Here is a 56,300-nt window from a genome sequence, read left to right on the forward strand (position 1 = left end):
CGGCGTGCTGCACATCACCCTCCATCGACCGGACAGCCGCAATGCGATGAGCCTGCAGATGGTCAGCGAATTGCGCGCGGTGCTGACGGCTGTGCGCGATGACCGTGCGGTTCGGGCGTTGGTGCTCAGCGGTGCCGGTGGGCATTTCTGTGCCGGCGGCGATATCAAGGACATGGCCAACGCCCGCGCTCAGGGCACCGAGGCTTACCGCGATCTGAATCGCGCGTTCGGCGCCCTGCTGGAAGAAGCACAGCACGCGCCGCAAGTGCTGATCACGGTGCTGCAAGGCGCGGTGCTTGGCGGCGGTTTCGGGCTGGCCTGTGTCAGCGATATCGCGATTGCCGATCACCAAGCGCAATTCGGCCTGCCGGAAACCAGCCTCGGCTTGCTGCCAGCGCAGATTGCGCCGTTTGTGGTGCAGCGTATCGGTCTGACCGAAACCCGCCGATTGGCGCTGACCGCTGCGCGTTTCGATGGGCATCAGGCGCGGCGTCTGGGGCTGGTGCATTTTGTCGAGCAGGATGCGCAGGCGCTTGCCGAGCGGCTCGATGAGGTGTTGCAGCATGTGCTGTGTTGCGCGCCGGAGGCGAATGCGATGACCAAGAAATTGTTGTTGGCCAGTGCCGGGCAGCCTTCGAGTGAATTGCTTGATGACGCGGCGCAGTGGTTTAGCGAAGCGGTGACTGGCGACGAAGGGATCGAGGGCACCATGGCTTTTGTGCAAAAGCGGAAACCGCGGTGGGCTACCTGAAAGCATCGCGAGCAGGCTCACTCCTACATTTGGAATGCGTTCCCCTGTAGGAGTGAGCCTGCTCGCGATGAGGCCATCACATTCACCGCCAAATACTCAGGAAGATCACCATGCCCGCCATCCACAAAATCCTGATCGCCAACCGCGGTGAAATCGCCTGCCGCATCCAGCGCACCGCCCAAGCGCTCGGCTACCGCACTGTCGCCGTCTTCAGCGACGCCGACGCCGAGGCCCCGCACGTGAAAATGGCCGATCAGGCCGTACACATTGGCCCCGCCCCCGTGCAGCAGTCGTACCTGAACATTCCGGCGATCCTCGACGCCGCCCAGCGTAGCGGTGCCGACGCGATTCACCCCGGCTACGGTTTTCTCTCGGAAAACGCCGAGTTCGCCCGCGCCTGCGAACAGGCCGGGCTGATCTTCATCGGCCCCAGCGTCGAAGCCATCGAATTGATGGGCAGCAAACGCCGCTCGAAAATCGCCATGCTCGAAGCCGGCGTACCCTGCATCGCCGGTTATCAAGGTGCCGAACAGGACGACGCCACCCTCCTGCGTGAAGCCGAGCGCATCGGCTATCCACTGATGATCAAGGCCAGTGCCGGCGGGGGTGGGCGCGGCATGCGTCTGCTGCACAGCGCCGCTGACTTGCCGGCGCAACTGCGCACCGCGCGCTCCGAAGCACTGAACGGTTTCGGCAGCGACGAATTGATACTCGAACAGGCCTTGATCGAACCACGGCACGTCGAAGTGCAGTTGTTTGGCGATCAGCACGGCAACCTGATCTATCTCGGCGAACGCGATTGTTCGATCCAGCGCCGCCACCAGAAAGTCATCGAAGAAGCGCCCTGCCCGGTGATGACCGCCGAACTGCGCCAAGCCATGGGTGAAGCGGCATTGAAGGCCGGGCGCGCAGTCAACTATGTCGGCGCCGGCACCGTGGAGTTTTTGCTCGACGCGCGTGGGCAGTTCTACTTTCTGGAGATGAACACACGCCTGCAAGTCGAGCATCCGGTGACTGAGTTGATCACCGGGCTGGATCTGGTCGCGTGGCAATTGCTGGTCGCCGAGGGGCAGCCGTTGCCACTGACTCAGGACCAGGTCCAGCTCAACGGGCATGCCATGGAAGTACGGCTTTACGCCGAAGATCCCGCGCAAGACTTCCTCCCGCAAACCGGTCGAGTGGAAGCCTGGGAGCCGGCGCTGCAGCAGGGTGCGCGAATCGATCATGGCTTGCTGGAAGGACAATCGATCAGCCCGTTCTACGACCCGATGCTGGGCAAACTCATCGCCTTTGGCGCCACTCGCGAAGAGGCCCGGCGCAAACTGTTGCGCGCGGTACAGGACACGGTGTTATTGGGCGTGCAAAGCAATCAACGCTTGCTGGCCAGCCTGTTGCAACATCCGCAGTTCATCAGCGGCGAATTCAGTACCGCGTTCATTGCCCGCCACTTCAGCGAACACCCTTGTTTGCACCGCTACATTCCGGATGCCGAGGAACTGGCGATCGCAACAGTGCTTTTCTATCAATCCAGCGCCCTCGCCCACCGCGCGCCGCTCACCGGCTGGCGCAACAATGCCAGTGTGCCGCTGCATTATCGACTCGGGCTTGATGATCAGAACTGGACAGCGCAACTGCTCGCTCACGCGCAAGGCGCCTTCACCGTGCAGGTTGCCGAGCGCACGCTCGAGTTAACACTCATCGATCAGGACGCGCAGTCGCTGATACTGGAAATCGACGGTTTGCGCCAGCGTCACGCGTATCGACTGGTTAACGGGCACCTTTGGCTGTTCACCCACCCCGGCAGTCTGCGCCTGGAGGATCGAACTCACGCGGTAATCGACAGTCAGACCAGCGTCAGCTCCGGCACCCTGAAAGCGCCGATGGACGGTGCCATCGTCGACGTTCTCGTCAGCGAAGGCAGCCCGGTCAGCAAAGGTCAGTTGCTGGTGGTACTGGAGGCAATGAAAATGGAGCATCCGCTGAAGGCCGGCATCGACGGCGTGCTCAAGCGGGTGCAGGTCAAGGTTGGCGATCAGGTAAAAAATCGTCAGGTTCTGTTGCAGGTCGAGTAGTCACCCACACACGCTTGCGGGTTTTGACTACGCTCTGAGTTATCAGAACGCGGAAATCAGGAACCCTGCGATGCCCCACTGGCTGGTCATAGATCTGGAAGCCACCACCGATGAGGGTGGCTGGCCGGTCACCGAAATGGAAATTATCGAGATCGGCGCCACCTTGGTCGATCGCGCCGGGCGCGAGCAGGATCACTTCCAGCGTTTCGTCAAACCGACGCGACGGCCGTTGCTCACGCCTTTCTGTCGTGAACTGACACACATCACCCAAGCCAATATCGACTCGGCACAGCCGTTGACTGAAGTCTGGCCGGCGTTCGAACGCTGGCTCGCGCAACATCAGACGCGCCTCGAAGGCTGGGCCAGTTGGGGCGATTACGATCGCAAGCAATTGCTCCAGGAATGGCAACGCCTGCAGATCGACAGCGCCTTGAGCCATGTGCCGCACATGAACCTCAAACAACGCTTCGCCAAGGCTCGACGCCTGGAGCGGCCCCTGGGTCTCAACGGCGCACTGCAACTGGCTGGCATGCAGTTCAGCGGTCAGCAGCACCGGGCGCTGGAGGATGCGCGCAACACCGCGCGGCTGTTGCCACTGGTCTTGCCACTCTAGGGTCAACTCGAGAACTCATCGGACAGACGCCGGGCAGGTGACGGCACCAAAAGCCTTGTGCATACTGGCCGCCTCCAATTTTTAGCCCTTTTCGAGGAATCGCCCATGTTTAAAGTCAACGAGTACTTCGACGGCACCGTCAAGTCGATCGCCTTTGGCACCGCTGAAGGTCCGGCGACCATCGGCGTAATGGCCCCGGGCGAATACGAATTCGGCACCGCTCAGCGTGAAATCATGCATGTGGTTTCCGGCGCACTGACCGTCAAACTGCCCGACAGCAGCGACTGGGAAACCTTCGCCGCCGGCAGCCAGTTCAACGTCCCGGCCAACAGCAAGTTCCAGCTGAAGGTAGCGGTCGACACCGCTTACCTGTGCGAATACCGCGGCTAAAACAACGGTTTCACTGCACCAATGAAAATGCCCGTGTCCAAGGACACGGGCATTTTTCGTTGCCGTGACGGCTTATTCGAGAATCTCCACTGGCATCCCGACTTCAAGCCGACCATTGCTGTCATTCACCAGATTCTGGCCGAACATCGCGCCGTCGGCTTGAGCGCGATATTTCTGCAAGGTTGCCAGCGGCTCGCGATCGGCACTGCGCTCACCGGTTTCCGGGTCGATGGTGGTGAGAATGCAGCGCGAGCACGACTTGACCACGCGGAACTCGACATCGCCAATGCGAATGCGCTTCCAGCCATCTTCGGCATACGCCTCACTGCCTTCAATCACCAGATTCGGCCGAAAGCGCAACATTTCCAGCGGACGCCCGACTCTGTCCGAGAGATCCTGCAGGGACGCCTCGCCGATCAACAGCAGGGGAAATCCGTCGGCGAATGCGACCTGATCGTCATCCTTGCCGAAACCTGCCTGAGTCATGCGGGCACGATCCAGCGGCACCTGCACCAGACGGGTCGGCTTGCCGATGAAATCGCTGACCCAGCGCGCTGCTTCTTCACCGGCATCCGGCACGCGCAAAGTGTCACGCCAGATCGTCACACCGCGCAGTTCGGCGTCATTGCCCGGCAAGGCGATGTCGATGGGAGAGTGTTCAGGTGCGTTCAAGGTCAGACCGCCCTGCACATTCCACAGCGCCGACAACTGACTCATCTTCGCTTCGGCGCGCTGGGTCAGGAAGCGGCCGCTGGCTTCGTCCACGAGCATCCAGCGTCGGTCACCATCAAGCCCCAGCTTGTCGAGATCGGCGCTTTTTAGAACGTCGACTTTGCCGGATTTCAACGGGTAACGATAAAGCGCGCTCAGACGCAGCATGGCCAACTCCCTGGAGAATAAAAACGCCACCCTATACGAGCTTTATCCGCGAATCAAAGCCAGAGTTTGTACAGCGCAAATCCCTTGTGGGAGCGAGCCTGCTCGCGAAAGCGATATTCGATTCAACCCATGTGTCGAAATTGAATCCGCCATCGCGAGCAGCCTCGCACCTGCAGGGTTGCGTTATCAGGCCGGAACTTCGTCGAGCATCAGGCGCTGGCGCACCACGTCAACCAGTTTGTCCGGCTGGAACTTGGAGAGGAAGTTGTCGCAGCCGACCTTCTTCACCATCGAGTCGTTGAAACTGCCGGACAGCGAGGTGTGCAGCACCACGTACAGACCACGCAGACGCGGGTCGTTGCGGATTTCGGTGGTCAGGCGATAGCCGTCCATTTCCGGCATTTCCGCATCGGTGAAGATCATCAGCAGCTTGTCGGTCATGTTCACGCCGGTATCAGCCCAGCCCTTGAGCATGTTCAGCGCCTTCAGGCCATCGCTGGCAATGTGCATTTTCACGCCGAGCTGACCGAGGGTGTCACGCAGTTGCGAGAGTGCTACGTTGGAGTCGTCCACCAGCAGCACTTCACGGCCACGGGCGCGTTCCAGTACCGGATCTTCAAGCTTTTCACGCGAGACCTTGGCGTTGTATGGGACGATTTCAGCGAGGACTTTCTCGACGTCGATGATTTCCACCAGTTGATCGTCGACCTTGCTGATAGCGGTCAGATAATGCTGACGCCCGGCACTGGTCGGCGGCGGCAGAATGGCTTCCCAGTTCATGTTGACGATACGATCCACGCCACCGACGAGGAAGGCCTGCACCGAGCGGTTGTATTCGGTGACGATGATCGTGCTGTTCGGACCCGGCACCAATGGACGCATGCCGATCGCCTGCGACAGATCGATCACCGGCAGGGTCTGACCGCGCAGATTGACCACTCCGCACACAAACGGGTGACGCTGCGGCATCAAGGTCAGCTTCGGCAGTTGCAGCACTTCCTGAACCTTGAACACGTTGATCGCGAACAACTGACGCCCGGCCAATCGAAACATGAGAATTTCCAGGCGATTCTCACCCACCAGTTGCGTGCGTTGGTCTACCGTGTCGAGAATGCCGGCCATCAATGACTCCTGGGCTTGTTCTGATGAATTCACTATGTGAGGTTATCGGCGGCAAGTGGCGGTTCTTGATTGCCAAGCCAGACCCCGTCAAAAATGCCATGATCGGGCATTGATGTCACATTAACATCATGTTTTACTGGCGCAGTGATTTTCATCTGCTACATTCTCTGCGGCGCGACCTCGGTTTGCACGGTAGGTTCCCGCGCCTAAGGGATTCCCCTAGTAACAATCAGGCCCAACCTGATATTCGCAATATCCAATAGCCATTAATGTGACGCCATTCTCATTGCATGAACGGAGTCAGGCTATTGTGTGCGATCGCAATTCAGCGGAAACAAGCCCTCTGGAACCCCTCAGTCTGTGCACCTGCACGTCTGGGCGCGATCTCCCGACGATCCATGACCGTCGCCACAAATGGCATTCCCCCATCAGACATGACGTTGTGGAGATAAGCATGCCGATCGACCGTAAAGAGTGGGCGCAAAGGTTCCCCGAATTTCTTGTCGAGGCTGAAACGCTCCTGGCCAAGTCCGAAGAATGCCTCAGCCATTTGCAACTGATCAGCAATGACAAGGACGCCATCGACTGCATGCTCAGCACCCTCCTCAAGCTCGCGAGCAGGGCTGAAGCACTGGCGCTTGAAGCCATTTGCGAATTCTCCCTGCACATTTACAGCTTGCTCAATCTGGCGCAGGATCACGTCGATCTGCACGAACAAGCCCTGGATGCCTTGAAGGATTGCTTTACGTTGATGGCCTGGCAACTTGAATTGGTCGATCAGAGCACCGGACAGCTGAGCCTTGATGAAAGCGAGCAGATTTCGCTGATTGAAGCGTTCGCCTTCCAAGTCGGCCAGCCGCAATTTCAGCCAGCCCTTTCTCCCAAACGTTTGCCTCTGCCGAGCTACGCAGAGCGACAAGCCTGACAGCGCGCCTCCCTGTCCCAGGAACTCGTCGCCTTACACAGCCCTGTCGTTATTGAATAGTTCATACCTGCCAGCGACAAATCGAATTAAATAATCACGCCTGACTCAAGCGGATATTTTTCGCCGGACTCAGGGTTTGCCTGTGTCTGAAGAGCACAACTTCAGGTAACGCCGATATCTTTTAATCGACTTCTCCATTATGGAACTCGCGTCCAACATGGCGTAATTCCTGACCCTTTGGACATATATAGCAAACGCGACCAACGGTATGTTAAGTGGTATTATGCCGCCCACTAGTTGCTTTCAAGTTAATGGCACAGTGACTTCAGAGACAGCCATCCAGCAAAGTTGGCGGCCCAATACATTCACTGAACCGCGTTGAAATCAATAACATAATTGACAGCATTTTCAGACAGAGATCCGCCAGCCACCGGCCGGTCTGCCCGCAGCGAACATCCATTGGCTCCATCCGCTATGTACGCCAGCCTCAAGTCAATCTCCACATGGCCACCCTCCCGGGAAAACGCACGCCGGTTCACGCTCATACTGTGTGTGGCAGCCACACTCGGGAGCCTGTTGACCTATGGTTTTTCCGCGCAACTTTGCCTGGGGCTGCTATTGCTGAACATCGCAGCCACCGCCTGCGTCTGGGTGCAATATCGGCTGTCACGCAAATCGATCAAATTTCAGCCACAGGAACTCGCTGATCGCCTCCTGGAAGTCCAGGAAAACGAACGTCACCGCCTCAGCCGAGAGTTGCACGACGATATAGGCCAACTGCTGACCGCCGCAAAACTGCAGAGTGACTGGCTCAAACGGCGCATGCCGGAAGACTTGCAGGAACAATGCACAGCGCTGTGCGACACGCTCGAAGAAACCCTCAACAAGGTGCGCGACGTTTCGGCCATTCTCAATCCACGCCAGTTGACCAGTCTGGGTCTTGAGGCGAGCCTGCGTGCACATCTGCTCAAGACAATGGCCAATACCAGCGTGCACTGGAGCCTTGATTGCCAGCAACGCCTCAATGGCATCCCGGAAGAAATGGCCGTCGCCGCCTTTCGCATCACCCAGGAGGCAGTGACCAATATCCTGCGACATGCGCAAGCGAAGAATCTGGTGATACGCGTACAGCGCCTGCCGAAAGGCTTGACGCTGATGATCAGCGATGACGGTCTGGGGTTTGCCCCGGCGGCCAATCCTGGTCGTGAAGGACAGCGGGGCATGGCCGGGATGGCCGAACGGATCGAGCAATTGGGTGGCACCCTGAGCGTCGTCAGCGAGCCGGGCAAAGGCACTCGAATCGAAGCACTTTTCCCCTGGGCGCCCCGTGCACTCGAGCGGGCCAGTACGAATAAGGTTATGCGTTGACTTGCAACTTACTTCTGGTGGATGACCACTCGCTGATCAGGGCCGGCGTGCGTGCTCTGGTGCTGGATATTCCCGGTTACGCGGTGATTGGCGAAGCCAATGACGGCTCGCAACTGCTCGAAATGGTCGAGCAACTGAGCCCCGATATCGTGCTCCTGGATATATCCATGAAAGAAACCGGCGGCCTTGAAGCCCTGCAACGGCTCAAGCGTGTGCGGCCGCAAAGCAAGGTGCTGATCCTGTCGATGCACACCGACCCGGCGTTGATCATGCAGGCGCTGGAGTCCGGCGCCTATGGCTACCTGCTGAAGGACACCACAGCCACTGAACTCGAACACGCACTGGAAGCCTTGCGCAACAACGAGCGCTATTTGAGCCCCGCCATCGCCCACACCGTGATCAACCAGGCATTGACCCGCAATCAGAAGCAGCAGCCGGAAACCGCCGACTCGCACAACCTGACCGCGCGACAACTGGAGATCCTGCGCCTGATCGTGCGTGGCAAATCCACCCGGGAAATCGCCAACGGACTGGGCCTGAGCATCAAAACCGTCGAGACCCACCGCTCGCAGATCATGAAGCGTCTGCAAATCTACGACGTGGCAGGCCTGGTGCTGTTCGCCGTACGCGAGCAGATCATCAGTCTTGATGACTGATTGACGATTTAATGGTCAATAGCGGCGAGTCCTTTGGCAGATGGACCTGCAGCGCCGCCGGACGCGCCTCGAAACGCATGCTGTCGCCTTCCAGCGGCTCACCATCAAGATTGATGTAAAGCCCTTCGGACATTTTGATTTCGACCCACGGCAATCGGGTTCGCACGAACATGTTGTCGATGCCGAAACCGTCGCTCAGCAGGTTCTTCAATGTACCGACAAGCTCCTGGGGCGCCGGCAGAATGCTGATATCCAGCAGTCCATCGTCGGCCAGCGCTTGTGGGCACAACACATGCCCGCCTCCGGCCTGACGGCCATTGCCGATGCCCAACGCCAGCAGCTCGCCGCTCCAGTGAAAATCAGGGCCTTGCAACTCGCCGTATGCGGCATGCAGTTCGCTGAATCGTGACAAACCAGTGAACAGATATGCCGCTCCCCCCAGTACTTTTTTCAGATCCTCTGAAGTATTGGCGGTGACCTGACTGCCGAAACCACCGGTGGCCATGTTGAGGAAGATTTGCCCGCCCACCTGACCCAGATCAATATCACGCGGCGCCACCTCCAGAAGCTCGAGGGCCTCCGCCGGTTCCAGCGGAATGCCCGCGGCACGGGAAAAGTCGTTGGCGGTTCCCAAAGGCAAAAGTACCAGGCTGGCTTTGTGCGGATGCGCCGCGAGTGCTTCGGCAATATCGCGCAACGTGCCGTCGCCACCCCCGGCAATAATCTGTGTGTAACCCTCCGCCAGTGCTTGCTCCACCCATCGCTGGGCATCCCCCGCCTCCCAGGTCAGGCGTACAGCCAGGTCCCAGCCTTGTTGGCGCTTGTTCTCGACCGCGGTGCGAACCGCCTCGTTGAGTGCCTGCTTGCCATGCAGGATCAACAGTGCCCGGCGTTCACTCATAGCGTCACTCCCTGAATTGACTTGGTTAGGTCATCTTGACCGCTGAAGCACGCAAAAGAGCCACCTGTGGCCTAATTAATTCAAGCTCGGCAGAGCGGCGTCCTACACAACCGGTATTTTTTCTTACAAAACATGAGGAATCGGCTCAATTGACCATGCATGGCCATTGGTTCACCGTGTGCTGGCGGTATCAATCATCAATCCAACAACACAAGGAAGTGCAGGTAATGAATGGATACGCCCCCAGGGCTCCGGACAATTCGATTCGTATAAACGTCGGCCAGCATGCATTTGAAGCAACCAGTGGATGTTTTTATGCCAAGCCATGAAGCCAGAATTCCAGTGAGCCCGGTCGCCCCTCTCGGCGAAAGTCGCGCGAATCAAAAGCCCAATTTCAAAAACAGCGCCAAGACCACCGGAGAAGTTCATATGGAACCTCGCGTGACCGAACTCGAAACGCATTTGAAATACATTCGACGGGACATGGACGAAGTCCGCAGTGACGTCAGGACAATCAAACACCGTCTGGCCTACTCTGCAGGCGCGACCGCGGTAGTGCTGGGTCTGTTGGGTTGGGTGGCGAATAGCCGATTCGACCAGCTTGTGACACTGGTCAGCAGCTGACCGAATTGCACACGCAGGTGTCGGCTGAGTCGTCCGGCACCTGCGCACGCACAACGGGATCAGCCGAGGAGGTCACTCAGCGGAATAAATGCGACCTGGTCTCCTTCGCTCAGCGTGCGGCCCTCCAGGACCTCCACCAGACCGTCCGCCCAGGCTGCGCTGCGTAGCACACCGGAACTCTGATTGCGGTAGACAATCGCCCGCCCTTGCTCGAGACGTCCTCGCAGGTATTCACGGCGATTGCCCGCAACGGGCCAGGCAAAGCCCGCTGGCACCGGGAATTTCAGAGGCTCGACGCTCTGCACACCCTGACGACGCAACAGATAAGGCCGAGCCAGCAGCGCAAAGGTCACCAACGTAGACGCCGGGTTGCCCGGTAAGCCGATGACCGGCACATCGCGAAAATGTCCGAATGTCAGCGGTTTCCCGGGTTTGATGGCCAACTTCCAAAGGGCCAACTCGCCCTCTTCTCGTAAGGCTATGCCGAGAAAATCAGCTTCACCCACCGATACACCACCAGTGGAAAGTATCAGGTCAACATCCTGCAGATCCGTCAAACGGGCACGGGTCAAGGACAGATCGTCCGGGAGAATTCCGGCATCGATCACTTCACAGCCCAAACGTTGCAACCAGCTGCACAGAACCACGCGATTGCTGTTGTATATCTGCCCCGGTCCCAGCGGCTGACCCGGCTCGACCAATTCATCTCCTGTGGAGATCACCGCCACTCGAACCTTGCGTACTACCTTCAGGCCAGCGCAGCCCAATGACGCGCAAAGGCCTTGCTCGATAGGACCGAGCCGGGTGCCAGCCGTCAGGATCAACTCGCCTGCGGTTGTTTCCTGGCCTTGCGGGCGAATGTTCTGCCCGATTGTCATCCGCTCGATGAAGCGCACACAGCCATCGGCCTGAACCTCCGCGTTTTCCTGCATCTCTACACAATCGGCACCCGATGGAACCGGTGCACCGGTGAAGATCCGCACACACGTTCCAGGCTGCAAGGGTTGAGGAAATTGTCCGGCGAATACTTTTTGACTGACCGGCAGTGGGGTACCCGTCCAGTCGGCCAGATTGAGGGCATAACCATCCATGGCGCTATTGGGCCAGGGCGGTAGATCCAGGGTTGAAACCAGATCTTCGGCCAGCACTCGACCCTCGACCCGAGCCAGCGGCAAAAACTCATGCTCGACAATGGGCGAGGCCTCGGCCATTTCCAGCAGACGCGCCAGCGCTACCTCGACCGGCATCAACGAGCCCGTTTTGCCCGTTTTACCCGCGCGATTCACAAGGTGCCGCCTGTTTCAAATGAGGTACGAAATTGCATGGTCGATGGCGGGCGTCCAGTTGCTCACCCAGAATGCCATCCCACCCTGTACGCACAGCATTGGTCGAACCTGGCAGGCAGCAAACCAACGTGCCATTGGCCAGACCGGCCAGCGCTCGGGATTGCACGGTCGAGGTACCGATATCAGCCACAGATATCTGCCGGAACAACTCGCCGAAACCATCCACTTGCTTGTCGAGCAGGCATGCCACGGCTTCCGGCGTGCTGTCGCGACCGGTAAAACCGGTGCCACCGGTGATCAGCACAACTTGCACTACATCGTCGGCGATCCAGTTGGCAACTTGCGCGCGAATTTTATAGAGGTCATCTTTGAGCAGAACCCGCTCTGCCAGATGGTGACCGGCGGCCGCCAGGCGATCGACGAAGACTTGGCCTGAAGTGTCGGTTTCCAGGGTTCGGGTATCGCTGACAGTCAGCACCGCAATATTAAGCGGCACGAAAGGTACATCAGCCTTGGCTTTCATAGGCTCGTCCAGTTGTAGGAGAAACAGCCCGGTGTTATATCACAGCGCCCCATTTCTTTGCCGCCCCTCTGGAGAGCTGCCATGACTGTGAATTCGCAACTGCCGCCCTGCTCCATTCTGCTTTTGGCGGGCGGGCGCGGCCAACGTATGGGCGGTCAGGACAAGGGTCTGGTCCAGTGGCAGGGTGAACCGTTGATCGCGCACTTGCAGCGACAGACTCGTCCGCTGACCGATGACTTGATCATTTCCTGCAATCGGAATCGCGAGCGTTATGCACCGTTTGCAGATCAATTGGTGGGAGATGACGAAGAAGATTTTCCAGGCCCCTTGGCTGGTATCCGCGCAGGCCTGAAAGCCGCGCGTCACCCCCACCTGCTGGTACTGCCCTGCGATGTCCCGAGGATCGATGCCACGTTGCTGCAGGACATGCGCGAAACCGCCAATCTGAATCATGACAAACCTTTAATGTTGCGCCATGACGGGCATTGGGAACCTCTGCTCTGCGTAATTCCGGTGGCCTTGTTGCCGGCCTTTGAGGCAGCGTGGAGTGCTGGGGAGCGCAGCCCCGGACGAGTAATGCGCAGTCTCGGCGCCACCGCGTTGCAATGTCCCGACAATGACCCGCGACTGGCCAACCTCAATACCCCCGAACTGTTAAATGCGCACAACACTGTGTCAGACTGACACCATTCAAGGAACTCTCACGCCTTGTATACGTCTCAAGCTCAGTAACCAAAAGAATTCCCATTCGGAGACACACCCATGACTCAACGGACCCTCGCCACTTTCATGCTCGCACTGGGCCTTGCCACCCTCGCCGGTTGCTCGTCGCCTACAGTGATCACCTTGAATGACGGTCGCGAAATCCAGGCCGTCGACACCCCGAAATACGATGACGATTCGGGCTTCTACGAGTTCAAACAGCTGGACGGCAAAGAAACTCGCATCAACAAGGATCAGGTTCGTACCGTTAAAGAGCTGTAAGCTCTGGGTCGATACCGGATACAGAAAAGCCCGCATTGATTGCGGGCTTTTTCATGGGCGCTCGAAAAACGGCTTCGACATCACCATTGCAACGTGATCCGGCTCTCGAACTCGCGCTCTGCGCCGGTAACCGGATCAATGAACCGCAACCCCTGCGCCAGCAGTTTCAGCGGATTGGCGTAGTCGTCCTCGACGTCCTTCAACACATCCGGATAAAACGGATCGTTGCAGATGCTCGCGCCCAACGCCGTCATGTGGACACGCAGTTGATGTTTTTTGCCCGTCACCGGAAACAAGCCGTAGCGCCACAGATCGCCATTCTTTTCTCTGACCTCCACCGCCGTTTCGGTATTGCTGGCACCGGCGCCTTCCTGCATGCGGAAAAACGGTTCGCCATCCACCAGACGGCTCTTGTGCACCAAAGGGAACTTCAGATCAGGCAGCGCCGGGGCGATGGCTTCATAGCGCTTGTCGATCTGCCGCGTCGGGAACAACGACTGATAGGCTGATCGGGTTTGCGGATTGGCCGAGAAAATCACCAGTCCCGCCGTATGCCGGTCGATGCGGTGCAGCGGCACCAGGTGCGGATTGTCCAGGCGACGAATCAGCCTGCGCAACAAGGTTTGCTCAACGTATTCGCCGGCAGGCGTGACCGGCAGAAAATGCGGTTTGTCAGCCACTACCAGATGTTCGTCGGCATACAGGATCGACTCGACCACCGGGATCGGCTTCTCGTCCGGCACTTCACGAAAATAGTGAATCCGCAGACCTTCCTTGTAGGGCAAATCCTCCGGGATCGGCTGGCCATTGCCGTCCAGCACACGTCCCCGAGCGATGCGGTCCAGCCACTGCTCACGGTCGATGGCGCTGAAATGCTCGCACAGGCAATCGAGTACGGTCAGCCATTTACCGGGCGGCAGATAAAGTGTGCTCGCCTGATTCTGAGCAGCAGAGAATGTAGATGTGGACATACGGAAATCGAACCCTCAATGCAGGGCGGCATTATCCAGCAGTGAGGGAAACGAACCTAGCGCAGAATGTTCAGGCCGGAATTGTTTTCAGCGCTGCGGCATCGGTGAATTCCTTGAGCCAGCGCAAGACATCGACTGCGTCCCAGCGTCCCGGATCGTATAAGGCGTAAAGCAACCCCTGATAACCGACCACATCCAGTTGCTTGTGGTAACCGGCACGCTGAAACAAGGCCTCGATCTCGGCAAAGCAGGTGTTGAAGTGCAGTTTGTTGAAGGGCGTCTTGCCTTCGGTGACCAACCCGTCCAGGCGCAATTCGAGAACGGCCTCGCGCACCACGTCAACCGACATCCGGTTCACGCTGTTCTTCAACTGTTCGACATTGACCACGGTTCATCCCTCTGACGCATTTACTGTATGAACATACAGTAACCGAACAATCCGCAAAATGCCAAGGAATGGATGGCAGCGGCGACCGGCGGGATGAACCACAAAAGCGGGTTAACCCAGAAACGCGACGACCTCATCAGCGCTGAATGGCCAGCCCAGTTCAGCCCCGGTGTCGACACGACGCAGCACCGGAATTCGCAGGCTGTATGCCGCATACCAAGACTCATCCTCAGCAATATCGACCAATTCAACCAGCAGGCCATGCTCGACAAGAGGCATCAGTTCGGCCTCGGCGACTTCACACAAATGGCATCCAAGGGTGCCAAACAGCTGACATTCAGGAGGCATGATTGCTCAACCAAAAAATGAGTGGGCCTATTCTAGGCCCCACCTGAAAACCCGTCGAGCCACCGCCGCCCAAAGGCTCCAGCGCCCCGACAAAGGTTCACAGGCAAAACCCTGACGCAAATCAGTCCGCAGAAAAACCTTTTACGCGATCCTCCCGGACTTTTTACCTCTACGCTTGAAAAGCCTGAATCTGACATCGGAGTGTCCAGTGTTTGCCAATCTGTTGATCATCCTCGCCTCGTCCCTTGTGGTGATTGCCCTGTTCCGTCGCCTGCGGTTGCCACCGGTTCTGGGTTATCTGTGCGTAGGATTGCTGGTCGGACCGAGTGCGTTCGACTGGGTCAACGAGAGCGAACACTTGCCCGACGTCGCGGAGTTGGGGGTGGTGTTTCTGTTGTTTTCACTGGGTCTGGAGTTCTCCCTGTCGAAGATGATCGCGCTGCGCCAGGTAGTGTTCCGTCTCGGCAGTCAGCAGGTGCTGGTCAGCACCGCGCTGCTCGGGCTGCTATTGATGCTGTTGGGCATGCCGATCACACCGGCGCTGTTGCTCGGCGCCGGGCTTTCGCTGTCATCGACTGCGATTGTGACCAAAGAGTTGGGCAGCCTTGGCGAGGTGTTCAGCAGCCACGGCCAGAATGCCGTTGGTGTTTTGCTGTTTCAGGACGTTGTCGCGGTATTGCTGCTGACATTGGTGCCCGTGTTCGCCGGCAGCAGCGAGCAAGCCTGGTACTGGGCGCTGCCGCTGACGCTGGCAAAAACCGTTGTGCTGTTTGTCGGGCTGCTACTGGCCAGTCGCTGGATACTGCCGAGGTTGTTCCATGAAGTGGCGGCGTCACGCTCGGCCGAGTTGTTCGTGCTGCTGGCACTGGTGATTGTGTTGTTGACCGCCTGGCTGACTCACCTGCTGGGCCTGTCCCCCGCCCTCGGTGCATTTCTGGCGGGCATGTTGCTCGGTGAAAGCCACTATCGTCACCAGATCGAGGCCGACATCCGGCCATTTCGCGACATCCTTCTAGGTGTGTTTTTCGTCAGCATCGGCATGCTGATCGACCTGCAACTGTTCGTCAGTCACAGCCTGCTGATTCTCGGACTTACCGTCGGTTTGATGGTGATCAAGGGCATCGTCGTCGCCTTGTTGGTGAAGTGGCGCGGCAGTGACAGCGAAACAGCGTGGCGCAGTGGTCTGGCGTTGGCCCAGGGAGGCGAGTTCTGCTTTGCACTGATGGCGCAGATGCAACAAAACAGCATGATGCCCGAAGGGCTTGGCAACCTCCTGCTCGCGGCGACGTTCTGCTCGATGCTGCTGACGCCATTGTTGTTGCGCGCAGCACCACGCATCGCTGCAGTGCTGCACCGCAAACCCAATCAAGAGGCACAGATCGAAGAGATCAGCGCGCTCAACGCCGACCTCAACCAGCACGTGGTGATTTGCGGCTACGGCCGGGTCGGCCAATCCATCGGTCGTTTCCTGCGCAATGCCAAACAGCCTTATATCGCGCTGGACAATGACCCGGTACGGGTCCAGGAAGCCGCCAGTGGGGAAAGTGACGTGCATTACGGCGACTCGTCGCGCGGCGAACTGCTGACTGCCGTTGGCCTGCTGCGCGCACGACTCTGTGTGATTGCCGTGGATCAAACCGACGTCGCCCTGCGCATTCTCAAGGAAGCACGCCGCCTCAATGATCAGGTGCCGATTCTGGTGCGCACCCGCGACGACAGCCAATTGGCGGAGCTCAAAGCCGCAGGCGCCACCGAAGTAGTGCCTGAGCTATTGGAATCCAGCCTGATGCTCGGCTCTCACGCCTTGATCATGCTCGGGTTGCCGGCGCGTCAGGTTCAGGAAAAAGTCGATCAGGTGCGAAGTGACCGTTATCGCCTGCTCCACGGCTTTTACCGTGGAGCCGACGATGAAGAGACCTAATCCTGGCTCACTGCGCCGATCTTGTGCAGCGACAGATCCGCGCCGTAATACTCTTGTTCCTGACTCAGGCGCAGCCCGTGCAACGCCTTGATCACGCCGTACACGACGAAGCCACCGATCAGCGCCACAGCGACACCGAGCGCGGTGCCGATCAACTGGCTGATCAGGCTGACGCCGCCAATACCGCCAAGCGCTGTCTGGCCGAAGATCCCGCAGGCAATCCCGCCCCAGACGCCGCACAAGCCGTGCAATGGCCATACGCCCAACACATCATCGATGCGCCATTTCACCTGCGCGGCGGTAAAGCACCAGACGAACAGCGCGCCGGCAATTGCACCGGTCACCAGCGCCCCGACCGGATGCATCAGATCGGAGCCGGCACAGATTGCGACCAACCCGGCCAATGGGCCGTTGTGCAGAAAGCCCGGGTCATTGCGCCCGACGAGCAGCGCCGCCATGGTGCCGCCAACCATCGCCATCAACGAATTGACTGCTACCAGACCACTGACGCCCTGCAGAGTCTGCGCGCTCATCACGTTGAAGCCGAACCAGCCGACAATCAGAATCCACGAGCCCAATGCCAGAAAGGGAATGCTCGACGGTGCGAAGGCCACCAGGCGACCGTCGCGATAACGGCCATTGCGCGGCCCCAGCAACAGCACCGCCGCCAGCGCCAGCCAACCGCCCATGGCATGCACCACCACGGAACCGGCGAAATCATGGAAAGCGGCACCGAACTGCGCCGTCAGCCACGCTTGCAGACCGTAGTTGCCGTTCCAGATCATGCCTTCGAAAAACGGATAGATGAACGCAACGATCAACGCCGTGGCGCACAATTGCGGCACAAAACGCGCGCGCTCGGCGATACCGCCGGAAATGATCGCCGGGATCGCAGCGGCAAAGGTCAGCAGGAAGAAAAACTTCACCAGTCCATAACCGTGATCGGCACTCAACACCGCCGCCGGCTGCATGAAGGTCACACCATAGGAGATCCAATAGCCTATAAAGAAATAGGCCAAGGTCGAGACGGCGAAATCACTCAGAATCTTCGACAGCGCATTGACCTGGTTTTTCTGACGGACCGTACCAACCTCCAGAAAGGCGAAACCGGCGTGCATCGCCAGTACCATCACTGCACCGATCAGAATGAACAGGGTATTGGAGCTGTGAACCAGGGTGTCCACAGCGCTTTGCAGATTTTCCATAAGCAGGCAGACCTAAAGGCGAAAAAGGCACCAAAGCGGTTCATGCGCACATTTCATGCACCAAGTTGCGACCGCGCAGTCATGGAACCGGATGTCCCGGCGAACTGCTTTGGCGCACAAGGTCGATGTCCTGACACGAACCGGCATTGTTTGGGATAAGGTTTCTCAAGGCGCACGCCCGGCAACAGCGCACAACCGCAGGACGACGCACCACGACACAGCAAAAGTTGTACCAGTCATTTGTACTGAACCTTCGCGCAAGGCTCATACTCGAACGCTTCAGACGTCACTTACGGAGATCCACCCATGGCCAGCATCAAGGCAAAGACTGCTCAAGAAATCCTCATGAACGACTTCCAGACCCTGGTCGCCGACACCGAACGCTTGCTCGAGCACACCGCCACCCTGGCCGGCGATCAGGCCGATGAGCTGCGCGAGCAGATCCACGACAGCCTGCTGCGCGCCCGCGAAACCCTGAAACTGACCGAAGACACCCTGCGTGATCGCGGTCAGGCTGCGGTCACTGCCACTGAAGATTACGTGTCGGCCAACCCTTGGCAGGCCGTCGGCATTGCTGCCGGTGTCGGCTTCCTGATCGGCCTGCTGGCCACTCGGCGCTGATTATGTCGATCGGTGAATCCGGCCCGACTGCGGGCACCGCCTCTTCCACGCGGCGCTTGGGCGCCGCCGTTCTGGGTCTGCTGCACAGCCATGTCGAGTTGTTCGGCATCGAATTGCAGGAGCAGAAATCACGTACCGTCAGCCTGTTGCTGTTTGCAGGTCTGGCCCTGGTCTTTGCCCTGTTGTTGCTGGTGGGGTTATCGACCTTGGTGATGATCGTGTTCTGGGACACGTATCGTTTGGCCGCGATCATTGGCCTGTGCGTTTTCTATACCTTGGCCTCGATCTTTTGCGGGCTACGCCTCAAGGCGGCGATCTTCGATGAATCCTCGCCTTTCCACGGCACGCTCGAAGAGCTGGCCAACGACCGGGAGCGCCTGCTGCCATGAGCCTGCCTGAACTTCCACATAACAGTTCCCGCCGGGAAATGCGCAAGGCGCTGATACGTCTGCGCATGGAAATGCACCGTCAGGAAATCCGCCATGAAGCCGGGCAGGTGCTGCAACCTCTGCAACGCGTGCGCGGCATGACGCAAAGCTTGCAGGGCGGTTTCGGGATCAAGCACGCGCCGTTATGGGGTGTGGCAGCGGTGACGCTGCTGGGTTTCATCACCGGCAAAGGTGCCAAAAGCGGCGGCGTGGGGGGTTTGACCCGATTGGTTCGTCTTGGCACAAGTCTTGGCCCGCTGATCAAAATGGTCATGCAAAACTCTGGCAAACGCTGAAGTACCGCATCTGGCCACATTCTTGCAACATTCTCGGGATGGACCTCTTTTACCAAGAGGTTCAATCCTGAACGCCTATCCGGTCGACAGGTTCAACCAGAACAAGAACGACTAAGGAGGCTCCGTGATCGACGGGCAACCGCTCGCCTGCTTTCAACCCTTCATCGATACCGCCACCGGCCGGATTGCCGGCGTCGAAGCACTGGGCCGGCTGCGCCAGGCCGATGGACAACTGGTGTCGGTCGGGCCGCTGTTCGCCGACCCGCGCACTCCCGCCATCGCCTTGCGCCGTCTCGACCGACAGATCCGCGACAATGCCTTGAGCCGCCTGCATGAAGCGCCCTCGGACTGGTTTCTCAGCCTCAACATGTCGCCGCGCTGGATCAGCCGCTTGCGCCCCGAACAAGCGCTGCCAAGTCTCAAGCAAATCGCGCGACACCTTGTCGATCCGCAGCGCATCGTTTTCGAGATCACTGAACTGGGCGGCAACGGCCAACGTCTGGCCGAAGTGGTCGCGCGTTATCGCGAGGCCGGGGCACGAATCGCCATTGATGATTTTGGCGCGGGCTATTCACAACTGGATCGGGTGCTGGCGCTGCAACCGGACATTCTCAAACTCGACATGCGCCTGTTTCAGGCCGCCGCACTCGGTGGGCCGAGCAGTGATGTGGTCAAGGCGTTGGCGCAGATGGCCGAAAAGACCGGTTGCTGGATTATCGCTGAAGGCGTCGAAACCGAGGCGCAGTTGAATTTCGCTCTGGAGTGCGGATCGCGGTACGTGCAGGGTTTTCTGTTCGCTCGGGCGCAGGAAGCTTTTTATCCCACAGACGCTTTTGTGCAACGCTTCGCCGAACTACGTCAACGCTATGTCCGGCAGAAACTGGCAGAACGGGCCCGCTTGATGCAAATGCGTCAGCAACTGGGCGAATTGATGACCATTCTGCAAAACTGGGCGCAAGCCCACGCACCGCTGAGCGCATTGCCACAGCTGGACGCCTTTCCATGGCTGCTGCGGTTCTATCAATGCGACCGTCACGGCACGCAACTGACACCTAATCTGGAATGGCGGCACAGTGGCTGGATCGCCGACAATCGCTATCTGGGGCACAACTGGTCATGGCGTCCGTACTTCTATCATTTACTCGCTGAAGGCTGGGAGGAGCGGCGCCTGACGCTGTCCAACACCTACCGCGATGCAACCAGCAACCAGTATTGCCTGACGGCCGGGCAGTTCTTCGACAATGGCGAACGTCTGCTGCTGATCGACATTGATGCTGCAGGGCTGTAGTTGCGCTTGCAGGCTCAGAGCCGAACCGGGAAGCTAGGGCGAGCGTTGCCCATTAAGTTTCCACACCACAGCGGGAAACTGATTGGCCCCCCAGTCACCTGTCGGAGAGAATCAGCCTTGGATTGGCAAACCCTGCTCAACCGCGAACGTCTCGGAAAGCCCCTGCATAGCCCGCAAGAACTTGGCCGCAGTCCTTTTCACAAAGACCATGACCGCATCATCTTCTCCGGCGCCTTTCGGCGTCTGGGCCGAAAAACCCAAGTGCATCCGGTCACCAGTAACGACCACATTCACACACGCCTGACCCACTCGCTGGAGGTCAGTTGTGTCGGCCGCTCGCTGGGCATGCGCGTCGGCGAAACACTGCGCAGCGCCCTGCCACAATGGTGCGACCCCAGCGATCTGGGCATGGTGGTGCAATCGGCATGTCTGGCCCACGACATCGGCAACCCGCCGTTCGGTCACTCCGGTGAAGATGCCATTCGCCATTGGTTCCAACAGGCAGCCGGGCGTGGCTGGCTGGACGGCATGAGCGAAGCCGAGCGCGGCGACTTCCTCAATTTCGAAGGCAACGCCCAAGGCTTTCGCGTGCTCACTCAGCTTGAGTACCATCAATTCGACGGCGGCACCCGCCTGACCTACGCCACCCTCGGCACCTATCTGAAATACCCGTGGACGGCCCGTCACGCCGACTCCCTCGGTTACAAGAAACACAAGTTCGGCTGTTATCAGAGCGAACTGCCGCTTCTGGAGCAAATCGCTCAGAAGCTGGGCCTGCCGCAACTGGAAGAGCAACGCTGGGCGCGCCATCCGCTGGTCTACCTGATGGAGGCGGCGGACGACATCTGCTACGCCTTGATTGACCTGGAAGACGGTCTTGAAATGGAGTTGCTGGAGTACGCTGAGGTCGAATCGCTGTTACTCGGATTGGTGGGCGATGATCTGCCGGAAACCTATCGTCAGCTAGGCCCGCAGGATTCACGACGACGCAAGCTCGCAATCCTGCGTGGCAAGGCCATCGAACATCTGACCAACGCAGCGGCGCGAGCGTTTGTCGAGCAACAGGACGCACTGCTCGCCGGCACGCTGCACGGCGATCTGGTCGAGCACATGCATGGCCCGGCCAAGCGCTGTGTGTTGAACGCCAAGGACATTGCCCGCAAGAAAATCTTTCAGGACAAACGCAAGACCCTGCACGAAATCGGTGCCTACACGACGCTGGAGATTCTCCTCAACTCGTTCTGCGGCGCCGCGCTGGAGCAACACAACGGTCGCACACCATCGTTCAAGAGTCGGCGCATCCTCGACTTGCTCGGTAATAACGCACCGGATCCGCAGGGTTCTTTGCATACGTCGTTTTTGCGCATGATCGATTTCATCGCCGGCATGACCGACAGCTACGCCAGCGACATGGCGCTGGAGATGACCGGTCGTTCCAGTCACTGACCCGAACGCATTCAACCTGCCGATAGCGTCGGCCGGTTGAATGCGCAATGATCACTTTCCTGACCGGGAACCTGGATTGACACTTGCCTATTTCAAATAATTCTGTGGCAGGATGCAGCGGCGAAAAATACAAACAACAAGCGACTGTCCCGACCATTTAAACATTGAACAAAAAGCCATTTACAGCCAGCACTTGCAAAACATTCACGACCAACTATAAGCCGATGAACACCCTGCACTTCCTTACGTCATACCTAGTTTGATCGTAGTCCCTTTCCTCATTAGCTGTAGGAACAATCCGATAACACGACTGGAGCCAAGTCAGCTCATGCGAGCGCTCATTCAACTGAGCTAAGGTGCGCGCTTTATTCGTGCTTGTATGGGACTTGATTATGAACTCCGTTTTTATTGTCGACGATCACCCGGTCATCCGTCTCGCCGTTCGAATGCTGCTGGAACATGAAGGCTACAAGGTCGTCGGCGAAACCGACAACGGGGTCGATGCCATGCAAATGGTGCGCGAGTGCATGCCGGACCTGATCATTCTCGACATCAGCATTCCAAAACTTGATGGCCTGGAGGTACTTGCCCGCTTCAACGCCATGAGTTCGCCGCTCAAAACCCTGGTGCTGACTGCTCAATGTCCGACGTTATTCGGTATTCGTTGCATGCAGTCCGGTGCTTCCGGGTATGTCTGTAAACAGGAAGACTTGAGCGAACTGGTCAGTGCGATAAAAGCGGTGCTGTCCGGTTACAACTATTTCCCCAGTCAGGCGTTGAATCCGGTTCGCAGCGACGATACTCGTTATGCAGAACTGGAACTGTTCAAATCCGTCAATGATCGCGAATTAATGGTTTTGCAGTTATTTGCCCAAGGCCGTACCAACAAGGAAATAGCCAAGGGCATGTTTCTCAGCAATAAAACGGTCAGTACCTATAAAAAACGCTTGATGCAAAAACTCAAAGCCAAATCCCTTGTAGAACTTATCGAGATGGCCAAACGCAACGCACTCGTGTGAGACCCCGCATGCCCAGTCGTTTGAAAGACTATTTAATTGCATTGAGCACAGGTCTGTACCTGAGCGCCAATGTGTTTGCCATGCCCGTTGATTCACCGGACTATGCCTTGCTCAGCCGATCGGCAGGCGAGCCGGTGCCGGTTGTATTGGAACAGTCTCAACGACAGTGGCTGCAAACGCGCGACGAGTTGATACTCGGAACGTCCGCTCCTGACTATCCACCGTTCGACATGACCGTCAGCGGTCACGATTATGAAGGTCTCACCGCCGACTATGTCGGGCTTGTCGCTCAAGCCACCGGTTTGCCGGTCAAGGTCAAACGTTTTGCCTCCCGGGATGCTGCCATTCGCGCTCTGGTCGATGGTCAGATTGACCTGCTCGGGACAGCCAACGGCTATGAATCCGCCAATGCCAACCTTGCGCTGTCCGAACCGTATGCCAACGATCAACCTGTGCTCGTTACCCGCGAAGGCGAAACCCGCAGCCTGAGCAAAGGTCTGGCAGGATTGCGCCTGAGCATGGTCTACCACTATCTGCCTCTGCATGAGGTCAAGGCGCTGTATCCCAAAGCGCTCATCACCTGCTATCCCTCTTACCAGAATGCCATTAACGCCGTGGCCTTCGACCAGGCCGACGTGTTTCTCGGCGACACGATCTCCACCCACTACATGATCAACAAGGGCTACCTCAACAACGTGCGCATGGCCAATTTCGGCAAACAGGAAGCCCAGGGGTTCAGCTTCGCCGTACGTCGAAACAATCCGCAGTTATTGAATATCGTCGACGCCGTGCTTAAAGCGGTGCCGCGTAGCGAGCGCGAGAACATTGCCAAACGCTGGAGCGCCGGCAGCGACCTGCTGCTCACCGACCAGAAACTGCAACTGACCGAACGCGAAGAAACATGGCTGCAGCAGCATCCGGTAGTGAGCGTGGTGGTGAATGAGGCCTATGCGCCGCTGACCTTCTTCGATGACGCAGGCAATTTTCGCGGGATCAGCGCCGATCTTCTCGAACTGATTCGCCTGCGCACCGGCCTGCGCTTCGAGGTCCACCGCAGCCGCAACGACGCCGAGATGATCAAACAGATCGATGACCACCAGGCCGATCTCATCGCGGCCTTGCTGCCGACCGCCGAGCGAGAAAAAACCCTGAGTTTCAGTCGGCCCTATCTGGAAAACTCCTATGTGCTGCTGACGCGCAAGAGTGCCGACAGTCCGACTAACCTGGGTCAGCTCAAAGGCAAGCAACTGGCGATCGCCCAAGGCAATCCCCTGGTCGAGTACCTGCGACGCGAATTTCCACGGATCCAGTTGATCGAAACGGCAGATACCTTCAGCGCCGTCTCGCTGCTCGCCAAAGGCCATGTCGACGGTGCGGTGAATTCACTGGTGATCGCCAACTACTTCATTTCTTCGCGAATCTTCGAGCAGGCGCTGCAGATCACTACCACCATCGGTACCGGTCAGGCCGAGTTTTCTCTGGCAACCGCACGTGACAACACGGAACTGGGCTCGATCATCAACAAAGCGCTTCTGAGCATTTCCCCGGAAGAACTCGGCGTCATCAACGGGCGCTGGCGTGGATATTCCAGCGCCTCGCAAAACATCTGGCGCAATTACCAGCGCCTGTTCTATCAAGTGATCATCGGCGCCTGCCTGCTCCTGTTGCTCCTGCTTGCCTGGAACGCCTACATGCGACACCAGATCAAACAACGCCAGGCGGCTGAGCGGGCCCTTAACGATCAGTTCGAATTCATGCGCTCGCTGGTCAACGGTACGCCGCATCCGATCTACGTACGCGATCGCCAGGGTCTGCTGCAAAGCTGTAATGACAGCTATCTCGAAGTGTTCAATGCCAAGCGTGAGGACGTGATAGGCAAAAGCGTCATGCAGGGCACCCTGAGCAACGCTTTCGAGGCCCAGGCCTTTCATGCCGATTATCAGCGAGTGGTCGCCGAAGGCACTGCGCTGGTGCTCGACCGGCCTCTGCACATCGGCAAACGACGCCTGACGATCTATCACTGGATACTGCCGTACCGGGACTCCAGCGGCGACGTGAAAGGCATCATCGGTGGCTGGATCGACATCAGCGAACGCCGACAGCTGTTTGAGGAACTGCGTGCGGCCAAGGAACAGGCAGATGACGCCAACCGGGCGAAAAGTACATTCCTGGCCACCATGAGCCATGAAATCCGTACGCCCATGAATGCGGTGATCGGCATGCTTGAACTGACGCTCAAACGCATCGATCAACACCATCCGGATCGCTCTTCGATCGACACTGCCTACCACTCGGCCAAGGATCTGTTGGGTTTGATCGGCGACATCCTCGACATCGCACGGATCGAATCCGGACGCCTGAGTCTGTGCCCGGAACGGGTCAATCTGGTGGACACAGTAGCGTCTGTCGCAAGAATCTTCGACGGCCTGGCCCGCCAGAAGAATCTCGCTTTGCAAGTCATCTTCAATCCGCCGGATCTGGCGGTCGATGTATGCCTGGACCCACTGCGTTTCAAGCAAGTGCTATCCAATCTGATCAGCAACGCCATCAAATTCACTGAGCAAGGACACATCAGAATCAGCGTCGACCTCATGACCACTGATGTGCCTGGGCGGGCTCTGATGCAATTGACCGTACAAGACAGCGGTGCGGGTATCAGTGCAGAGGATCAGCAACGATTGTTCGAGCCCTTTGCCCAGGCAGAAAATAGCCCTCAGCAAGCCCGAAGTGGCGCAGGTCTGGGACTGGTGATCAGTCGCAACCTGTGTGAAATGATGGGCGGCCAGTTGCAATTGAGCAGCCAGCCCGGCATCGGAACACAGGTCTGCGTTTCCCTGCCACTGGACAGCTTGCCGGCACAGGCGAGCGCGGCCAGGGATGAGCCAGCGATCAAGACCTCGCAGACACCGCTGCGCGTTCTGGTGGTGGATGATCACCCGGCCAATCGTTTGTTGATGTGTCAGCAACTGGAATTTCTCGGCCATCACTTCAGCATCGCCGAGAACGGCTGTAGCGGACTCGAACGCTGGAAAGAAGGCGCCTTCGATCTGGTGATTGTCGATTGCAACATGCCTTTGATGAACGGCTATGAACTGACGCGCGCCATTCGCCAGCATGAGCTGCAGAACCGCCTCCCACCTTGCTCGGTGTTGGGTTTCACGGCGAATGCGCAACCTGAGGAAATCCAGCGTTGCAAACAGGCAGGCATGAACGACTGCCTGTTCAAGCCCCTGAGCCTGAGTCTGCTCAGCCAATGGATCGACGGCATCGCAGCGGCGTCGCCCCCACCGGCATTCAACCTGCGAAGTCTGAACATGTTGACGGGCGGCAGCCCTGCCCAGGCCCGGCGCTTGCTGGTTGAACTGCTCAAGAGCAGCGGCCTCGACCGACAGGAACTGCTCGCGCTGTCGCCGCAGGATGATCGCGGAGCCTTGGCGGTGGTCGCTCACAAGATCAAGGGGGCCGCACGCATCGCTCAGGCATCACGGGTAATCGAATGCTGCGACGCCCTGGAGCTCGCCTGCACGCAAGACTTGGCGACAAACGAGATCGCTCGTCGTTGCGAGGCGATCAACCGGGCGATGCTCGAACTGGAGCAGGCCTTGCAGCAACAATTGGCATTGTCCGATCAAGGCACGATTAGCGTGCCTTAACTATGCTTGGCGCTGAGCAGTGAGTTAAACATCATGGAGAACCTGAAATGCCCAGCCCACTGCGCCCGGAACAGCGCCGGTTCCCGCTGCACGTGCACATCAGTGTCATGTTCACGTTTCTCCTGCTGCTCACCGGCGTGGTGCTGGGGTTGTTCAATTATCGCCAGACCACGCAGATCATCCTGTCGAGCAGCGACAAGCTGTTCAGCCGGATCGAACAGGACGTGCGCCTCGACCTGTCCGCCACCTATCAGCCGATCCGCCATTTATTGAGCCTGTTGGCGGTCAACCCCGCTACACAGGCCTTGGCCCTGGAACAACGATTGCCGCTGCTCAGGCCGTTCAGCCAGTCGCTCAGTGATAACCCGAATCTGGCCTCGCTGTATCTGGGTTACGCCAACGGTGATTTCTTCATGGTACGCCCGCTTCGCACCTCGGCGATCAAGGCCCAGCTCAAGGCTCCAGAAGCGGCGGCTTATCAGGTGTGGAGCATCGAGCATGACCCGCAAGGGAAAGTGCGCTCGCAATCGCTGTTCTTCGATCAGGCCCTGACCCCGATCGGCCACCAGGAAAATACCGACGACCCTTATGATCCGCGCAACCGCGCCTGGTTCACCAATGCCCGCCAGCAAACCGAACAGATCACCACCGAACCCTATGTGTTTTTTTCAACCCACAATGTCGGCACCACACTGGCCCGGCGCAGTGGTGAAAACGCAGTGATCGGTGCCGACCTGACGCTGGCTGCACTGTCTGCGACCCTGAGCAAACATGTGGTCACGCCCTCTACTGACATTGCCCTGTTCGATGCCGACGGTAACGCCGTGGCATACCCCGACAGCAGCCGTCTGATCGTCGACGACAGCTCCACGCATCTGGCCAAAGCGACCGACCTGAGCCCGAGCCTGCACGCGTTGCTGTCCGCGGAGCACACGGGCAAGCGACTGGAAGTCGATGGCCGGCAATGGATAGTCGCACGCAGCAGCATTGAGGAAGGTGGCCCCAAAGGCTTGCAGTTGGCACTCCTGGTACCGGAAGACGAATTGCTGGTCGATGCCTATCGCATGCGCTGGCAAGGCGCGTTGATTACCTTGGCCACCTTGCTGTTGTGCCTGCCACTGGGTTGGGCAATCTCGCGGATTCTGGTCAAACCGCTGCATGCGCTGGTCAAGGAAGCCGACGCGATCCGCAGTTTCGATTTCAATTTTCCGCTGACTCGACGCTCGCCGGTACTGGAAGTCGACCAGTTGAGCGTGTCGATGGCGCGGATGAAAGACACGTTGGCGAGTTTCTTCCGCATCACCGACACTTTGGGCGCCGAAACCCGATTCGCCCCATTGCTGCAACGGGTGCTGTTCGAAACGGTGCAGATCGCCCAGGCGCAGGCAGGGTTGATCTATCTGCGTGAAAGCGACAGCAGCCGTATGGAGCCTTACGGGTTGGTGATCGATGGCACGCCTCAGGCACTGGAAGCGTTCGACATTCAGGGCCACGACCTGCAACAAAGCACAGGCCCGGCGTGGTTCGAACAATTGGTCAGCGCCAACAATGTCGTCAGCAATTTCGGCGTCGATCAGGCCGCCGATCTGCAGAAAGTCCTGTTGGTGATGCAATCGCCACGGGTTCATCTGATCGGCATCCGCCTGCACAATCGCCACGACGAAACCATCGGCCTGTTGATCCTGCTGGTCAACGACAGCGGCACGGCAGCCGACCTGGAAAAACTGCGCCCCGACCGCATCGCTTTCTTGCAGGCAGTGTCAGGCGCTGCCGCAGTGAGCATCGAGAGCCAGCGCCTGCAAGCCCGCCAGAAGCTGTTGCTCGACGCCTTTATTCAGTTACTTGCCGGCGCCATCGACGCCAAGAGTCCTTATACCGGCGGGCATTGTCAGCGCGTGCCAGAGCTGACGCTGATGCTCGCCCAGGCAGCGGCCGCCAGTCAGGCGCCGGCGTTCAGTGCCTATCAGCCAAGCGAGGATGAATGGGAAGCCTTGCACATTGCCGCATGGCTGCACGATTGCGGCAAGGTAACGACGCCGGAATACGTGGTCGACAAGGCGACCAAACTGGAAACCATCAGCGACCGCATTCATGAGATCCGCACCCGTTTCGAAGTGCTCAAGCGTGATGCCTGGATCAGCTTTTGGCAGGCGCGGGCCTTGGGCGGCGATGAGACAGCACTGGCGCAATTGCGCGACGCCACACTGACGGCGCTGGACGACGATTTTGCGTTTGTCGCGCGTTGTAATCTGGGCAGTGAGGCCATGGCCGAAGCGGATCTGCAACGTCTTGATCAACTGGCGCAACGCACCTGGATGCGCACCCTTGACGACCGACTGGGCGTGTCATGGGAGGAAAACCGGCGGCAGGCACGCACGCCCCCACCGATCTTGCCGGTCAGTGAAAAACTTCTGGCAGACAAGCCCGAGCACTTGCTCGAACGTGACCCGAACGAGTTGATTCCCGAAGACAATCCATGGGGCTTCAAGCTGGATGTACCGCGCTACAAATACAATCGCGGCGAGCTGTATAACCTGAGCATCAGCCGCGGCACCCTGACCCGCGAAGAGCGCTATGTGATCAATCATCACATGGTGCAGACGATCATGATGCTCAGCCACCTGCCCTTCCCCGGCCACCTTGACAGCATTGCCGAGATCGCCGGCGGTCATCATGAAAAAATGGACGGCACCGGTTACCCGAAACGCCTGAAGCGTGAGGACATGAGCCTGCCCGCGCGGATGATGGCGATTGCCGATATCTTTGAGGCGCTGACCGCAGCCGACCGCCCGTACAAGAAAGCCAAAACCTTGAATGAAGCGTTGGCCATCATGGCGACCATGTGCCGCGAAGCGCACATCGATGCCCAGCTGTTTGGATTGTTCATCAATGAAGGCGTGTACATGCAGTACGCCGTGCGTTTTCTCGATCCCGCGCAGATCGACAAAGTCGATCCGGCCAGCCTGTTGCACAAGGCTGGCCTCACCGCGTGATCAGCAGTCGGTCAAACGCAGGAAAATTGCCGCCAGTTGCTCGATACCGGCCTGATCCTGCGCGGTAAAACGCGCCAGTTTCGGGCTGTCGAGGTCGAGTACACCGATCAGGCGACCGTCCTTGACCAGCGGCACCACCAGTTCACTGTTCGAAGCGCTGTCACAGGCGATATGGCCGGGGAATGCATGCACGTCTTCAACCCGCTGGGTTTGCAGAGTGGCCGCCGCCGCACCGCACACACCACGACCGAACGGAATACGCACACAGGCGATCTGGCCCTGAAACGGGCCGAGCACCAGCTCTTCGTTGCGGTTGAGGTAAAAACCCGCCCAGTTCAAGTCATCGAGTTGGTTGTACAGAAACGCCGAAAACTGCGCGGCGTTGGCGATGAAATCGCGCTCGTCCGCCAGCAGCGATTCCAGTTGTGCGGCCAACATGCCATAGCCTTCGAGGCCCTGGCCGCTTTGTTGCAAATCAATCATGCCTTGTGCTCCAACAATTTCAGTCCCACCCAGTAACGGGCGAATTGGTACGCGCAACGTCCGTTGCGATTACCGCGGCCGGTGGCCCAACGCACGGCGAGGATGTCCAGTGCTTCATCACGCTGCCAGCTCAGTCCGGCCTTGGCGGCCAATTGGCCGATCCAGTGCTCGACGACGTTGAGGAAGTGTTCTTGGGTAAACGGGTAGAACGACAGCCACAGACCAAAACGGTCCGACAGCGCGATCTTGTCTTCCACGGCTTCGCTCGGGTGCAGTTCGCCGTCGACGCGTTTCCAGTTTTCGTTATCGCTTTCCTTCTCCGGCACTAGGTGGCGACGGTTGGAAGTGGCGTACAGCAAAACGTTGTCCGGGGCCTGCTCAAGCGAGCCGTCGAGCACGCTTTTGAGCACGCGATAATCGCCTTCCCCGGATTCGAACGACAGGTCATCGCAAAACAGCACGAAACGTTGCGGCAGTTTACCGATCTGCTCGACCACCCGCGGCAGATCCGCCAGATGATCGCGCTCGATCTCGATCAGGCGCAGGCCCGCGGCGGCGTGTTCCGCCAGCAACGCGCGCACCAGCGACGACTTGCCGGTACCGCGCGAGCCCCAGAGCAGCGCATGGTTGGCCGGCATGCCATCGAGAAATTGCTGGGTATTGCGCCCCAGTTGCTCCAATTGACGGTCGACACCGATCAGGTCGGACAGGCGCATGTCGAGGCTGACCTCCAGCGGCAACAGGTAGCCGCTGCGCCCGTCGCGCTGCCAGCGCGCAGCCAGACAAGTGCCCCAGTCGATCACCGGCCGATGTGCCGGCAACAACGGTTCGATCCGCGCCAGAACCGACTCGGCGCGTTCAAGAAAAGCATTCAATCGGGAATCCACGTCTTCTCCTCGGGCACGTTCACAGTGATGATGACGATCCAGCGACGACGCACAGATCAGAATTCACCTACCAAGCCTTGTTACAAGGCGATTCGGGAACCTCGGTATCCATACATGATCGACTATGCTTGAGCAGCGAAGGGAAACGGAAGTGGTTCAACACCCCATGGATATCAAATTCACCCACCGGCTGTCTTACAAGCAAGCCAGGCTTACCGTGCTGGTCGGGTTCATTCTGGGCACGCTGCTCAGCCTGCTGCAAATCGGCATCGATTATGCCAGCGAAGACGCCTCCATCAACCGGGAAATCCTGTCGTTGCTGGAAATCAGCCATAACCCGGCCTCACGGATTGCCTACAACATCGACGCCGAACTGGCGCAAGAACTGACCCTGGGCCTGTTGCGCTCACCGGCGATCATTTCTGCGCAACTGATCGACAACAACAGTACGGTGCTGGCCAGCGTCAAACGCCCGGAGCTGCAAAGCGGCTATCGGGTGATCAGCGATTTCCTGTTTGGCGCCAAACGCCAGTTCGAGGATCGTCTGTACCTGGATCATCTGCCCAACGAATCGCTGGGGGTGTTGAGCCTCGAGGTTGACACTTATGCCTTTGGCAGCCGTTTCCTGCGCCGGGCCGAGATAACCCTGCTCAATGGTTTCGCCCGCAGCCTGATTCTTACCGGCATCCTCTTGGCGCTGTTCTACGTGATGCTGACCAAACCGCTGGTGCGAGTGATCCGCGAACTCAGCGGACGCGACCCACGCAGCGCCGAGCCGACCACGCTGGAGTGCCCGTCCGGCCACAGCAACGATGAAATCGGCGTGCTGGTCAAAGTCGCCAACCAGCAATTCGAGAATATTGCCACCGAGATCCAGCAGCGGCGCAACGCCGAAAACCGCCTGACCGACTACCTCGGACAACTGGAAAACATCGTCTCGGCGCGCACCGCTGAACTCAAGGCAATCAACTCACGGCTCAGTCAGTCCAATCAGGAACTCGAAGTCGCCCGCAGCACCGCCCTGGAAATGGCCGAGGCCCGCTCGGCGTTCCTCGCCAACATGAGCCATGAGATCCGCACGCCGCTCAACGGCCTGCTGGGGATGATCGCACTGTCACTCGACGGCCCGTTGAATGCCGAGCAACAGCAACAACTGTCGATCGCCCACGATTCGGGCAAGGTGCTGGTGGAATTGCTCAACGATATCCTCGACCTGTCGAAATTCGATGCCGGGCAACTGGAACTCGAGCACATCCCGTTCGACCTGGGCTCCTTGATCGAAGACACCGCCAACCTGCTCTCACAGAATGCCGCGCCGAGCGTCGAGCTGACCTGCCTGATCGATCCGCACTTCCCGGCTCTGGTGCTGGGCGATCCGACCCGCGTGCGGCAGATCGTCAGCAACCTGCTGTCCAACGCGCTGAAATTCACCCGTTTCGGCCGGGTGGACGTGCGCTTGTCGACCTACCAGGATGGCGTGCGCATCGAGGTCTGCGACACCGGCATCGGTATCGCCCAGGACGCGCAGCTGAAAATCTTCCAGCCGTTCACTCAAGCGGGCGCCGGCATCACTCGCCAGTACGGCGGCACCGGGCTGGGGCTGGCGCTGACCTACAATCTTTGCGAAGCGATGCAGGGGCGCCTGACCATCAGTTCCGAGACCGGGTTTGGCAGTCAGTTCTGTGCCGAGCTACCTCTGCCCTGCCATACCCGCGCGCTGGCACCTGCGCCGTTGCACGGGAAAATCCTCGCCATCACCGCTGCCAGCAGTGGCTTGGCGGAGCTGCTGCAGAGCCTGCTGCCGGTGTGGGGACTGACATACGAGCAGCGCACCATCGATGACTCACTGCTGGGCCTGACGCCGGACGTGGTGATCACTGATTGTCCGGAGTGTCTGTTCGGCCTGCGCCCGACGCTCGTTGCGCCGATTTTGCTGGTGACCGCCTACGGCAGTTTCCTGCCGAGCGAAGAAGCGGCCGCGCTCACACCTCTGCAACAACAGGCACGACCGTTGGCGCGCAACGCGCTCTACCAGAACCTGCGGCGCACGCTGCAACCGGACGTCGTTGCCATTAACGATGCGCAGCTCGAAACCGCTCCCTCGGTGCTGCGCGGGCGGGTGTTGCTGGTGGAGGACAACCCGGTCAATCAACTGGTGGCCAAAGGCATGCTCGGCAAACTGGGCTGTGAGGTCATCGTCGCCGCCCATGGTGCCGAAGCGCTGGATCAGTTGGAGTATCACGAATTCGATCTGGTGCTGATGGACTGCAACATGCCCGTGATGGATGGCTACGAAGCCAGCCGGCAGATCCGCCAGAGCGGGCGCTGGCCAAACCTGCCTATCGTCGCCCTGACTGCCAACGCGATGTCCGAGGAGCGCGAGCGCTGCCGTGCGGCAGGTATGAGCGACTATCTGGCCAAGCCGTTCCGCCGCGAAGAACTGGCGGCACTGCTCGATCAGTGGATCCCGACTACGACAGCGCTTTGATCTGCCCCAGCAAGTGATCGAGACCGTCACGCAACTCATTGAGCCGGTCCAGATCAACCCCGCTGTCGCACAGTAACCGAGCCTTGAGCGGCCCGACCTGCTCGCGCAAGGCTTGCCCTGCCGGTGTCAGGCTCAGGTGCACTTCGCGCTCGTCACGCGTCGAACGCTGGCGCTGCACCCATTGCAACTGCTCGAGGCGCTTGAGCAATGGCGTCAGCGTGCCCGAGTCCAGTGCCAGGCGCTCGCCCAGCGCCTTGACCGTCGGTTGCTCCGGCGCAGTTTCCTGCCATTCCCACAACACCAGCATCGCCAGATATTGCGGATACGTCAGGCCGAGCTGATCGAGCATCGGCTTGTAGGCGCGAATCACCGCCCGGGAAGCGGCGTACAACTTGAAGCACAACTGGCTGTCGAGCTTCAGCGAATCGACCGGCAGGCTGTTCATTTGAGCAGGGCTTCGATCTCGCCGCTCAGCTCCTGCGGCTTGGTGGTCGGGGCAAAACGCTTGACCAGTTTTCCGTCCTTGCCAATCAGGAACTTGGTGAAGTTCCACTTGATGCCCTGGGAGCCAAGCAGACCCGGCGCGCGTTTTTTCAGTTGCACGAATAGCGGATGCGCGTCGGCACCGTTAACGTCGATTTTCTTGAACAGAGGGAAGCTGACACCGAAGTTCAGCTCACAGAATTCACTGATCGCCCCTTCGTTACCCGGCTCCTGCTTGCCGAACTGATTGCACGGAAAGCCCAAGACCACCAGACCCTGGTCCTTGTAGGTCTGCCACAGTTCTTCGAGGCCTTTGTACTGCGGGGTGAAACCGCATTTGCTGGCGGTGTTGACCACCAATACCGCTTTGCCGGCGAAATCGGCCAGGGTCTTTTGCTCACCCTTGATCGTGGTGCAGGGGATGTTCAGCAGGTTGTCGCTCATGGCATGGGGCTCCGCAGACAGTCGGGAAAGACCAAACATAGCGAGCAATTAAATTGTGTGCAATTTAATTATCGAATAACAAGGCGACCCGAGGGTCGCCTTCAATCGTTTATGCGCGCGGTTCGAGGTTCAGACACACCGAGTTGATGCAATAACGCAGACCGGTCGGTGGCGGACCGTCGGGGAAAACATGACCCAGATGCGCATCGCAGCGCGCGCACTTCACTTCCGTGCGGATCATGCCGTGCGTGGTATCACGGATTTCCGTCATCGCGCTTTCGCCGATCGGCGCATAGAAGCTCGGCCAGCCGCAGCCGGAGTCGAATTTGGTCTTGGAATCGAACAGCGCTTCGTTGCAGCAAACGCAGTGGTAGACACCGTCGGTCTTGGTGTCGTTGTATTTGCCGGAGAACGGGCGTTCGGTCGCACTGAGACGACAAACGTTGTATTGCTCGGGGTCGAGCATCGCCCGCCATTCTTCCAGGGTTTTTTCCAACTTTTCCATCATCACACCTCAGCGGCTGAAAAAGCCCGATCTGTACCTTTTCCACGGATCGGGCGGCACGTATGATTGCGCCTCGTCACGCACCAGTCTGGCAGCCAGACCGGGCGCATTCAAACGGATTATGGGAGCCACGGCTCAAGACGTCCGCCTGTGTGAAAACACAGGAATCCCAGCACGGTTGTCCATTCGCCGCCTGGATCGTTCATTTTCGGGATCACATCGCCATGCAGTTCAGCAAATCGAACAAGCTCGCCAACGTCTGCTACGACATTCGCGGCCCGGTGCTCAAGCACGCCAAACGACTGGAAGAGGAAGGCCAGCGCATCCTCAAGCTGAATATCGGCAACCCGGCGCCGTTTGGTTTCGAAGCGCCGGACGAAATTCTTCAGGATGTGATCCGCAACCTCCCGACCGCGCAAGGCTACAGCGACTCCAAAGGCCTGTTCAGCGCGCGTAAAGCGGTGATGCAGTACTACCAGCAAAAGAATGTCGAAGGTGTCGGCATCGAAGACATCTACCTGGGCAACGGCGTGTCCGAGCTGATTGTGATGTCGCTGCAGGCGCTGCTCAACAACGGTGACGAAGTGCTCGTGCCGGCCCCGGACTATCCGCTGTGGACCGCCGCCGTCAGCCTCGCCGGCGGTAACGCCGTGCATTACCTGTGCGACGAAGGTGCCGACTGGTTCCCGGATCTGGCCGACATCAAGGCCAAGATCACCCCGAACACCAAAGCCATGGTGATCATCAATCCGAACAACCCGACCGGCGCGGTGTATTCGAAGGAAGTGTTGCTGGGCATGCTGGAAATCGCCCGCGCGCACAACCTGGTGGTGTTCTCCGACGAAATCTACGACAAGATTCTGTATGACGATGCCGTGCACATCTGCACCGCATCGCTGGCGCCGGACCTGCTCTGCCTGACCTTCAACGGTCTGTCGAAGTCGTACCGCGTGGCCGGTTTCCGCTCTGGCTGGATCGCCATCTCCGGGCCGAAACACAACGCCCAGAGCTACATCGAAGGCATCGACATGCTGGCCAACATGCGCCTGTGTGCCAACGTGCCGAGCCAGCATGCGATCCAGACCGCATTGGGCGGCTATCAGAGCATCAATGATCTGGTGCTGCCGCAGGGTCGTCTACTGGAGCAGCGCAACCGCACCTGGGAATTGCTCAACGACATTCCCGGCGTAAGCTGCGTCAAGCCGATGGGCGCGTTGTATGCGTTCCCGAAAATCGACCCGAAGGTCTGCCCGATCCACAACGACGAGAAATTTGTCCTCGACCTGCTGCTCTCCGAGAAGCTGCTGGTGGTTCAGGGTACGGCGTTCAACTGGCCGTGGCCGGATCACTTCCGCGTGGTTACCCTGCCCCGCGTCGACGATCTGGAAATGGCCATCGGCCGTATCGGCAACTTCCTCAAATCCTACCGCCAGTAACCGGCCAGCAGTGCGCAATGGTCAAACGTTGCGCACTGTCTGATTCAGCAACACTTCTGCGTTATACCTCCGCGCACGCCTTCTACACTTGCGATTCATACCGGTTACCTGCGTCCGGTGTAATGACGACGGGTCGCGGCTGGCCGTCATCCCTATCGGTATCTGTCGTGGGAAATATGCCGTGCACCGAAGAATCTGCTGTAGGACACAGTTTGAAATAGTCACTCAGTTGAATACCCCGGTGCAGCACCTTATATACCCCGCAGTACGCTACATCTTTAGCTTGAGGAGATTTCTACAACCATGATGCGCATCCTGCTGTTTTTGGCCACTAACCTGGCGGTCGTGCTGATAGCCAGCATCACCCTGAGCCTGTTCGGCTTCAACGGGTTCATGGCGGCCAACGGGGTTGATCTCGACCTTAGTCAGCTGCTGGTTTTCTGTGCGGTCTTTGGTTTTGCCGGCTCGCTGTTCTCGCTATTCATCTCCAAGTGGATGGCGAAGATGAGCACCGGTACCCAGATCATCAGCCAGCCACGTACCCGGCATGAGCAATGGCTGCTGCAAACCGTCGAGCAACTGTCCCGCGAAGCCGGGATCAAGATGCCCGAAGTCGGTATTTTCCCGGCCTATGAAGCGAACGCGTTCGCCACCGGCTGGAACAAGAACGACGCGCTGGTCGCGGTCAGCCAGGGCTTGCTCGAGCGTTTCTCACCCGATGAAGTGAAAGCCGTACTGGCCCACGAAATCGGTCACGTCGCCAACGGCGATATGGTTACGCTGGCGCTGATCCAGGGCGTAGTGAACACCTTCGTGATGTTCTTTGCGCGGATCATCGGCAACTTCGTCGACAAGGTCATCTTCAAGAACGAAGAAGGCCAGGGCATCGCCTACTACGTGGCGACCATTTTCGCCGAACTGGTACTGGGCATTCTGGCCAGTGCGATCGTCATGTGGTTCTCGCGCAAGCGCGAATTCCGCGCCGACGAAGCCGGCGCACGTCTGGCCGGCACCAGCGCGATGATCGGCGCACTGCAACGCCTGCGCGCCGAACAGGGCCTGCCGGTGCACATGCCGGACACCCTGAACGCCTTTGGCATCAACGGTGGCATCAAACAGGGCTTCGCCCGCATGTTCATGAGCCACCCGCCGCTGGAAGAGCGTATCGACGCGTTGCGTCGTCGCGGTTGATCAGATTGGCGTAAAAACAAGAGGCCCGCAGTGATGCGGGCCTTTTTTGTTCCTGCCAATAATGGATTGTTGCTGATGGCCTCTTCGCGAGCAGGCTCGCTCCCACACGAGCCTTGCGAACACCCATCCAATGTGGGAGCGAGCCTGCTCGCGAAAGGGCCGGCACTGTCAGCAAAAATCTATCGGGAAGAAACGCGGTAAACCCGCTCCTCAAGCCGCGTCACACCCGCCTGCAGGAACTTCCCGCTCTCCCCCAGCACATCCTGCTCTTCCAGCACCTGCACCTGCCAGACATCCCCCAGCAACCGCTGCACCTCATCATCCCCCACTGCAAACGGCGGCCCCGGGATCTGCGCCTGATCGTAATCCAGCGTAATCAACAGCCCTTGTACCCCTTGCGGGAGAATTTGCTGAAGATGCGCCGCATAAAGCTCACGCATCGGCGCCGGTAAGGCAATCAGCGCGGCACGGTCGTATATCGCCGCGCAATCGGCCACATCACTCGCTGTCAGCGCAAAGATATCCCCGCACCACAACTCGATAGCGTCACCGCGATAGACTTTGAATACGCCGTTCTCGCTGATCTGTGGCTGTATCTGATGCTCACTGAAAAAGTCCTCGATAGCCTTTTCCGACAGTTCGATTCCGAGCACCTGATGACCGCGCCCTGCCAGCCACGCCAGATCCAGACTTTTCCCACACAAAGGCACGAGCACTCGCGCCGTTTCAGGTGCCGCCCAGTGCCGCTGCAGATACGGGTTCACCTCGGGCAGATGAAAACCAATCTGCCCGGAAGCCCACTTCTTGTGCCAAAACTCAGGCTGCATGTATCACTCCCAATAATTCGATCAAAAAGCATCAAAACTTATATTAGATTTAGATCAGTGAACTGACTGAAGATGAGTTCATCTTAACGCTCAGGAACCCATCATGTTTCCCAGCCTGTTTATTTCCCATGGTTCGCCCATGCTGGCGCTGGAGCCCGGCGCCAGTGGCCCGGCGCTGGCGCATCTGGCCGCCGAATTACCGAAACCCAAAGCCATCGTGATTGTTTCTGCGCATTGGGAAAGCCACGAACTGCTCGTCAGCAGCCATGCGCAACCGGAAACCTGGCACGACTTCGGTGGTTTCCCCCGCGCGTTGTTTGAAGTGCAGTACCCGGCGCCGGGCAATCCGCAACTGGCTGCGGAGGTCGCCGCACTGTTGACTGCCAACAATCTTCCAGCACGCCTCGATCCGCAACGCCCGTTCGATCACGGTGTCTGGGTACCGTTGTCGCTTATGTACCCGCAAGCAGATATCCCGGTGGTGCAGGTCTCCCTGCCGAGTCGTGCTGGCCCGGCGCTGCAAACCCGGGTCGGCCGCGCGCTGGCGAGTCTGCGTGATCAAGGCATTTTGCTGATCGGCTCTGGCAGCATCACCCACAACCTGCGTGAACTCGACTGGCACGCCGGCCCGGAAAGTGTCGAGCCATGGGCGCGGGATTTCCGTGACTGGGTGATCGAGAAGCTCGCGGCCGACGATGAGGCGGCGCTGCATGATTACCGCCAGCAGGCGCCAAATGCAGTGCGTAGCCATCCGAGTGATGAGCATTTGTTGCCGCTGTATTTTGCCCGGGGCGCGGGCGGTGAGTTCAGCGTGGCGCACAAGGGCTTCACGATGGGTGCGCTGGGCATGGATATTTATCGTTTCGGTTGACGCCTTCGCGAGCAGGCTCGCTCCCACAAAGGCAAAAATCAGGCAAAAAAAATCCCCGAACCAGTCGGGGATTTTTTATGTTCGATCAATCAGCCCAAGGGCGGATCAATCTTCGCGATAGCGACGCAGTTTCAGCTGCTTACCGGCAACGCGAGTGTCCTTCAGTTTGGTCAGGAGTTTGTCCAGACCATCTTCCGGCAGCTCGACGAGGCTGAAGCTGTCACGCACCTGGATGCGACCGATCGCTTCACGGGCCAGACCGCCTTCGTTGAGGATCGCGCCCAGCAGGTTTTTCGCAGCGATACCGTCACGCGCACCCAGCGCGGTACGGCAACGAGCACGGCCTTCGCCCAGAGGCATTGGCGCGCGACGCTCGCGGTCACCACGATCAGGACGATCACCGGTGCGCTCAGGACGGTCGCCACGCGGTGCGTTATTCGGCACCAGTGGACGTTCCTTCTCGATCGCCGCCAGGTTCAGCGCTTGACCGTTGGTGGCTTTGCGCAGCAGCGCAGCAGCCAGGGCACGCGGGGTGCAACCGATGTCTGCAGTCAGACGATCGAGCAGCTCACCGTGAGTCGATTCGGCATCAGCGACCAGCGGCGACAGGCTGTTGGTCAGTTTCTTGATGCGCGCATCGAGAACAGCTTGAGCGTCCGGCAGGCGAACTTCAGCGACTTTCTGACCGGTTACACGCTCGATCACTTGCAGCATGCGGCGCTCACGTGGAGTCACCAGCAGCAGTGCACGACCTTCGCGACCGGCACGGCCGGTACGGCCGATACGGTGAACGTAGGACTCTGGGTCATACGGCATGTCAACGTTGAACACGTGAGTGATGCGCGGAACGTCCAGACCACGAGCAGCAACGTCGGTCGCGACAACGATGTCCAGACGGCCATCTTTCAGCGAGTCGATGACGCGCTCACGCTGGTTCTGGGCGATGTCACCGTTCAGCGCCGCGGCTTTGTAGCCTTTGGCGTCGAGGGCGCTGGCCAGATCCAGGGTCGCTTGCTTGGTGCGCACGAACATGATCAGAGCGTCGAAGTCTTCCACTTCCAGCAAGCTGAGAACGGCCGAAGTCTTCTGGTCAGCGTGAACCAACAGGTGAGCCTGTTCGATCGCGGTAACGGTCTGGGTCTTGGTCTGGATCTTCACGTGTTGCGGATCGCGCAGGTGGCGTTCGGCAATGGCGCGGATCGACTGCGGCAGGGTAGCCGAGAACAAAACGGTCTGACGGGTCGCTGGCAGAGCCTTGAAGATGACTTCCAGGTCATCCATGAAGCCCAGTTTCAACATTTCGTCAGCTTCGTCGAGAACCAGGTGGTTCACGGTCGACAGAACTTTTTCGTCGCGACGCAGGTGGTCGCACAGACGGCCCGGAGTGGCGACAACGATCTGTGCGCCATTACGGATTGCTTTCAGTTGTGGGCCCATCGGCGCGCCGCCGTAAACGGCCACAACGGTAACGCCCGGCATTTGCTTGGCGTAGGTTTCGAAAGCGGTTGCTACTTGCAGCGCCAACTCACGAGTTGGCGCCAGGATCAGGGCTTGCGGTTCGCGCTTGGCAGGATCGATGCGGTGCAGGATAGGCAGTGCGAACGCGGCGGTTTTACCGGTACCGGTTTGCGCCTGGCCAATCATGTCCTGGCCGGCCATGATGATCGGGATCGATTGCTGCTGAATCGCCGAAGGCTCTTCGTAGCCGGTCGCTGCGACGGCTGCAAGAATATTCGGGTTAAGATTAAAAGCGGCGAATCCGCCGGTTTCCTGGGTCATGGGTCTGCCTCTAAGTGCATCCGCAAAGACCCATGCTCCAAAGCTGCGCATGCCGTGTTGAGACTCAAGAGTCGCCCTGGCAGCTTTGTCGGCGGGGATTTGCGAAAACGAATGAATGAAAAAAAGAATCGTCCGGGAAGAGCCCGCAATGCGGACGTGCAGCCGAAGCTGACTTCGGGAAATGCGCTACCTAAACGCGGCCCGGTTAAAGGCCGGCGCGCACTATACCGGATTTTGCCCAAAAAGGGAGCTTTTTTTATCGTCAAAATACCTGTGTCACCGCTGTGTAACGGGGTTTTGCGGATAATCGCGCCAAGGTCTATTTTTCAAAGGCCCGGCCCTGCGGGCGATGACGCTTAAACGATTCATCGATGTGCGGCATACCGCCGCTGCACCCGCCCTTCCCGCCTGAGGATTTCGCCATGAATCAGCCCTGCCCCGGCCGCGTCAGCCGTGAACGTCGTGGTCACGTCCATCTGATTGGCCTGGATCGAGCGGCCAAGCGCAATGCTTTCGACCTCGACCTGCTAAATGACCTGAGCCTGGCCTACGGTGAGTTCGAGGCCGACAGCGAAGCGCGGGTGGCGGTGGTGTTTGGTCATGGCGAGCACTTTACCGCTGGTCTGGATCTGGTCAACGCCAGCTCGGCTTTGGCCCAAGGCTGGCAGGTTCCGACCGGCGGATGCGACCCGTGGGGTGTTTTCGTCGGGCCACGGGTAAGCAAACCGGTGATCGTCGCCGCGCAAGGTTACTGCCTGACCATCGGTATCGAGTTGATGCTGGCGGCAGATATCAATCTCTGTGCGAGCAATACCCGTTTCGCGCAAATGGAAGTTCAGCGTGGGATCTTTCCTTTTGGTGGCGCGACTTTACGTTTTCAGCAGATCGCCGGATGGGGCAATGCGATGCGCTGGTTGCTGACCGGCGATGAGTTCGATGCTCACGATGCGTTGCGCCTAGGGTTGGTGCAGGAAGTGATGGCCAGTGAAGACCTGCTGCCGCGAGCGATTGCGTTGGCCGAACGGATTGCCCGGCAGGCGCCGTTGGGGGTGCAGGCGACGTTGATGTCGGCGCGGCAGGCTCGGTATGAAGGTGAAACGGCGGCGGCGCAGGGTTTGCCAGCGCTGGTGAAGAAGTTGCTGGCCAGTGAAGATGCCAAGGAGGGGGTGAGGTCGCTGGTGGAGCGGCGGCCTGGAGTCTTCAAGGGGATCTGAAAAATTTGGCGCCTGCCATGACGCCATCGCGAGCAGGCTCACTCCTACAAGGGAACGCATTTCAATGTAGGAGTGAGCCTGCTCGCGATAGGGCCAGCAAGGCCAGCAGCCTCAGGTGGCCGGGCGAATACTGTTGATCAACGACTGCAACGAATACCCCAACCGCGGCGCCAGCGCTTCGGCCCGGGCAGTCAGCGCCTGCATGTCCAGCACCTGATCGAGGTCCGCCGGGACAATCAGAATCACATTGCCCTCCTTCACCGGCAGCTCCCAGTAATGCCGGTGATAGAGCCCACGCAACAACGCCGCACCCAACGGCTTGCCATCATCGGTGGCCCACTGGTTGATCACCAGCCAGCCACCCGGATTCAGACGTTTCTGGCAATCACCGAGAAAACTCCAGGCAAGATGCCCGACGCCCGGGCCGACATCGGTGTACAGGTCGACGAAAATCAGATCCGCAGGCTCTGCCGTTGGCAGCAATTCAAGCGCATCGCCGACGCGGATATACAACCGTGGATCATCATCCAGGCCAAGGTATTCGATGGCCAGGCGCGGCACATCCGGACGCAGTTCAATGGCTTCGACATCGTCCAGCGGCAGAAACTTGAGGCAGGCCTGAGTCAGCGTTCCAGCGCCGAGCCCGAGAAACAGCGCACTCTCCGGCTGCTCATGGCACAACGCGCCGATCAGCATCGCCCGGGTGTAATCGTATTCGAGCCAGCTCGGGTCGGCGGTGAACACGCAGCTTTGCTCGATGGCATCGCCGAACTCGAGAAAGCGGTAATCAGCCACTTCCAGCACGCGAATCACGCCGAACTCATCCTGTACTTCGGCGAGCAGATGCTCGACGCGCTCCTCAGTCATTTCGTCTCCTGATGGTCACCGGGCGCGGTGACGCGATGGCACCGCTGTGGCGCCGTGGCAAAGCGGCGATTGTCGGCGATGGGGCGGGAGCAGGTCACGCACTAATTGCTGCTAACATGGCCTTCCGTGCGTAGAACCTTAGAGACCGTGATGAGCCAACCGTGGAGCCCTGACAGCTGGCGCGCCCTGCCGATCCAGCAACAACCGCAATACCCCGACGCCGCGCACCTGCGCCAGGTCGAGCAAACCCTGGCCAGTTATCCGCCGCTGGTGTTTGCCGGTGAAGCGCGCGAACTGCGCCGACAGTTTGCCGAAGTCACCCAGGGCCGAGCCTTCCTGTTGCAGGGCGGCGATTGTGCGGAAAGCTTCGCCGAGTTCTCTGCGGCAAAAATTCGCGACACCTTTAAAGTGTTGCTGCAAATGGCGATCGTCATGACCTTCGCCGCCGGTTGCCCGGTGGTCAAGGTCGGGCGCATGGCCGGTCAGTTCGCCAAGCCGCGCTCGGCCAACGACGAGACCATCAACGGCGTGACCCTGCCGGCCTACCGGGGCGACATCGTCAACGGCATCGGTTTCGACGAGAAAAGCCGCGTGCCGGATCCGGAGCGTCTGCTGCAGTCCTACCACCAATCCACCGCCACGCTGAATCTGCTGCGCGCGTTTGCCCAAGGCGGTTTTGCCGACCTGCATCAGGTGCACAAATGGAATCTGGATTTCATCGCCAACTCGGCGCTGGCCGAGAAGTACAGCCACCTCGCCGACCGCATCGATGAAACCCTGGCATTCATGCGCGCCTGCGGCATGGACAGCTCGCCGCAATTGCGTGAAACCAGCTTCTTCACCGCCCACGAAGCGTTGCTGCTGAACTACGAAGAAGCCTTCGTACGCCGCGACAGCCTGACCAACGATTACTACGATTGCTCGGCGCACATGCTGTGGATCGGTGACCGTACCCGTCAGCTCGACGGCGCGCACGTTGAATTCCTCCGTGGCGTGAACAACCCGATCGGCGTGAAAGTCGGCCCGAGCATGGACCCGGACGATCTGATCCGCCTGATCGACGTGCTCAACCCGGACAACGATCCGGGGCGCCTCAACCTGATTGCGCGGATGGGCGCAAACAAGGTCGGCGATCATTTGCCAGCGCTGATCCGCGCGGTGCAGCGTGAAGGCAAGCAAGTGCTGTGGAGTTCCGACCCGATGCACGGCAACACCATCAAGGCCAGCAGCGGCTACAAGACCCGCGACTTCGCGCAGATCCTTGGCGAGGTGAAGCAGTTCTTCCAGGTGCACGAAGCGGAAGGCAGTTATGCCGGCGGCATTCACATCGAGATGACCGGACAGAATGTCACCGAGTGCATCGGTGGTGCGCGGCCGATTACTGAAGACGGGTTGTCGGATCGCTATCACACCCACTGTGATCCGCGGATGAATGCCGATCAGTCTCTGGAATTGGCGTTTTTGATTGCTGAAACCCTCAAGCAGGTTCGCCGCTAGACCGCGTCGCCTGAAATCGCTAGCAGGCTAGCTCCCACAGGGGATTTGTGTCGTATACAAACCCATGTGGGAGCGAGCCTGCTCGCGAAGAGGCCGGTTCAGTCGCCCCCAATCTGTGCCAATGCCACCCGCAACCGCGCCGCACTCTCACGCTGACAATTGAGCTGCACCCGCGCCAGCCCCAACCAATCCGCCATCTGCCGCAAGTTCAGCGCCAGCGCCAACATCCCCTCCTCATCCAGTCCCGGCTCTTCCTCGTGCACCGCATGCACCGCCAACTGCCCCGCCGCCCGCTCGGCACGCAGATCAACCCGCGCGGCAATCCGCTCGTTGTGCAGAAACGGCAACACGTAATAGCCGTAGACCCGCTTGTCCTGCGGCGTATAAATCTCCAGCCGATAGCGGAAATCGAACAAACGCTCAGTGCGGCTGCGCTCCCAGATCAACGAATCGAACGGCGACAACAGCGCACTTGCCATCACCTTGCGCGGGACTTTCGGCTCCGGCAGGCAATAGGCGATCTGCCGCCAACCGGCGACTTCGCACAGCTGCAATTGCCCAGCCTCGACCAACTCCGCCAGACGTGGACGCGCATCCGCCGGATTCAGGCGAAAGTAATCGCGCAGGTCTTTTTCGGTGCCGACACCCAATGCCTGCGCCGCATGCAACAGCAAGCCACGCTGCGCCTCAGCCTCATCAGGCAATGCTTGCTGCAGAATTGAAGAGGGAATCACCCGCTCCGGCAAATCATACAAACGCTCAAAACCACGCCGCCCCGCCACCGTCACTTCACCCGCCGCGAACAGCCACTCCAGCGCATGCTTTTCCGCGCTCCAGTCCCACCATGGCCCGGCCTTGTCTTCGCGGGTCGACAAACTGCCGGCGCCTAACGCGCCCTGCTCTTCCACCGAACTCAAGACCCGGCGAACCACGTCCTGCTGCTCACGACCGAATTTCGCCAGTTGCTGATAGATATCCTCGCCGCGCCTGGCTCGCTGCATCCGCCAAGCCATCAACGGATACATCGACAGCGGCAACAATGACGCTTCATGTCCCCAGTATTCAAACAGCGTACGACGTCGCCCCGAACTCCAGGCAGCCTGGTCGAGCAAATCAGCAGAGTAGGCACCGAGACGGGAAAACAGCGGCAGGTAGTGCGAGCGCACCACGGCGTTGACGGAGTCGATTTGCAGCAGGCCCAGCCGTTCGATCAGCCGGTTGACGTGGGTGGCCTTGACAGTCGGCGGCTGGCGCCCGTTGAAGCCTTGGGCCGCCAGCGCCAGACGTCGCGCCTGTTTGAGGGAAAAGGATACTGTTGCGGGCATGAGCATCTCCTTGTCTGCTCGCAACCTACCTCACTCGAAGTTGGTTTGTGTAGCGCTCTGCTCATCATTTATGCAGCGGGTCATTTATGCATCGGGTCATCCCAGAACGGCCGCACGGCTTCGTGTTCAACGTCGGCACGACTGACGCCGATGTCCTTCAACGCTTCGTCGCTCAGACTGGCGAGCAACTCGCGTTCACGGTGCAGTTCGTACCAGCGGCTAAACTTGTGCAGCAGGTCGGAAACGATATGGCCGTGGCCGGAAAATTTTGCTTCGTCTACATACTCTCTTTGACCTTTCATCGTGTTGCCTCCTTTGTGGATGGCTCAAGTCTCACGCCGGCGCTAAGATCAATCCAACGAATGTTTCTGATGGCATGCATCACGGAGATTCATCAATTGTCGGCTTACCCCAGTATCGATACCGATGTCCTGCGCACCTTTGTCGCGATTGCCGATCAGGGCGGCTTCACCCGCGCCGGCGAAATGGTCAACCGCACACAATCGGCGGTGAGCATGCAGATGAAGCGTCTGGAAGAAGATGTCTTGCAGCGACAGTTGTTCGAGCGCGACGGCCGCCAGGTGCGCCTGACCGCTGAAGGCCAGGTACTGCTCGGTTACGCGCGGCGCATCCTCAAGTTGCACAGCGAAGTGTTCAACACCTTGCGCGAGCCGCACATGGTCGGCACGGTGCGCATCGGCACGCCTGACGATTACGTGATGCGCTTTCTGCCGGGGATTCTGTCGCGGTTCGCGCAGTTCTATCCGCTGATCCAGATCGAAGTGCATTGCGAGTCGACCAAGCAATTGTTGCAACGCACCGATCTGGACTTGTCGATCGTTACCCGCGAGCCGGGCAACGAGATCGGCCAGTTGTTGCGCAAGGAGCGTTTCGTCTGGGCCGAAGCGCAGAATTTCAGTGCCCACGAACAAACCCCGCTGCCCCTGGCGATGTTCAACAGTGATTGCTTCTGCCGCTTGTGGGCGTGTAATGCGCTGGATGCGATGGGCCGCGATTACCGCATCGCTTACAACAGCACCAGCCTCTCGGCGTTGATGGCAGTGGTCAGCGCCGGTCTGGCGATCACCGCGCAACTGGAGAGTCTGATCACCCCGGACATGCGCATTCTCGGCGCCGCCGAGGATCTGCCGCTGCTGCCCGAGGCCAGCATCATGCTGATCCGCAACCTGAACAATCCGTCGCCGATCACCGAGTGCCTGGCCGAGCACATCGTCGAAGGCTTCAAACTTTAAACGCGAGCATCACCGCACACAGCACCAGGAAACCGCAGAACAGCCCGCGCAGGAGTTTTTCCGGCATCGCGTGGGCGACTTTCACTCCCCAACTGATGCTCGCTAGGCCACCGATGGCCAGCGGCAGACCGATCATCCAGTCCACTTCGTGGTGCACCGCGTAGGTCACCAGGGTCACGCCGGTACTGGGCAAAGCCAGCGCCAGCGACAAGCCTTGAGCAACCACTTGCGTGGTGCCAAACAGGCTGGTCAGCACCGGCGTTGCCACCACCGCGCCGCCGACACCGAATAAACCGCCCATGGTCCCTGACGCCGCGCCGAGCACGCCAAGCCACGGCCAGGAATAGCGCATTTCAGACGTCGCAGCGGGTGGCTTGCCGAACATCTTCAGCAGGTTGTACGCCGAGAGCACCACCAGGAACGCGACAAATCCGATGCGCATGGTTTGCGCATCAATGCCCACCGCCCAGATCGAACCGATCCACGCAAAGCAAAAACCCATCACCGCCAAGGGCAGCGCGTGCCGCAGTTCGATGCGATTGCGCTGGTGATAACGCCATAGCGCCAGCATCACATTGGGTACAACCATGACCAGCGCCGTGCCTTGGGCGATCTGCTGATCGAGACCAAACCACACGCCAAGCAACGGAATGGCAATCAAACCGCCGCCGATGCCGAAGATGCCGCCAAGTGTGCCAAGTGCGGCGCCGAACAGCAGGTACAACACAAACTCCATCACAGCAAATTCCTCTCACGTCAGGCGATTCATCCTACGCAGTCACGGCTGGCGGGGAAACGCATAGCAACGCACAATGGCTATGCCGATTTCGCACAGGCGTTGCCAACCATGAATCCCAATCAATTGACCGATCAACTCGGGCTGTTTCTCGATGTGCTGGAGAGCGGCAGTTTTTCTGCCGCTTCGCGCCGTCATCCGCTGACACCTTCGGCCGTGGCGCGCCGGATCGACAGTCTGGAAAGCGCCGTTGGCAGCCAGTTGTTTGTCCGTAGCACCCATGCCGTGCGCGCAACGCCGGCAGGCCTGGCGTTTGCCGAACGCGCGCGGCGGATAGTCGCCGAATTGCAACTGGCCCGCGCCGAAGCTGTGTCGCTGAGCAGTGCGCCGGAAGGCTTGATTCGCATCGATGCCCCCGCCGCGTTCGGGCGCCGACATCTGGCGCCGGTGATTGCTGACTTTCTTGTCCTGTACCCGGGGCTGGACGTGCAGTTGCACTTGATCGACAGTTTCGTCGACATGGGCGGCTCGAACCTGGGCAAAGTCGATCTGGTGCTGCGGGCCGGGCAGATGGCGGATACGCGACTGGTGGCCACACCGCTGGCGAGCATGGTGCGCATTGCCTGCGCCAGCGCCGATTATCTGCAGCGCCGAGGCATGCCAAACACGCCCGCGCAGTTGCATGAACATGATGGCCTGGACTGGGAAGGCCTCGCCCCACCCTTCGCCTGGCGCTTCGAACAGGACGGGCAGATGCAATTGCACCGTCCGGCGCGCATCCGCATGAGCGCCAACAATGCCGAGGCCCTGGTCTGCGGCGCTCTGGCCGGCTTGGGCATCGCGCATCTGCCAACGTGGCTGGCCAGCGAATACCTGTTGCGCGGCGAACTGTTGCCACTGTTCTGCGAAAACGGCCTGCCGAAACCGGAGTCCACCGGCATCTACGCGCTGCGCATGGAGCAACAAACCAACTCGCGCAGCCGCTTGTTGCTTGAATATCTCAAGACCCGCTTCAGTCCGGTGCCGCCTTGGGATCTGGCGTTGCAGCGAGATCTGGGCAGGCATTAAACACGGAGAATTATCTGGCGCATTAAAGATTCGAGCGCTAGATTCATGCCCATCATCGAACAAGGCTTTGACATGACTTCCGAACGCGACACCTGCGACGACCTGCTCCTCGACAATCAGGCGTGCTTCGCCCTGCATTCCACTTCGCTGATGATGACCAAGGTCTACAAGCCGCTGCTGCAAGCCTTGAATCTGACCTACCCGCAGTACCTGGCGATGATGGTGCTGTGGGAGAAGGATGGTTTGACCGTCGGAGAAATCAGCTCACGGTTGCTGACCGATCCAGGCTCGCTGACGCCGCTGCTCAAACGCCTGGAGGCTGAAGGCTTACTGAGTCGCACGCGCAGCCGTGAGGATGAGCGCGTGGTGATTGTCGAGTTGACCGAACAAGGCCGCGCGTTGAAAGAAAAAGCCCAGACGGTCCCGCAATGCATCCTCGGCGCCAGCGGCTTCTCCCTGGAACGCCTGCAAAACCTGCAAGCAGAGTTGCAGGCGCTGCGCAGTCACTTGCAAGAAAGCCTGATCTGACCTCCACACAGTCCCTGTGGGAGCGAGCCTGCTCGCGAATGCGTAGTGTCAGTCGATATGAATGGTGACTGATACAGCGCATTCGCGAGCAGGCTCGCTCCCACATTGATTTCATCGCCAGCAAAATATTTTTACCGCCTGATCTACCGCGCAATCCGCTCTAACTCAAGCCTTACAGCCACCCTCTCATACCCGCCCCTCCGTGGAAGTGCAGCTTTTTCAAAAATTTATCTTGCACACTAAATATTCGCGCGATACATTCATCTCGCACTTACTTAGCGCGCAAACAATTAGCGCACAAAAACATACTCAATGAGGCTCACACCATGCAAACTCTCTACACCGCAATCGCAACCTCCACTGGCGGCCGTGATGGTCGTGCGATCTCCAGCGACAACATCCTCGACGTCAAACTCGCCACCCCGAAAGAACTCGGCGGTGCCGGCGGCGCGGCGACCAACCCAGAGCAACTGTTCGCGGCTGGCTACTCGGCCTGCTTCATCGGCGCTCTGAAATTCGTCGCCAGCCAGACCAAACGCAAAATCCCTGACGACGCCTCGATCACCGCCCACGTCGGTATCGGCCAGATCCCTGGCGGCTTCGGTCTGGACATCGATCTGCACATCAGCCTGCCAGGTCTGAAACAGGCCGACGCTCAAGCGCTGGTCGACGCTGCTCACCAGGTCTGCCCGTACTCCAACGCCACCCGCGGCAACGTCGATGTGCGTCTGCACGTCACCGTTTAACTGCTGATACCTCAGGCCCGAACAGGAAATGAACATGCACACTTTCAGCAAAGTCTTGACCGGTACCCTTCTCGCCCTGTCTATCCACAGCGCTTTCGCCGGTGATGTCGAACACAACACTCAGGCATTTCTCGATGTGCTGAATGCCGGCACCGGCAAACCGATGGAACAGCTGACGCCCAAAGATGCCCGCGCCGTGCTGGTCGGTGCGCAGTCCGGGGTCAAGTTGACGCTGCCCAAAGCGGACGTCAGCGAGAAGGCCATCCAGGTCGATGGCCAACCGTTGAGCCTGACCATCGTCCGGCCGGCCGGGGTCAAGGGCGAGCTGCCAGTGTTCATGTTCTTCCACGGCGGTGGCTGGGTGCTGGGTGATTTCCCGACGCACGAGCGGCTGGTGCGGGATCTGGTGGTGGGTTCGGGAGCGGCGGCGGTGTTCGTCAATTACACGCCTTCCCCGGAGGCGCATTACCCGGTGGCGATCAACCAGGCTTACGCCGCGACGAAGTGGGTCGCCGAGCACGGCAAAGAGATCAATGTCGACGGCAAGCGTCTGGCCGTGGCGGGCAACAGTGTCGGCGGCAACATGGCGGCTGTGGTTGCACTGATGGCCAAAGACAAAGGCACTCCGGCGATCAAATTCCAAGTGCTGCTGTGGCCAGTGACGGACGCCAATTTCGATACCGGCTCCTACAATCAGTACGCCGAAGGGCACTTCCTCACGCGCAACATGATGAAGTGGTTCTGGGACAACTACACCACCGACGCCAAGCAGCGAAACGAGATCTACGCGTCGCCGCTGCGGGCCACCACTGCACAACTGAAGGGCTTGCCGCCCGCGCTGGTGCAGACCGCCGGCGCCGATGTGCTGCGTGATGAAGGTGAAGCGTATGCGCGCAAACTCGATGAGGCCGGCGTGGCGGTGACGTCGGTGCGCTACAACGGCATGATTCACGATTACGGTTTGCTTAACGTGGTCAGCCAGGTGCCGGCGGTGCGTTCGGCGATGCTGCAGGCTTCGCAGGAGCTGAAGGAACATCTGAAATAACCGCAGTCCCATTGTGGGAGCGAGCCTGCTCGCGAAGGCGTCCTGTCAGACAACACTTCATTGAATGACACACCGCTTTCGCGAGCAGGCTCGCTCCCACAGGGGTAATGTGAATCTCAGAACCCAGGCACAAAAAAGCCCGACTCAATGGTCGGGCTTTTTCTTTCCGTAAAAAGCAGTGCTTATTTGGCACGGCCTTTGTAGGAACCGCCTTCGCGGGTGTCGATTTCGATCTTGTCACCGATTTCGATGAAGTCAGCAACTTGCAGCTCGGTACCGTTAGCCAGCTTGGCTGGCTTCATGACTTTGCCGGAAGTGTCGCCGCGAGCCGAACCTTCGGTGTAGTCAACTACGCGCACGATGGTGGTCGGCAGCTCTACGGAAACCAGACGCTCTTCGAAGAAGATCGCTTCGCAAACATCGGTCATGCCTTCTTCAACGAAAGGCAGAACAGCTTCGATGTCTTCAGCGTTCAGCTCGTACATGGTGTAGTCAGTGGTGTCCATGAACGTGTAAGTGTCGCCGCTGATGAAGGACAGGGTCGCTTCTTTGCGGTCGAGGATCACGTCGTCCAGTTTGTCGTCAGCGCTGTAAACGATCTCGGTCTTGTAACCGGTCAGCAGGTTTTTCAGCTTGGTCTTCATGATCGCGCTGTTACGGCCCGACTTGGTGAATTCAGCTTTCTGAACCAGCCAAGGATCGTTCTCGAGACGGATCACGGTACCGGGTTTCAGTTCTTTACCAGTTTTCATTGCGAATATCCGAATTTGGATGGGATTTACAAAAATCTAGGCCGCGTATCATATCCAATTTAGGTAAAACTGTACCAGCGCTGCGGCAAGATCGGCCTGCAAGCCTTGTTCCAGACACCACGCCTCGGCATTCTCCTGCAGTTCTGGCCAATGATTACGGGCCGCGAGCCAGTGTTCACCGATTGGCCGGCCGGCGCTCCAGGCCTGCCAGAGACCGTTCATCGCCTCGGCAGCGGCCGGTGAAAGGCCTTTTGTATAGAGCGCGAGGAAGGCGTCGAGCTTATCCAGATGGATGTCTTCGTCCTGCTGATAGATGTGCCAGAGCATCGGTCGCCCCGCCCATTGCGCGCGGACGAACGAGTCCTCACCGCGCACCGCGTTGAAATCGCAGCACCAGAGCACGTGATCATATTGATCCTGTCGGACGAACGGCAGCACTTGTACGGTGAGCGACTGACGCACATGAATCGCACCGACCGCCAGGGCTTCTACCTCGAGCCAGCGCGCCACATCACCCAGAATCCGCCCTTCCGGCACCAGCAGATGAGTCGGCGCGGTGTCCGCGGCCAAAACGTCCAGCCAACTGGCCAGCCCGGCATTCTCGTAGGCAAACAGCGAAATCAGCTGGGCGTCAGGCGCACGATCGATCCCGAGGCCTTGCAGGAATTGGCGCTGAGCCTCGGCATCCTGCTGAAATTGCCGACGCTGCTCGAGCAATCCTCGCTCACGCAACAGCCCGCCAGTACCCGGTTGAAATCCCGGAAAGAAGAAGAACTTCTGCACCGATTTGTATTTGACCGACGGCAACCCGTGACAGCCGATCACCCAGTCTTCAGCGCTGAGATAGTCTAGGTTCATCCACAGCGGCGGCTGTTCACGCCCTGCCATCGCGTCCATGTAATCACTCGGTAACTGACAGGCAAACGCGGCAATCACCACATCCGCCGCATCCGTGTGCACCCACTCAACCGGCCAGTGCCGCACTTCGACGCCTTGTTGCGATTGCTGTGCGGCGCTTATATCGATCGCCGGGCAAATGCGTTCGAATGCGCGCAGATCATCGACCCACAAGCGCACCGCCAAACCATGCTCAGCCACCAATTGCCGAGCCAGACGCCAGGTCACGCCGATGTCGCCAAAGTTGTCGACCACGGTGCAGAAAATATCCCAGCGGGGTTTCAATTCAGGCATTCAAGACTCCCGTTGGCAAAAGCGCCGATTGTCCGCATAAATGACCTCGCGCAGAAGAGCCGACGGCGATTAATCTTCGTGCGACAATCGCTACTTGCCCGTCATCATCCGCCAGGAGGCAGCCATGCCCTACCGTCCCAACCCGCGCCGTCCTTTGCCTGTTCAGCTTAGCGCGCTGCATTTGACCGGCAGTATTGCCTTGGGCATGTGGCTGGGCTTCGTCGCCATTGCGCTGACCTGCTGGCTGCTGTCGCATTTGCTGTTCAAAGAACAACTGGCACCGGTTGCCCAGGCGGTGCAACAACTGGCCAATCCACCGGCGGTGCAGGTGCAGCCGGATATCCCGCCGCAGAGCCCGCTGTTCCAACAGTACGAAGAAAACCTGCGCAAGAGCGAGCAGCAAGTGCGCATGGATCAGGCTCGCAGCAGCATTCGTAATCAGTCGAATCCAAAATGCCAGTTCTGGTTGCAACAGGATCAGACGGCTCCCAGCGAAAAATCCCGCGCCAACGTTTTGCAATTCTGCGATTGATCATGAACAAGCACATCGTCCACCAACTGATTCTCGACAAACTGCGCATCGATCTCGACATCGCCGAACGCGCCGCGCAAACCGCTTACGAAACCGCGACCCACGAAGAAAACATCGCCGAGAACAAGTACGACACGCTTGGGCTTGAGGCGTCGTATCTGGCGGCCGGGCAAGCAAAAAGAGTCGAGGAAATCCGTCAGTCACTGGCGCTGTGCCAGAACCTGACGCTGCGTGCCTATGACGAAAACCGTGGCATCGAAGTCGGCGCCCTGCTTGGTCTGGAAGATGAAAAGGGTCGCGAGCAATGGCTGTTTCTGGCGCCCGATGCGGCAGGCCTGAAAGTCGATGTGGTCGGTCAGCCAATTACCGTCATCACCCCTCGCTCGCCGCTGGGCAAAAGCCTGCTGGGCAAGTGCGAAGGTGATGAGGTGGAGATTCTGGTGGCAGGCACCCGGCAACAGTTCGCTGTCACCGAGGTGCTCTGAGGCAATTGCTTAGTGGACGGGCAGTTCGACGCCGTCGAACAGCTCTTCCAGTTCCTGCTTGTTGTGGCACTGGATGGCTTTGGCCATGACTTCGCGAGTCAGGTGCGGGGCGAACTTCTCGATGAAGTCGCACATGAAACCACGCAGGAAAGTGCCACGACGGAAGCCGATCTTGGTGATGCTCGATTCGAACAATTCGCTGGCATCCAGCACCACCAGATCGCTATCGAGTTTGGTGTCGACCGCCATTTTAGCGACGATGCCCACGCCCAGGCCCAGACGCACGTAGGTTTTGATCACGTCGGCGTCGGCCGCAGTGAACACCACTTTCGGCGTCAGGCCGCGATGACTGAAAGCTTCGTCGAGTTTCGAACGGCCAGTGAAACCGAACACGTAAGTCACGATCGGGTATTCGGCCAGTGCTTCCAGGGTCAGCTTCGGCAGCTTGGTCAGCGGGTGGCCCTGGGGCACGACCACGCAACGGTTCCAGCGATAGCACGGCATCATCACCAGATCGCCGAACAGCTCCAGCGCTTCGGTGGCAATGGCAAAATCGACGGTGCCGTCAGCAGCCATTTCGGCGATCTGCATCGGCGAACCCTGGTGCATGTGCAGCGCCACGTCGGGGTATTGCTTGATGAAATTGCTGATCACCGGTGGCAGCGCATAACGTGCCTGAGTGTGAGTGGTGGCGATCGACAGGGTGCCTTTTTTCTCGTTGGAGAATTCCTGGGCGATCTGCTTGATACTCTCGACCTTGCGCAGAATCTCACCGGCAGTGGTGATGATGCGCTCGCCGGCCGGGGTCACGCGGGTCAGGTGTTTGCCGCTGCGGGCAAACACTTCGACGCCGAGTTCGTCTTCCAGCAGGCGGATTTGTTTACTGATGCCCGGTTGCGAGGTGTAGAGGCTTTGGGCTGTAGCGGAAACGTTGAGGTCGTGGTGCGCCACTTCCCAGATGTAGCGCAATTGTTGAAGCTTCATATGTATCCCTCAAAGCAGGTAGACGCCACGGGCATCAGCGACGGTATATAACTATATTAATGGTTTGGAGAATAAATCTAGAACTTTTTTATCAAAGCGCCATTATTCCTGCTTCAGCGATCCTCCCGCCGCCGGCGCTCCACTAACGGCACCAGATAAACCGGCACCTTGGCCAATTGCAGGACCCGCGCCGCCGTGCGCCCCAACGGTGTTTCCGCGCCCACCCCATGACTGTGACTGCCGACGATCAGCAAATCGACAGAGAGTTTTTGCACCTGGTCGAGGATCACCTGTGACGGATCGCCCTGCACCACGCGCACCGCGCGAATCCGCTGCAGATCCTGCTCACCTTCATCCCCGAGTTCTTCGCGAAAACTATCCAGCACCCGCTGCTCGATATTGGCGATGACTGTTTTCAGACCCTGGCTGTGAAATTCGTTCAATGCCTGCTCGTCCAGATAACTTTGCAACACCGATTCGGCAAACAGCCCCATCGGCTCCACCGCGTGCACCACATACAAATCGGCATTGAACGTTCGCGCCAACGCCAGGGCATGCTGCATCACTAACGGGGCGTACAGACCGAGGTCAGTGGCATACAGCATCGAACGAATCATATGACCTCCTCGCGTGCCAACATGGCGGAGATTTGATTCAGCTTAGCAGTGCCTTGGCGACTACGACGGGCGACGCAACGTCTTGAACCAAAGGGCTTTAGATCGACGGTTCGTTGCTGATGCCGTGCGGCACGTGGCCAGTGGCAACGACTTCGCGGGCGAGTTCGCAGTGGCCGGCCTGATCGTCGAAAAACACGTCGGCGGCAAACGCTTCGAGGAATGCCGATTTGGTCAGGCCGCCGAGGAACAGTGACTCGTCGAGGCGAATGTCCCACTCACGCAAGGTGCGGATCACCCGCTCATGCGCTGGCGCCGAACGCGCGGTGACCAGCGCCGTACGGATCGGGCAATCATCGTCGGGGAATTCCCGCTGGAGCAAATTGAGCGCCGCCAGA

57 protein-coding genes (2 of these 57 cut by a window edge) are annotated in these 56,300 nt (G+C 59.0%); 32 read left to right on the forward strand and 25 right to left on the reverse strand.

All coding sequences use genetic code 11. The annotated features are described in order from the left end of the window. The 4 genes from CKW17_RS14985 to CKW17_RS15000 all read left to right on the forward strand — a co-directional run. Positions 1 to 751, forward strand: partial view of an enoyl-CoA hydratase/isomerase family protein gene (locus tag CKW17_RS14985; RefSeq protein ID WP_095120445.1) — the 3' portion only. It extends 47 nt beyond the left edge of the window; 751 of the gene's 798 nt are visible here — the last part of the coding sequence; its start codon lies beyond the left edge, outside the window; it ends in the stop codon at positions 749 to 751. Between the two features lie 110 nt (positions 752 to 861). Next, positions 862 to 2,823 (forward strand): acetyl/propionyl/methylcrotonyl-CoA carboxylase subunit alpha, encoded by a 1,962-nt coding sequence (locus tag CKW17_RS14990; RefSeq protein ID WP_095120446.1) that lies wholly within the window; start codon positions 862 to 864, stop codon positions 2,821 to 2,823. Positions 2,824 to 2,893: 70 nt separating this feature from the next. Then, positions 2,894 to 3,436, forward strand: coding sequence for an exonuclease domain-containing protein (locus CKW17_RS14995; protein WP_095120447.1), 543 nt, complete (start codon positions 2,894 to 2,896; stop codon positions 3,434 to 3,436). Positions 3,437 to 3,541: 105 nt separating this feature from the next. Continuing rightward, on the forward strand, positions 3,542 to 3,826 hold the full coding sequence (locus CKW17_RS15000; protein WP_003226701.1) for a pyrimidine/purine nucleoside phosphorylase: 285 nt from the start codon (positions 3,542 to 3,544) through the stop codon (positions 3,824 to 3,826). Between the two features lie 72 nt (positions 3,827 to 3,898). Here CKW17_RS15000 and CKW17_RS15005 read toward each other — a convergent pair whose 3' ends face one another. Together CKW17_RS15005 and CKW17_RS15010 are read right to left on the reverse strand one after the other, a co-directional pair. Continuing rightward, positions 3,899 to 4,705, reverse strand: a complete 807-nt coding sequence (locus CKW17_RS15005; RefSeq protein ID WP_095120448.1) for an MOSC domain-containing protein — start codon at positions 4,703 to 4,705, stop codon at positions 3,899 to 3,901. A gap of 186 nt (positions 4,706 to 4,891) precedes the next feature. Then, positions 4,892 to 5,827 carry a chemotaxis protein CheV gene (locus tag CKW17_RS15010; RefSeq protein WP_095120449.1) on the reverse strand — a complete coding sequence of 312 codons (936 nt, stop codon included), beginning with the start codon at positions 5,825 to 5,827 and terminating at the stop codon, positions 4,892 to 4,894. Between the two features lie 454 nt (positions 5,828 to 6,281). Here CKW17_RS15010 and CKW17_RS15015 point away from each other — a divergent pair, with 454 nt between their 5' ends. From CKW17_RS15015 to CKW17_RS15025, 3 genes are all read left to right on the forward strand, one after another. After that, positions 6,282 to 6,752, forward strand: coding sequence for a hypothetical protein (locus CKW17_RS15015; RefSeq protein ID WP_016985460.1), 471 nt, complete (start codon positions 6,282 to 6,284; stop codon positions 6,750 to 6,752). Between the two features lie 474 nt (positions 6,753 to 7,226). Continuing rightward, on the forward strand, positions 7,227 to 8,120 hold the full coding sequence (locus tag CKW17_RS15020; protein ID WP_095120450.1) for a sensor histidine kinase: 894 nt from the start codon (positions 7,227 to 7,229) through the stop codon (positions 8,118 to 8,120). Beyond that, positions 8,117 to 8,776 carry a response regulator transcription factor gene (locus CKW17_RS15025; RefSeq protein ID WP_095120451.1) on the forward strand — a complete coding sequence of 220 codons (660 nt, stop codon included), beginning with the start codon at positions 8,117 to 8,119 and terminating at the stop codon, positions 8,774 to 8,776. Before CKW17_RS15020 ends, CKW17_RS15025 begins: the two co-directional genes overlap by 4 nt. Here the strand turns inward: CKW17_RS15025 and yegS are convergent. Beyond that, positions 8,760 to 9,677, reverse strand: coding sequence for a lipid kinase YegS (gene yegS / locus CKW17_RS15030; RefSeq protein ID WP_095120452.1), 918 nt, complete (start codon positions 9,675 to 9,677; stop codon positions 8,760 to 8,762). The genes CKW17_RS15025 and yegS overlap by 17 nt on opposite strands. A 315-nt stretch (positions 9,678 to 9,992) precedes the next feature. Between yegS and CKW17_RS30385 the strand changes: the two genes are divergently transcribed. Continuing rightward, positions 9,993 to 10,301: a hypothetical protein gene (locus CKW17_RS30385; protein WP_176470082.1), complete on the forward strand. Its 309-nt coding sequence runs from the start codon at positions 9,993 to 9,995 to the stop codon at positions 10,299 to 10,301. 59 nt (positions 10,302 to 10,360) lie between these two features. On the opposite strand, the gene glp is transcribed toward CKW17_RS30385, so the two are convergent. Both glp and moaB read right to left on the reverse strand, forming a co-directional pair. Continuing rightward, complete coding sequence (glp, locus tag CKW17_RS15040; protein ID WP_095120453.1) at positions 10,361 to 11,587, reverse strand: gephyrin-like molybdotransferase Glp; 1,227 nt, start codon at positions 11,585 to 11,587, stop codon at positions 10,361 to 10,363. Beyond that, complete coding sequence (moaB, locus tag CKW17_RS15045; RefSeq protein WP_095120454.1) at positions 11,571 to 12,110, reverse strand: molybdenum cofactor biosynthesis protein B; 540 nt, start codon at positions 12,108 to 12,110, stop codon at positions 11,571 to 11,573. Before moaB ends, glp begins: the two co-directional genes overlap by 17 nt. Before the next feature lie 81 nt (positions 12,111 to 12,191). On the opposite strand from moaB, the gene mobA reads away from it, so the two are divergent. Together mobA and CKW17_RS15055 are read left to right on the forward strand one after the other, a co-directional pair. Beyond that, positions 12,192 to 12,794, forward strand: coding sequence for a molybdenum cofactor guanylyltransferase MobA (gene mobA, locus CKW17_RS15050; protein WP_095120455.1), 603 nt, complete (start codon positions 12,192 to 12,194; stop codon positions 12,792 to 12,794). Positions 12,795 to 12,872: 78 nt separating this feature from the next. After that, a complete protein-coding gene (locus CKW17_RS15055; RefSeq protein WP_007908660.1) occupies positions 12,873 to 13,094 on the forward strand; it encodes a YgdI/YgdR family lipoprotein in 222 nt (73 codons plus the stop codon). A gap of 80 nt (positions 13,095 to 13,174) precedes the next feature. Here the strand turns inward: CKW17_RS15055 and CKW17_RS15060 are convergent, their stop codons facing one another. The 3 genes from CKW17_RS15060 to CKW17_RS15070 form a co-directional block, all read right to left on the reverse strand. Beyond that, positions 13,175 to 14,065 (reverse strand): pseudouridine synthase, encoded by an 891-nt coding sequence (locus CKW17_RS15060; RefSeq protein ID WP_095120456.1) that lies wholly within the window; start codon positions 14,063 to 14,065, stop codon positions 13,175 to 13,177. A 70-nt stretch (positions 14,066 to 14,135) separates the two neighbouring features. Next, positions 14,136 to 14,453, reverse strand: coding sequence for a transcriptional regulator (locus CKW17_RS15065; protein WP_016985469.1), 318 nt, complete (start codon positions 14,451 to 14,453; stop codon positions 14,136 to 14,138). A gap of 111 nt (positions 14,454 to 14,564) precedes the next feature. Then, entirely contained in the window at positions 14,565 to 14,801 is a 237-nt protein-coding gene (locus CKW17_RS15070) for a glutaredoxin family protein (RefSeq protein WP_095120457.1), read from the reverse strand. A 208-nt stretch (positions 14,802 to 15,009) separates the two neighbouring features. On the opposite strand from CKW17_RS15070, the gene CKW17_RS15075 reads away from it, so the two are divergent. After that, positions 15,010 to 16,722, forward strand: a complete 1,713-nt coding sequence (locus CKW17_RS15075; protein ID WP_095120458.1) for a monovalent cation:proton antiporter-2 (CPA2) family protein — start codon at positions 15,010 to 15,012, stop codon at positions 16,720 to 16,722. Here CKW17_RS15075 and CKW17_RS15080 read toward each other — a convergent pair. Then, a complete protein-coding gene (locus CKW17_RS15080; protein WP_016985472.1) occupies positions 16,719 to 17,927 on the reverse strand; it encodes an ammonium transporter in 1,209 nt (402 codons plus the stop codon). The two genes, CKW17_RS15075 and CKW17_RS15080, sit on opposite strands and share 4 nt — an antisense overlap. A 306-nt stretch (positions 17,928 to 18,233) precedes the next feature. Here CKW17_RS15080 and CKW17_RS15085 point away from each other — a divergent pair, with 306 nt between their 5' ends. From CKW17_RS15085 to CKW17_RS15120, 8 genes are all read left to right on the forward strand, one after another. After that, the gene (locus CKW17_RS15085) at positions 18,234 to 18,548 is read left to right on the forward strand and encodes a YqjD family protein (RefSeq protein ID WP_095120459.1); all 315 of its coding nucleotides are present in this window, start codon (positions 18,234 to 18,236) and stop codon (positions 18,546 to 18,548) included. A gap of 2 nt (positions 18,549 to 18,550) precedes the next feature. After that, on the forward strand, positions 18,551 to 18,937 hold the full coding sequence (locus tag CKW17_RS15090; RefSeq protein ID WP_016985474.1) for a phage holin family protein: 387 nt from the start codon (positions 18,551 to 18,553) through the stop codon (positions 18,935 to 18,937). Beyond that, positions 18,934 to 19,272: a hypothetical protein gene (locus tag CKW17_RS15095; RefSeq protein WP_095120460.1), complete on the forward strand. Its 339-nt coding sequence runs from the start codon at positions 18,934 to 18,936 to the stop codon at positions 19,270 to 19,272. Before CKW17_RS15090 ends, CKW17_RS15095 begins: the two co-directional genes overlap by 4 nt. A 124-nt stretch (positions 19,273 to 19,396) precedes the next feature. Then, complete coding sequence (locus tag CKW17_RS15100) at positions 19,397 to 20,560, forward strand: EAL domain-containing protein (protein WP_016985476.1); 1,164 nt, start codon at positions 19,397 to 19,399, stop codon at positions 20,558 to 20,560. Between the two features lie 117 nt (positions 20,561 to 20,677). Further along, positions 20,678 to 22,006, forward strand: a complete 1,329-nt coding sequence (locus tag CKW17_RS15105; protein WP_016985477.1) for a deoxyguanosinetriphosphate triphosphohydrolase — start codon at positions 20,678 to 20,680, stop codon at positions 22,004 to 22,006. 392 nt (positions 22,007 to 22,398) lie between these two features. Further along, entirely contained in the window at positions 22,399 to 23,025 is a 627-nt protein-coding gene (locus tag CKW17_RS15110) for a response regulator transcription factor (RefSeq protein ID WP_095120461.1), read from the forward strand. Between the two features lie 8 nt (positions 23,026 to 23,033). Further along, positions 23,034 to 26,678, forward strand: coding sequence for a transporter substrate-binding domain-containing protein (locus tag CKW17_RS15115; RefSeq protein ID WP_095120462.1), 3,645 nt, complete (start codon positions 23,034 to 23,036; stop codon positions 26,676 to 26,678). A 47-nt stretch (positions 26,679 to 26,725) separates the two neighbouring features. Beyond that, on the forward strand, positions 26,726 to 29,671 hold the full coding sequence (locus CKW17_RS15120) for an HD domain-containing phosphohydrolase (protein ID WP_095120463.1): 2,946 nt from the start codon (positions 26,726 to 26,728) through the stop codon (positions 29,669 to 29,671). On the opposite strand, the gene CKW17_RS15125 is transcribed toward CKW17_RS15120, so the two are convergent. Both CKW17_RS15125 and CKW17_RS15130 read right to left on the reverse strand, forming a co-directional pair. Then, positions 29,672 to 30,154, reverse strand: a complete 483-nt coding sequence (locus CKW17_RS15125; protein ID WP_095120464.1) for a GAF domain-containing protein — start codon at positions 30,152 to 30,154, stop codon at positions 29,672 to 29,674. Next, positions 30,151 to 31,041: an ATP-binding protein gene (locus CKW17_RS15130; RefSeq protein WP_095120465.1), complete on the reverse strand. Its 891-nt coding sequence runs from the start codon at positions 31,039 to 31,041 to the stop codon at positions 30,151 to 30,153. The genes CKW17_RS15125 and CKW17_RS15130 overlap by 4 nt, the downstream gene beginning before the upstream one ends. A gap of 166 nt (positions 31,042 to 31,207) precedes the next feature. On the opposite strand from CKW17_RS15130, the gene CKW17_RS15135 reads away from it, so the two are divergent. Further along, positions 31,208 to 33,529: a response regulator gene (locus tag CKW17_RS15135; RefSeq protein WP_095120466.1), complete on the forward strand. Its 2,322-nt coding sequence runs from the start codon at positions 31,208 to 31,210 to the stop codon at positions 33,527 to 33,529. Here CKW17_RS15135 and CKW17_RS15140 read toward each other — a convergent pair. The 3 genes from CKW17_RS15140 to msrB all read right to left on the reverse strand — a co-directional run bounded on the left by CKW17_RS15140 (position 33,513) and on the right by msrB (position 34,961). Then, positions 33,513 to 33,974 (reverse strand): MarR family winged helix-turn-helix transcriptional regulator, encoded by a 462-nt coding sequence (locus CKW17_RS15140; protein WP_095120467.1) that lies wholly within the window; start codon positions 33,972 to 33,974, stop codon positions 33,513 to 33,515. The two genes, CKW17_RS15135 and CKW17_RS15140, sit on opposite strands and share 17 nt — an antisense overlap. Then, positions 33,971 to 34,456 (reverse strand): glutathione peroxidase, encoded by a 486-nt coding sequence (locus tag CKW17_RS15145; protein ID WP_007908624.1) that lies wholly within the window; start codon positions 34,454 to 34,456, stop codon positions 33,971 to 33,973. Before CKW17_RS15145 ends, CKW17_RS15140 begins: the two co-directional genes overlap by 4 nt. Positions 34,457 to 34,565: 109 nt before the next feature. Next, positions 34,566 to 34,961 (reverse strand): peptide-methionine (R)-S-oxide reductase MsrB, encoded by a 396-nt coding sequence (gene msrB / locus CKW17_RS15150; RefSeq protein ID WP_095120468.1) that lies wholly within the window; start codon positions 34,959 to 34,961, stop codon positions 34,566 to 34,568. Between the two features lie 224 nt (positions 34,962 to 35,185). Here msrB and CKW17_RS15155 point away from each other — a divergent pair, with 224 nt between their 5' ends. Further along, the gene (locus CKW17_RS15155; RefSeq protein ID WP_007908620.1) at positions 35,186 to 36,397 is read left to right on the forward strand and encodes a pyridoxal phosphate-dependent aminotransferase; all 1,212 of its coding nucleotides are present in this window, start codon (positions 35,186 to 35,188) and stop codon (positions 36,395 to 36,397) included. Between the two features lie 303 nt (positions 36,398 to 36,700). After that, positions 36,701 to 37,588 (forward strand): protease HtpX, encoded by an 888-nt coding sequence (htpX, locus tag CKW17_RS15160; protein ID WP_007908619.1) that lies wholly within the window; start codon positions 36,701 to 36,703, stop codon positions 37,586 to 37,588. A gap of 179 nt (positions 37,589 to 37,767) precedes the next feature. Here the strand turns inward: htpX and CKW17_RS15165 are convergent, their stop codons facing one another. After that, a complete protein-coding gene (locus CKW17_RS15165) occupies positions 37,768 to 38,415 on the reverse strand; it encodes a thiopurine S-methyltransferase (protein WP_095120469.1) in 648 nt (215 codons plus the stop codon). Positions 38,416 to 38,518: 103 nt separating this feature from the next. Here CKW17_RS15165 and CKW17_RS15170 point away from each other — a divergent pair, with 103 nt between their 5' ends. Next, positions 38,519 to 39,286, forward strand: a complete 768-nt coding sequence (locus CKW17_RS15170) for a class III extradiol ring-cleavage dioxygenase (RefSeq protein WP_095120470.1) — start codon at positions 38,519 to 38,521, stop codon at positions 39,284 to 39,286. A gap of 105 nt (positions 39,287 to 39,391) precedes the next feature. On the opposite strand, the gene CKW17_RS15175 is transcribed toward CKW17_RS15170, so the two are convergent. Next, positions 39,392 to 41,065, reverse strand: a complete 1,674-nt coding sequence (locus CKW17_RS15175; protein ID WP_008088238.1) for a DEAD/DEAH box helicase — start codon at positions 41,063 to 41,065, stop codon at positions 39,392 to 39,394. 422 nt (positions 41,066 to 41,487) lie between these two features. Between CKW17_RS15175 and CKW17_RS15180 the strand changes: the two genes are divergently transcribed. Beyond that, the gene (locus CKW17_RS15180) at positions 41,488 to 42,279 is read left to right on the forward strand and encodes a crotonase/enoyl-CoA hydratase family protein (RefSeq protein ID WP_095120618.1); all 792 of its coding nucleotides are present in this window, start codon (positions 41,488 to 41,490) and stop codon (positions 42,277 to 42,279) included. Positions 42,280 to 42,390: 111 nt separating this feature from the next. On the opposite strand, the gene CKW17_RS15185 is transcribed toward CKW17_RS15180, so the two are convergent. Beyond that, positions 42,391 to 43,146 carry a spermidine synthase gene (locus CKW17_RS15185; protein WP_095120471.1) on the reverse strand — a complete coding sequence of 252 codons (756 nt, stop codon included), beginning with the start codon at positions 43,144 to 43,146 and terminating at the stop codon, positions 42,391 to 42,393. 150 nt (positions 43,147 to 43,296) lie between these two features. Between CKW17_RS15185 and CKW17_RS15190 the strand changes: the two genes are divergently transcribed. Beyond that, positions 43,297 to 44,643 carry a class II 3-deoxy-7-phosphoheptulonate synthase gene (locus CKW17_RS15190; RefSeq protein WP_034155236.1) on the forward strand — a complete coding sequence of 449 codons (1,347 nt, stop codon included), beginning with the start codon at positions 43,297 to 43,299 and terminating at the stop codon, positions 44,641 to 44,643. A 98-nt stretch (positions 44,644 to 44,741) separates the two neighbouring features. Here CKW17_RS15190 and CKW17_RS15195 read toward each other — a convergent pair whose 3' ends face one another. Next, the gene (locus CKW17_RS15195; RefSeq protein WP_095120472.1) at positions 44,742 to 45,968 is read right to left on the reverse strand and encodes a winged helix-turn-helix domain-containing protein; all 1,227 of its coding nucleotides are present in this window, start codon (positions 45,966 to 45,968) and stop codon (positions 44,742 to 44,744) included. An 80-nt stretch (positions 45,969 to 46,048) separates the two neighbouring features. Then, positions 46,049 to 46,270, reverse strand: coding sequence for a DUF1127 domain-containing protein (locus tag CKW17_RS15200; RefSeq protein WP_016985493.1), 222 nt, complete (start codon positions 46,268 to 46,270; stop codon positions 46,049 to 46,051). A gap of 96 nt (positions 46,271 to 46,366) precedes the next feature. Here CKW17_RS15200 and CKW17_RS15205 point away from each other — a divergent pair, with 96 nt between their 5' ends. Next, positions 46,367 to 47,221 (forward strand): LysR substrate-binding domain-containing protein, encoded by an 855-nt coding sequence (locus CKW17_RS15205; RefSeq protein ID WP_026000633.1) that lies wholly within the window; start codon positions 46,367 to 46,369, stop codon positions 47,219 to 47,221. Here CKW17_RS15205 and CKW17_RS15210 read toward each other — a convergent pair. After that, positions 47,211 to 47,960 (reverse strand): sulfite exporter TauE/SafE family protein, encoded by a 750-nt coding sequence (locus CKW17_RS15210; protein WP_176470076.1) that lies wholly within the window; start codon positions 47,958 to 47,960, stop codon positions 47,211 to 47,213. The two genes, CKW17_RS15205 and CKW17_RS15210, sit on opposite strands and share 11 nt — an antisense overlap. A 108-nt stretch (positions 47,961 to 48,068) precedes the next feature. Between CKW17_RS15210 and CKW17_RS15215 the strand changes: the two genes are divergently transcribed. From CKW17_RS15215 to CKW17_RS15230, 4 genes are all read left to right on the forward strand, one after another. Beyond that, a complete protein-coding gene (locus CKW17_RS15215) occupies positions 48,069 to 49,025 on the forward strand; it encodes a LysR family transcriptional regulator (RefSeq protein WP_095120474.1) in 957 nt (318 codons plus the stop codon). A gap of 72 nt (positions 49,026 to 49,097) precedes the next feature. Beyond that, a complete protein-coding gene (locus tag CKW17_RS15220) occupies positions 49,098 to 49,553 on the forward strand; it encodes a MarR family winged helix-turn-helix transcriptional regulator (protein WP_176470077.1) in 456 nt (151 codons plus the stop codon). Between the two features lie 326 nt (positions 49,554 to 49,879). Beyond that, entirely contained in the window at positions 49,880 to 50,299 is a 420-nt protein-coding gene (locus CKW17_RS15225; RefSeq protein WP_095120476.1) for an organic hydroperoxide resistance protein, read from the forward strand. Between the two features lie 34 nt (positions 50,300 to 50,333). Beyond that, complete coding sequence (locus tag CKW17_RS15230; protein WP_095120477.1) at positions 50,334 to 51,344, forward strand: alpha/beta hydrolase; 1,011 nt, start codon at positions 50,334 to 50,336, stop codon at positions 51,342 to 51,344. A gap of 182 nt (positions 51,345 to 51,526) precedes the next feature. Here the strand turns inward: CKW17_RS15230 and CKW17_RS15235 are convergent, their stop codons facing one another. Together CKW17_RS15235 and earP are read right to left on the reverse strand one after the other, a co-directional pair. Further along, complete coding sequence (locus CKW17_RS15235; RefSeq protein ID WP_007908599.1) at positions 51,527 to 52,096, reverse strand: elongation factor P; 570 nt, start codon at positions 52,094 to 52,096, stop codon at positions 51,527 to 51,529. A gap of 48 nt (positions 52,097 to 52,144) precedes the next feature. After that, positions 52,145 to 53,287: an elongation factor P maturation arginine rhamnosyltransferase EarP gene (gene earP / locus CKW17_RS15240; protein WP_095120478.1), complete on the reverse strand. Its 1,143-nt coding sequence runs from the start codon at positions 53,285 to 53,287 to the stop codon at positions 52,145 to 52,147. A 124-nt stretch (positions 53,288 to 53,411) separates the two neighbouring features. Between earP and CKW17_RS15245 the strand changes: the two genes are divergently transcribed. Both CKW17_RS15245 and CKW17_RS15250 read left to right on the forward strand, forming a co-directional pair. Beyond that, the gene (locus tag CKW17_RS15245) at positions 53,412 to 53,819 is read left to right on the forward strand and encodes a hypothetical protein (protein ID WP_095120479.1); all 408 of its coding nucleotides are present in this window, start codon (positions 53,412 to 53,414) and stop codon (positions 53,817 to 53,819) included. Positions 53,820 to 53,821: 2 nt separating this feature from the next. Then, on the forward strand, positions 53,822 to 54,304 hold the full coding sequence (locus CKW17_RS15250) for a GreA/GreB family elongation factor (protein WP_095120480.1): 483 nt from the start codon (positions 53,822 to 53,824) through the stop codon (positions 54,302 to 54,304). A gap of 9 nt (positions 54,305 to 54,313) precedes the next feature. Here CKW17_RS15250 and cysB read toward each other — a convergent pair whose 3' ends face one another. The 3 genes from cysB to CKW17_RS15265 all read right to left on the reverse strand — a co-directional run. Next, positions 54,314 to 55,288 carry an HTH-type transcriptional regulator CysB gene (cysB, locus tag CKW17_RS15255; RefSeq protein ID WP_008079948.1) on the reverse strand — a complete coding sequence of 325 codons (975 nt, stop codon included), beginning with the start codon at positions 55,286 to 55,288 and terminating at the stop codon, positions 54,314 to 54,316. Positions 55,289 to 55,401: 113 nt separating this feature from the next. Then, on the reverse strand, positions 55,402 to 55,905 hold the full coding sequence (locus CKW17_RS15260) for a universal stress protein (RefSeq protein WP_095120481.1): 504 nt from the start codon (positions 55,903 to 55,905) through the stop codon (positions 55,402 to 55,404). 97 nt (positions 55,906 to 56,002) lie between these two features. After that, on the reverse strand, positions 56,003 to 56,300 hold the 3' end of the coding sequence (locus tag CKW17_RS15265) for a 5'-nucleotidase (RefSeq protein ID WP_034155247.1). The gene runs 608 nt beyond the window's last position; 298 of the gene's 906 nt are visible here — the last part of the coding sequence; the start codon falls outside the window, past its right edge; its stop codon occupies positions 56,003 to 56,005.

This window comes from Pseudomonas sp. Irchel s3f10 (assembly GCF_900187515.1).
GTDB classification, from domain to species: Bacteria; Pseudomonadota; Gammaproteobacteria; order Pseudomonadales; family Pseudomonadaceae; genus Aquipseudomonas; species Aquipseudomonas tensinigenes.

Bases quoted from the DNA above. Each gene is read 5' to 3' on its own strand.
- CKW17_RS14990 (WP_095120446.1), top strand. From the start codon at position 862: ATGCCCGCCATCCACAAAATCCTGATCGCCAACCGCGGTGAAATCGCC.
- CKW17_RS14995 (WP_095120447.1), top strand. From the start codon at position 2,894: ATGCCCCACTGGCTGGTCATAGATCTGGAAGCCACCACCGATGAGGGT.
- CKW17_RS15000 (WP_003226701.1), top strand. From the start codon at position 3,542: ATGTTTAAAGTCAACGAGTACTTCGACGGCACCGTCAAGTCGATCGCC.
- CKW17_RS15005 (WP_095120448.1), bottom strand. From the start codon at position 4,705: ATGCTGCGTCTGAGCGCGCTTTATCGTTACCCGTTGAAATCCGGCAAA.
- CKW17_RS15010 (WP_095120449.1), bottom strand. From the start codon at position 5,827: ATGGCCGGCATTCTCGACACGGTAGACCAACGCACGCAACTGGTGGGT.
- CKW17_RS15015 (WP_016985460.1), top strand. From the start codon at position 6,282: ATGCCGATCGACCGTAAAGAGTGGGCGCAAAGGTTCCCCGAATTTCTT.
- CKW17_RS15020 (WP_095120450.1), top strand. From the start codon at position 7,227: ATGTACGCCAGCCTCAAGTCAATCTCCACATGGCCACCCTCCCGGGAA.
- yegS (WP_095120452.1), bottom strand. From the start codon at position 9,677: ATGAGTGAACGCCGGGCACTGTTGATCCTGCATGGCAAGCAGGCACTC.
- CKW17_RS30385 (WP_176470082.1), top strand. From the start codon at position 9,993: ATGCCAAGCCATGAAGCCAGAATTCCAGTGAGCCCGGTCGCCCCTCTC.
- moaB (WP_095120454.1), bottom strand. From the start codon at position 12,110: ATGAAAGCCAAGGCTGATGTACCTTTCGTGCCGCTTAATATTGCGGTG.
- mobA (WP_095120455.1), top strand. From the start codon at position 12,192: ATGACTGTGAATTCGCAACTGCCGCCCTGCTCCATTCTGCTTTTGGCG.
- CKW17_RS15055 (WP_007908660.1), top strand. From the start codon at position 12,873: ATGACTCAACGGACCCTCGCCACTTTCATGCTCGCACTGGGCCTTGCC.
- CKW17_RS15060 (WP_095120456.1), bottom strand. From the start codon at position 14,065: ATGTCCACATCTACATTCTCTGCTGCTCAGAATCAGGCGAGCACACTT.
- CKW17_RS15070 (WP_095120457.1), bottom strand. From the start codon at position 14,801: ATGCCTCCTGAATGTCAGCTGTTTGGCACCCTTGGATGCCATTTGTGT.
- CKW17_RS15080 (WP_016985472.1), bottom strand. From the start codon at position 17,927: ATGGAAAATCTGCAAAGCGCTGTGGACACCCTGGTTCACAGCTCCAAT.
- CKW17_RS15085 (WP_095120459.1), top strand. From the start codon at position 18,234: ATGGCCAGCATCAAGGCAAAGACTGCTCAAGAAATCCTCATGAACGAC.
- CKW17_RS15090 (WP_016985474.1), top strand. From the start codon at position 18,551: ATGTCGATCGGTGAATCCGGCCCGACTGCGGGCACCGCCTCTTCCACG.
- CKW17_RS15095 (WP_095120460.1), top strand. From the start codon at position 18,934: ATGAGCCTGCCTGAACTTCCACATAACAGTTCCCGCCGGGAAATGCGC.
- CKW17_RS15110 (WP_095120461.1), top strand. From the start codon at position 22,399: ATGAACTCCGTTTTTATTGTCGACGATCACCCGGTCATCCGTCTCGCC.
- CKW17_RS15115 (WP_095120462.1), top strand. From the start codon at position 23,034: ATGCCCAGTCGTTTGAAAGACTATTTAATTGCATTGAGCACAGGTCTG.
- CKW17_RS15120 (WP_095120463.1), top strand. From the start codon at position 26,726: ATGCCCAGCCCACTGCGCCCGGAACAGCGCCGGTTCCCGCTGCACGTG.
- CKW17_RS15125 (WP_095120464.1), bottom strand. From the start codon at position 30,154: ATGATTGATTTGCAACAAAGCGGCCAGGGCCTCGAAGGCTATGGCATG.
- CKW17_RS15135 (WP_095120466.1), top strand. From the start codon at position 31,208: ATGGATATCAAATTCACCCACCGGCTGTCTTACAAGCAAGCCAGGCTT.
- CKW17_RS15140 (WP_095120467.1), bottom strand. From the start codon at position 33,974: ATGAACAGCCTGCCGGTCGATTCGCTGAAGCTCGACAGCCAGTTGTGC.
- CKW17_RS15145 (WP_007908624.1), bottom strand. From the start codon at position 34,456: ATGAGCGACAACCTGCTGAACATCCCCTGCACCACGATCAAGGGTGAG.
- msrB (WP_095120468.1), bottom strand. From the start codon at position 34,961: ATGGAAAAGTTGGAAAAAACCCTGGAAGAATGGCGGGCGATGCTCGAC.
- CKW17_RS15155 (WP_007908620.1), top strand. From the start codon at position 35,186: ATGCAGTTCAGCAAATCGAACAAGCTCGCCAACGTCTGCTACGACATT.
- htpX (WP_007908619.1), top strand. From the start codon at position 36,701: ATGATGCGCATCCTGCTGTTTTTGGCCACTAACCTGGCGGTCGTGCTG.
- CKW17_RS15165 (WP_095120469.1), bottom strand. From the start codon at position 38,415: ATGCAGCCTGAGTTTTGGCACAAGAAGTGGGCTTCCGGGCAGATTGGT.
- CKW17_RS15170 (WP_095120470.1), top strand. From the start codon at position 38,519: ATGTTTCCCAGCCTGTTTATTTCCCATGGTTCGCCCATGCTGGCGCTG.
- CKW17_RS15175 (WP_008088238.1), bottom strand. From the start codon at position 41,065: ATGACCCAGGAAACCGGCGGATTCGCCGCTTTTAATCTTAACCCGAAT.
- CKW17_RS15180 (WP_095120618.1), top strand. From the start codon at position 41,488: ATGAATCAGCCCTGCCCCGGCCGCGTCAGCCGTGAACGTCGTGGTCAC.
- CKW17_RS15185 (WP_095120471.1), bottom strand. From the start codon at position 43,146: ATGACTGAGGAGCGCGTCGAGCATCTGCTCGCCGAAGTACAGGATGAG.
- CKW17_RS15190 (WP_034155236.1), top strand. From the start codon at position 43,297: ATGAGCCAACCGTGGAGCCCTGACAGCTGGCGCGCCCTGCCGATCCAG.
- CKW17_RS15195 (WP_095120472.1), bottom strand. From the start codon at position 45,968: ATGCCCGCAACAGTATCCTTTTCCCTCAAACAGGCGCGACGTCTGGCG.
- CKW17_RS15200 (WP_016985493.1), bottom strand. From the start codon at position 46,270: ATGAAAGGTCAAAGAGAGTATGTAGACGAAGCAAAATTTTCCGGCCAC.
- CKW17_RS15215 (WP_095120474.1), top strand. From the start codon at position 48,069: ATGAATCCCAATCAATTGACCGATCAACTCGGGCTGTTTCTCGATGTG.
- CKW17_RS15220 (WP_176470077.1), top strand. From the start codon at position 49,098: ATGACTTCCGAACGCGACACCTGCGACGACCTGCTCCTCGACAATCAG.
- CKW17_RS15225 (WP_095120476.1), top strand. From the start codon at position 49,880: ATGCAAACTCTCTACACCGCAATCGCAACCTCCACTGGCGGCCGTGAT.
- CKW17_RS15230 (WP_095120477.1), top strand. From the start codon at position 50,334: ATGCACACTTTCAGCAAAGTCTTGACCGGTACCCTTCTCGCCCTGTCT.
- CKW17_RS15235 (WP_007908599.1), bottom strand. From the start codon at position 52,096: ATGAAAACTGGTAAAGAACTGAAACCCGGTACCGTGATCCGTCTCGAG.
- earP (WP_095120478.1), bottom strand. From the start codon at position 53,287: ATGCCTGAATTGAAACCCCGCTGGGATATTTTCTGCACCGTGGTCGAC.
- CKW17_RS15245 (WP_095120479.1), top strand. From the start codon at position 53,412: ATGCCCTACCGTCCCAACCCGCGCCGTCCTTTGCCTGTTCAGCTTAGC.
- CKW17_RS15250 (WP_095120480.1), top strand. From the start codon at position 53,822: ATGAACAAGCACATCGTCCACCAACTGATTCTCGACAAACTGCGCATC.
- cysB (WP_008079948.1), bottom strand. From the start codon at position 55,288: ATGAAGCTTCAACAATTGCGCTACATCTGGGAAGTGGCGCACCACGAC.
- CKW17_RS15260 (WP_095120481.1), bottom strand. From the start codon at position 55,905: ATGATTCGTTCGATGCTGTATGCCACTGACCTCGGTCTGTACGCCCCG.